The following is a 57,671-nucleotide window of genomic DNA, read 5'->3' on the forward strand; positions in this document are numbered from 1 at the left end:
CTTCAAATATTCAATTAGATTATTACACCTTCAAAATGATCCATTTCATGTTGAATTATTTGTGCTGTAAACCCATTAAACACTTGCTTTTGCTTATTAAAATTTCTATCAAGATACTCCACCTCTATCATTTCATATCTCTTCATTTTTCTAAAGCCAATTAAAGATAAACAACTCTCTTCTGTTTCATAAAGCTTTTCTTTTTTTAATATAACTGGATTTATCATAGGCACAATAAGGTTGTCTACAGTAAATACCAATATACCGGAGTTCGTCAACATAGTTGTCGTAATTTTTATTTTTAACCTTTTTATGAAGATGCCTTCTCTATACAAACAAGCTCTTCTTCCTTTATCGGATTTAATGCCACATATTTTGGCAAATCCCAATTTCTGATTTCCCTACTCCACCTTTCAGGATGATTCCTCTTTGCCATTTCATACACTTTTTTTCTATTCTCTATGATATTTTTATCTAAACTATAGTGGCGCTGGTATGGGGTCAAATATTTGATGCCACTATGCATATGAACATGGTTGTACCAGTAAACAAACCTAGCCACCCATTCTCTTGCGTCAGCAATGCTTACAAAACCAGCATTAGGGAATGAAGGTACATATTTCATTGTTTTGAATAATGATTCCGAGTAAGGGTTGTCATTGCTCACTCTAGGCCTTGAAAAGGAACTCTGAACCCCTAGTTTTTCTAATGTAGCAAGGAAAGTTGCAGCTTTCATAGGACTTCCATTATCAGAGTGAAGTATAAGAGGCTTACCTGATATTTTCTGAGAAAGAATGGCGCGTTTAACAAGGAGTTGGGCATACTCTGCATTCTCTGTTTCCCAAACTTCATAACCAACAATCATACGGCTGAACATATCTAGTATCAGGTATAGCTTAAAGTATAGACCTTTCACAGAGCCGTCGAGCCAGGTTATGTCCCACGTCCAAACTTGGTTTTGTGCGGTTGCTATGTGGGTAGGCGGAACCCTTTTTACAGGAGCCTTCGTCTTAAATCTATGAGTGTTTTGTTTTTCTTCTCTAAGTATTCTGTGAATCGTAGATTCTGAAGCAATGTAAATTCCCTGATCAGCAAGCTTTGGAACTATTTGTGCAGGTACTAAATCAGCATACTCGTGGCTATTTATAACCTGTAGAATCACAGCTCTTTCTTCATCACTAAGCTTGTTTTTAGGGGGATTCCTATGTACTATGGGACGTTTATCTTCCGTGGATTCTGGCGTTAGCGACCATCGTTCATAGGTCCTAGTTGATATTCCAACTTCGTTGCAGCATGGGCTCACCCGAGCACCAGCTTGCACCGCTTCATTAATCAGTTTTAAAGCTTTAATGCGATCTGAGGCACTGATTAGTCTTCCTCTTGGTCCCCCCAAATCGCATGGACGTTTTTTCTTAGTACTAAAAGTGCCGCTGTTTCGGCTAAAGCTTTTTCTTTGAATCTAAGTTCTTTTTCAATTTTTCTGACTTTATCTTTTTCTTCTTTTAGTTCAGTTTTTAATTTTTTAGGATCTTCTATGCTACCACTGTTTGCATTAATACATTGTGATTTCCAGGCTTTTATATCATCTTTGTGGGTACCTTTTCTTCTGCAATATTCACCAAGTTCTTGCTCAGTTAAAGTGGCTGCCTCAAGAACCATATGAAATTTTTCCTCTGATGTCCAATCTCCATTTTGTTTTAAAATCTTTATTCCCTCTTTTTTTTCAGCATCTTTAATCCATTTATAAATTGTACCTTTATTTATCTTTTTATCTAGCGAAACTTTAGTTATACTTTCTTTTTCGGATCCTGTTACTCTTGCAAGTACTTCTTTTCTTATTTCTTCAGGGTACCCAATTTTACTAACCATGATATATTTCTCCTCTCGTAAAGCCTCTACTGTATAGTATACTATATTTATCTCTACGACAACTATCTTAACACATAGGGATACGCTTTTTTGCTCCAATCATATTACCAGCCAATCCAACACAATGCTCTAAGTTTGCACTTAATGTATCTATTAAATCATCAATTACTACTATATCATTTTTAGTTGCCTCTTCTGATTTTTGTCCTAAAAACAATATATCTTTTACAATTGGTTTTATCATAATTTATACCTCTTTTTCAGTTATATTTTTTATAAAAAATAAGACATGATTTTAAAATATATCGTATAACCTAAGCATATTAAATAAATTTGCTTGACTATATCCTTTCCCATAATTAGCTATAAGTTCTTCACTTAATACACATCCTTAACTCAAAAAAATTATAACATAAACCAATGACACTTTTAATATCATTGGCTTATTTATTAAGAATATAAGCATGAATGGTAATAGATCCAATCTTAGAGATATACCTTACTATCTTCTACTCTGTACCCGACAAATCGTATAGTTGTTCAGCGCAATTTTGGTTAGATCCTTGTGTTGACTCTGTTGAAGAAGGTGTGGTATTTTAAATATCCCTATGTTCCAAAGTTTTGATTTTCACTCCTCTAGGTAGAGCCCTCATAACCACCTTTTCCCATGGGGTTCCTATTACTTGGTCCATGACAGCTATTGCTCCACGGTCATCCTTAGTTCTAATTAATCTGCCACAACCTTGTTTTAACTTCAATCCCATTTCAGGGTAATCAACGGTTATAAGTGGATTCATTCCCTCTTCTTCTGCTTCTTTGCGCCTCATTTCAATCAAAGGGTCTAATGAAGGAAAGGGAAGCTGCCAAACTACAACGAGAGATAAAGACTCCCCAGGCACATCAATTCCCTCCCAAAAGGTAGAACCTACTAATACAGATGTAACTTCCGCACGAAACTTTTGGACAAGATATCCTCGCTCACCTTTATCCTCCCATAAAACTTCAAAAGGTAGCTCATAGCCACTAATTTCTTTTCTTATTTTCCTAACTTCCTTCAAAGAGTTAACAAGTATCAACGCTCTTCCTCCATTCTCTTTCAGCAAACATAGTAATTGTTTGATTTTGCGTGAAAACTTGGCACTGGAAGTAGCCTCAAAGGATGGCTGATGTAAATAAACCACCACCTGTTCCTCAATATCAAAGGGACTCCCAACCGTTGATATTGCTGGATCTTTTAAGCCAAGAGTCCTCATAAGGTAACCAAAATCCCCCTTATCACTTAAAGTTCCTGAAGTAAACACCACAGGCAATTTTTTCAAAAATAAATGTTTATCTAGCATATTGCTCAAATTCCGAGGAACTACCCAAAAGCTGCCGTCTGCCCTATCTACCCAAGTAATAACCTCTCTACCTTTATCCCTACCAAACCTAGCTAAGGCTGTAATTGATAGTTCTATTTGAATTTCAAAGGTATGTAACGTGCTTTCCGGTAGCGCGTCTATGTATAGCTCTTCCTCTATTTGCATCTCTAAGAGCAACCGATCTAGTGCCTTATGAAAAGTATCAGCTGCTTTCAGAAGTATATCATCGGTGCGAACCGCCAGACGCTCTGATTGCTCATCATCTATTACGTTTTGATTAAGTTTTTCGAAAAAGTTAGAAGTGGCCTGGTCCAAGGCAATTGCACTTACAACCAGTGAAGTTCTTGCTCCCTGGATTTCCTCTATCGAAAGGATAATATTATCAATATCCTCTTTATGAATTTGTCTTCCAGCACCCATGGCTGCCGGCAGTATGACTTTATGCCCTTCATCAAAAATCACCAGCGAGTAATCTGGAAGCATAGGCATTTTACCGTCTGCAATTCTTTCATCCCTTGTCCAGAGGTCCTGAAAAAAGATATTATGATCAGCGATAATTAAATCCTTGGAAGATCTGTAATGTTCCCTTACCTTAACAAGCTTACAAAAGCCTCTTCTGGGACAGGCATCACAGGGCATAGTCTCATCCCATCCAATCTGTCTCCATACACTATCGGATATATGCGGCATTTCTGAGCGTTCACCTTTTGTAGTCCTGGCTAACCATTGATTAATCTCGTCAGAGGCTGTCGCATCGCCAAACATTCCCCCTATTCCACTAACTCTCTCATCACAAACATACTGACGAGGATCCTTTGCCATTGGCGCATCTATTTCTAATCCCAGTATTCGGGAAAGTGTTTGAATATCTCCCTTTGGCCCTGCCAGCTGTTCCTGAAGTGCTGTTGAGGCACATGCAATTACTACAGGTTTTCCACTAAAACCAGCGTAGGCAATTGCAGTGAGTAAGTAGGCGAATGTCTTTCCGGTACCGACCTCAGCCTCAGCCAGATGAACTTTTTTATTACAAACTGCATCAGCAAGCTGAAAAGCAGTATATATTTGCTCATCACGTATCTCATATCCGTGTTCCGGAAGAATATCGTAAAAAACATCGCCAATCCAATCCATCAACTTACTTGGAAACTCTTTTTTTGTTTTATAATCAAAGGTGGGTCCTATTTTCTTATACAAAATTTTATCCTCCTGTTAACCTATGGAATACCATAGAAAATATTATGCGAAAATTTACTGTCAGTTATGTACATGCACATAGTTTTTCTTTATATACTAAACATAAACACCCTTACATTCTAAACTTTTTCAATAAGTATTATAACATTAACAATGGAGAAAAAATTACCTCTTTTAATAATTCTAATTTATATTACATAAAATCTAGTCACTTTCCTGGGATTGCATAAACAAGAAATAGAGTATTTACTACTAATACTATGCGATAATAGAAACGTGTATTGAATACAATAATCATGGAAAATTGCATAACAAAAAAAATAACAACTTTCGCTATTTTTATTGTACTTATGATAGTAGGCGGATATATACTTACTTTCACCTCAAAGTCGATCCCAATACCAGATACTGATACTCCCACGCCTAAAGGCATGGGGTTCTTAGATAGATCATTATCCCAATGGATAAATTAACGATAGTTTAAAGGCTCATATCAAAACCTATTAAATTTTTTATTAATTTTTTTTAAATTCCCATACTTGATATTTTTTTATTATTACTGCTTAATAATCTATTAATTTCTTTATCATGCAAATGTTTAAAATTATCATAAGTTCCAAAACATAAATCTCTATCTATTTCTTCTAAATTTTCTTTTACATTCATTATTAAAAAACTACTATATAAGACTCTTTGAATTTTAATTTCTTTATTGTCGACATTGAATGTGTTCCAACGTTCACTTAATTCTTTTTTATTATACTTCTCATCAAAATGGTTGTATTGTGATGCTTTTATTTTATAAGTATTAACTTTATATAATTCAGTATTATTCCACTTTAATTTATTATCTAATATAGTTAAAAGCATACTTGGGGCTTTATTTGCTAAAGACTTTCCAAATCTTTTTTTCTTATTAAATTTTCCTGTTTTCTCGTTAACGATAGTATTTTGAGAACGTTTTTGCAATCCTTTATAGTTCATTGTTTCTACTAATATCCTATCTCCTAAACTCACTATTTTATCAGCAAAAATATTATGACTTTGCTTTCTTATATCAGCTTATTTCCTTTGAATATCTCTTAATTCATTTTGGGTTTTAATATATTTATTTGATTTAACCCATATTAATTTTGCACCATGTTTTATTGTACCATTTTCATTAAAATTATTATGATTGTTGACTCTTCTTTGTCTATCTAGTTTTCTTAATAATCTTCTTTTAATTGTTTCAATATTATTAACCTCGGGTGCTAATTCTAATAATTTAACCTCATGTTTTGAGGCAATCGCTATAGTTTGAGTACCAATATCTATTCCAACATTACCCTTTCCAATACTATTTTTAACTTCCCCAGTTTCTTTATTATATTTCAAAGGTGGAACTCCCTCTAATATTAATTGAATATAATATTTGTACTTTCCACGAATAAATTTTCTAACTATTCTACAATATTTAACTTCGTTTAATAGCGAAATTTCTGCATATTCATCGTTGTTTTTAACAATAGGATTGATTTTAAGCCCATTCCAAATTAATTGATTATCTTTAAATCTAATCCCCGTTCCATTGGACTTCCCTTCAACACTGTTCATTTCTCCATATTTCTTAAAACAAACCTTATTTGCCGTATGGAACATTAATCCTTGAAATGCACTAAAACACCTTGAAGCTATTTTTTGAGTGGTGAAGCTATCTACATTACTTTTAAAATGTTTTTGAATAGGTTTTACAAATTTATGAAGTGAATACTCCGTCAAACTATATTTTTTATTTAATTCATTAAATTGTTTATTACGTTCTTTTCCTTTAGCCATTTTAACGACTTTCTTATATTCCTTAGACTGTCTCATATAATTATATCTTTTATATAATTCACCTAAACAGCTATTATATATATTACTACTTATCTCTAATCTCTTATCTAAAATATCTTCTTGATATTTTTCTGTATCTAGTTTTAATGTTAAATTATAATTTGACACAATATTCACCTCCTAATTATATCTTGTTTTTTGATTTTCTACATATTTTTTCACCGTTTCACTACTCACATTTCCCGCAGTTGATATAAAATAACTTCTAGTCCATAAGCTAGGCATCTTCTTTAATTCAATAAATTCGTCTCTCAAAACTCTACTTGTTGCACCCTTTATTTTTTGCATAATATCAGAGGGACTTAATGTTGGCATACAATTCAAAAACATATGAGTATGGTCTTTATCACATTCTATAGCAATGATTTTAATTTCCAACTCGTCACATATAACTTTGACCATATGCTTAAATCTTTCTTCCACACTAGGTATTAAAAATATTTTTCTTCTATATCTTGGGCAAAATATAAAATGATAATTAATTAATGACATGGTTGTTTTAGTTGTTCTATATTTATTTTCCATAATTAAAGTATATCTTAAAGCGTGTATATTATCAATGATAATATACACGCTTAAAATTTAATTTCTTATGCTATCCATCCCACACCTCAAGGAGTGGGCTTTCCGCACAAATTCATTGTAAATTTAATCGCACCATAATTACATCCATTATTTGACTTTACTGTTATAATATTATTAGAAGGTAACTATTTCATAAATTACAATTATAATTTTAGGGGGTATTTTTTATGAACAAACCAGTAATATCGGAACATTTTAAGAAAAGGATGCCATCAGCCGTAAGAATTGGACAAATGAAATTTAATGAGCGTAAAGTTAAACCTGAGTTGGTCAACGTAGCGATTGGAAACGTTTCCCTACCAACAAATCCTGCTATGCAGAAAAGAATGTTTGCATTGGATTCACCTGAAAGCCCATTTGCAAAGGGTACTGTAAGATATTCAGGTACTGCCGGTGTAGCCGAGGCTCAGGATGCATTTAAAAACATTCTCAATTGCCAAGGGTTTGATACTAGCAAATTATTTGTTCAGGTAACCGATGGTGGATCCACTGGTATTGAGATGTTATTACTTGGTGTTTGCGGAGCTTCCGGCACTGATGATAAACCTCTTATGATGATTGACCCAGCCTATACAAATTATATTTCTTTTGCAGAAAGAATTGGCCGTAAAACTGTTACAGTAAAGCGTCATTTAGACGATGATGGTAAGTTCAGCCTTCCAGAACTAGACAAAATTGAAGAATCTATTAAAAAGAATAATCCCGGGGCACTTCTTGTAATCCCTTACGACAATCCTACAGGGCAGCTCTACGACTATGCAACTCTTAAAGAACTTGCTAAAATATGCGTAAAATATAATATGTGGATGATTAGCGATGAAGCTTATCGTGAACTATATTATGTTAACAGTGACCTCATAAGTATCTGGGGAATCACTGATGCAGATGTACCTGGCATAGAGGGCAGAAGAATAAGTCTCGATACCGCATCAAAGATATGGAGTGCCTGTGGTTTAAGAATAGGGGCTTTAATCACTGATAATGAAGAGTTCCATACTCAATCAGTAGCTGAATATACTGCTAACCTTTGCGCCAATGTAATAGGTCAGTATATCTTCGGAGCACTAGCTCATGAAAGCAAAGAACAGCTTGATGAATGGTGTATAGGACTCCGTGAGTATTACAAAAAACTCTTGTTTAAATTCTATAGTTGTATGAAGAAACTGGACCCAGGTCTTATTGTTTCTAGCCCTGATGCAGCTATATACTCAGTAGTTGACGTTAGAAATGTTGTAAAACCAGGATTTGATTCAATCGAATTTGTTATGTATTGTGCCCAAGAAGGCTCAGTGGATTTCCACGGAGTGGAAACAACTCTTCTGGTAGCACCTATGAAAGGTTTCTATGACATTAAACCAGGCGAATCTAATCCAGGGAGCACCCAGATGCGTATCGCATTCGTAGAAACTCCAGAAAACATGGCAAAAGTTCCTGAGTTATTCGTTAAGCTTCTAAGAAAATATGAGGGTATACGTTAATCATACTTAAATTATACACCAAAAGAAAAAAGAGCCATCTCGCAATAGAAATTACTTTCTATTTTGAGATGGCCCTTTTTATATGTTTTTCTTACTTATAAAGTTTGTATTTCATAACTGCCTAAGGAACATTCAAGTAAATAACAGGTCAGTATGACTTTCTCCGGAAGTGACTTGCAATAAGAAGAGCAGAAACATTGAAATTTTATTTAGAAATTCTTGTTTTGCTAATATTAAATTCTCGTGAGCCTGACAGGAAGTCAGGCTAGCGAACCGGCAGGACGCCGAATGTGAGTGCCAGAGAATTTAATATTTGCGAAACACTAGAATTTCTTAATGAAATTTCACGTTTCAATCTCTTATTGCAAGTCACGCAGGAGAAAGTTATACAGATACACTATTTCTTTTTTTATTATATCAGTTTTAAATAGATAATTCCCCTATTTTCATAGCACTTTCCAAGCTTTTAGCAGATGCTATAAACCCTGCTTTGTGACAAAAAATAGCATCATCTATTTTAAGTATAGAATTTATTTCCTCACTTGATTTTCCTCTAATCGATTCTAATAAATCTTTTCTTGCTTCAAAAGTATCAACGGATTTCTTTACAGTTTGAATCTTATACTCTGCATTATTATCATTTGGAGAAATAACAAACAATATTTCATTATTTATATCTATTTTAAGTAACTGTTTAAGCCAAGGGCAACCGGTTTTTAAAACCATTATTTCGTTAGTCTTTCTATTTTGAAAGGCTTCATCTACTATTACCCTTGCTTTTATAACAGAAACTTGTCTGCTTATTATTCTTTTTATAACCTCAGTAGCATACCGGACGGCTTCTTCGAATGCCTCCTCTTTTGAATCATCAGAATCCCATGCAGGATTAAAACTTTGGATTATATCACTTATTGTAGTTACATTAATTTCTGATTTTATATCTATTCCATTATCTGTAGCATCAATACCCTGAACTAAATTTTTATCAACACAATCAAAAATGGATCTTATGTCCTCTTCATCAAATTCAGAATTAAACTTTTGTATTACTCTTGACCCAAACTCTCTCCAAACCAAACCACAAGCAGCATATGGAACATCGTTTTCTCTTATTTCTTTGTCTAATTGGTGATGGTCGAATTCTCCAAAGCCTATGTCATAAACAAAATCTAAAGTTCTAAGTATATTCTCATCCCTTGTTCTTGTTACCTTTATATCACCTAGTAGTAGACTAAGTATAGCTGTAGCCATAACATCATCTGCATGAAATTTCCCGTTATGTGTTCCTAAAGTTTTAATATTCTTTTCATTAATCATAATTTACCTCTTTTATATTTATTATAATTTACTAATATCCGCAATATATTCTACAATTTCATCATCACTGCTAAAATCATCTTTATTAATCCAAGTTACTCTTGGATCTTTTCTAAACCAGGTAAGCTGCCTTTTAGCATAATTCCTACTTCCTTGTTTAATCATTTCTATAGCTTCATTTAAAGATATTTCACCATTTAAATAGTATAGCACTTCTTTATATCCTATACCCTTCATTGACTGCATATCTGAATTGTAGCCCATTTCTTTTAATTTTATAACTTCATCTATTAATTTATTTTCAAACATTATATCTACGCGTTGATTTATTCTACTATACAATTTTTGTCTATCCATATTTAGTACAAAATAATGTACATTATAAGGAATATCCAAAATGTTTTGCTCCGATTTAAACTCACTCATAGGTTTACCACTTACTTTGTACACTTCTAAAGCTCTAATAACTCTCTTTAAATCATTAGGATATAGTTTATTGTAAGATTCCTCATCAATATCTTTAAGTAAGCTATGTACATATTCGTTTCCTTTTTCATCTGAAAGTTTTGTAAGATACTCTCTATACTCTTCATCTTTGTTGGTACGCGCAAAGCTATAGTTGTATATTAACGAATTTATGTAAAACCCAGTTCCACCAACTAGCATTGGGAGTTTATTTTTATTACTTATATCTTCAATAGCACTTTCAGCTCTTTCTTTAAACTCAGACACACTAAACTCTTCACTAGGCTCTATTATATCTATTAGATGATGAGGAACTCCCCTCATCTCCTCGAATGAAATCTTAGCAGAACCAACATCCATACATTTGTATATTTGCATTGAATCTGCTGATATGATCTCTCCCTTTAGCTTTTGCGCAAGTTTTATAGAGATTTCTGTTTTACCTACAGCTGTAGGGCCTGCTAAAATAAATAAATCTTTCATGTTTCCACCTTTTTTCTATTGTATTCTTTTAAATCTTTTTTCAAGTTCATTAAGTGTAACTTTTATTATTGTAGGTCTTCCATGGGGACAAGTAAAAGGTTCATCAATATATCTTAAATCATCAATTAATTTGTTCATTTCAAGCTCTGTTAGCTGATTATTTGCTTTTACAGCTGCTTTACATGCCATAGATGCTATACGATTATATTTAACTTCTACAGTTTTACCGCTGCCCATGTTTTTTAAATTATCTAATATTTCATTAAAGAGATTTTTAATATCCGGTTTACCAAGTATTATTGGAACTTCCCTAATACTTATTGTGTTTTCACCAAATTCAATAATGTCAAAACCAGAATTTTTAAACACTGCTTCATTTTCAATATAATAAGTGTAATCATCTTGATTAAGCTCTATTACTATTGACGTAAGTAAAATTTGGGATAGCACCTCGGAATTTGTAATTTCTTTTTTATATTTTTCAAATAATACTTTTTCATGAGCTGCATGTTGGTCAATTAGGTAAAGCTCATTATATACCTCACCTAAAATATAGGTTTTATTGAATTGTCCTATAATTCGAAGCTCTGGAAACTTTGAAATTTTAGAAACTTCATTTGGTGATGTGATTTCACCCGTCTCATAATTAATTATATTACTATCTTTAACATTCTCACTTACCCGCGCGATTTGTAACTCATTAGTAGCTTCACTACCATAATTACTTGTAACTTTTAGATCACTCACATTTGTATAAGATGATTCTTTAAAATTATCCGTTTCATTGTTTAATGTTTTATAATTAAAATCTATTGGGATTTGAACACTCTTTTCTAGTTCTTCCCTATCCTTTTCACCTATTACCGTCCTGTTAAAATCATAAATTTCTTTTCTTAAGGTGTTTTCTTCAATTTCTTTCTCACTGCTATTTGCTTTATCGCCTTCTGGTATATCAAAATTGCCTCTTAAACTATCAGCAATTGCTGTATGCACTGCGTCAAAAACAATTTTAAATACAGCTTTATCCTCCTGAAATTTAATTTCAGTTTTTTGTGGATGAACATTTATATCTATATACTCAGGGAAAATATCTAAAAATATAACAAAGAAAGGAAATTTATGAACAGTCAAAAAAGATTTAAATGCATTTTCGACGGCCGCTGTAATTAGACCACTTTTAATATACCTTTTATTAACAAAAATACTTTGCCTATTTCGGCTACCACGACTTATCTGTGCATTACCAATATATCCATGAACAGACATTATATCGTTATACCTTTCAAAACTAGTAATATTATCTACAACTTCTTTACCATATATATATCTAATAGTATCGCAAAGATTTGTAGAGCTATATGTAGACAAAACCTTTTTACTATTATTTAGTAGTTTAAAGGAAATCTCATTGTTAGCTAATGCAAGCCTGCCTATAATATCTGATATTAAAGCTGATTCTCTTTGAGGCGTTTTTAAAAATTTTTGCCTTGCAGGAACATTAAAAAACAGATCCTTAACTTCTATTGTTGTACCAACATTACATCCCACTTCTTTAACGTAGAGTATATCTCCTGATGACTGAGATATCTCTTTGCCAAATGAGGATTCTTCAGTTCTACTATTTAGTAAAGTATGAGATACAGACGCAATACTTGGTAATGCCTCTCCTCTAAACCCTAACGTATGTATTTTATAAATATCTTCAACATATTTTATTTTACTAGTAGCATGAGGCAAAAAAGCCTTTTCTATATCATCTATATGTATTCCAGTGCCATCGTCAGTTATCTTTATGGTTTTTTGACCACCATCAACGATTTCTATGCTAATATTTTTAGCACCAGCATCTATACTGTTTTCCACGAGCTCCTTGACTACAGACGACGGCCGCTCTACAACCTCACCTGCAGCAATTTTATTGGAAGTTTCAACTTCTAACATATTAATTCTCATGACAACTCACATCCTTAGCTATTTTTATAGCCCCCGCCTATCACTATAGCAACTTAGCCCTATTAACTAGATCGTATAGCTTATTAAACCCATCCATAGGTGTTAGATTAAGGATATTTATATTTTTAATTTCCTTTAACATATTATCCTTTTCTATGTCTGTAAAATTAATTTGAGTAATTTCATCGTTTTCTATCTTCGGTACATAAGTTACAGCCGCTTCTTTCGCCACAATATTTTCAATATCTTTTTTATTATTAGCTTTATTAGGTCGTTTAATTTCCGAAAATTTATTGCTTCTTAAGTCAATTTCCGTAGTATTGTTAAGATTCTCTAGTGACGCTAGAATTTCATTTGCCCTATTTATTACATCCTCTGGTAGACCTGCAAGCTTTGCAACCTCTATTCCATAGGATTCATCAGCTCCACCGGGAACAATTTTCCGAAGGAATACAATTTCATTTTCAATCTTTTTTACAGCTACAGAATAATTTTTAACACCCTTAATCATACCTTCAAGTTTTGTTAACTCGTGATAATGGGTAGCAAACAAAGTTTTACTCCTTAAATTAGAATTCTTACAAATATACTCAATTACTGACCAGGCAATACTTAGTCCATCATAAGTACTAGTACCACGTCCTACCTCATCAAGTAAAACTAAACTTTTATTTGTTGCATTTTCTAATATATTGGATACTTCCCACATCTCAACCATAAAGGTACTTTTACCCGCAGCAAGATCGTCTGAAGCTCCTATTCTCGTAAATATCTTATCACATATGGATATATCTGCATCTATGCAGGGAACAAAACTTCCTATTTGAGCCATAATAGTTATTAATGCGACTTGACGCATATAGGTGGATTTACCCGCCATATTGGGTCCAGTTATTAGTAGTAATTGATTATCCACAGCATCCATGCATGTGTCATTTTCAATGAAAGTATTTGTAGGCATCATTTTTTCAACTACAGGATGTCTCCCACCTTTTATATTAAAAATACCCTTAGTATTTATTTTAGGCTTGGTATAATTATTTTCAAGGGCAATTGTAGCTAGGGAACTTAAACAATCAATTTCTGATATTAACTTTGCAGTATTTTTCATTCTTTCTATGTGTTTTTCAATTTCTTCTCGAATACCTGTAAATACCTCATATTCGATATTGACTAATTTTTCTTGTGCTCCTAAAATTTTCTCTTCCATTTCCTTAAGTTCAGGAGTAATGTATCTCTCCGCGTTAGACAAGGTTTGTTTTCTTATGTACCTTCCCTCCGGAATTGACCCAATATTTAATTTGGTTACTTCAATAAAATAACCAAACACTCTGTTATACCCTACTTTTAATGACTTTATTCCAGTTATTCTTTTTTCATCATTTTCTAATGTAGCAATCCATTCTTTGCCATGGGCCTTAGCTTGCCTTAGCTCATCTATTTCACTATTAAAGCCTTCCTTAATAATATTTCCCTCTTTAATAGAAATAGATGGATTTACAATAATAGAATTATCTAAAGTATTGTATATATCTTGCAAATCATCTAAGTTTAAATATATTTTTTTCGTTAATTTACTATTAAGTCCTGCTAAAATGGATTTAACCCTTGGTATTTTTCCTATAGAATTTTTAAGAGAAATCATTTCTTTTGCATTAACATTCTTTGAAGAAATTTTCCCTACAAGTCTTTCTATATCATAAATATCCACCAGCACATCTTTTAAATCTTCGTGGAAGGTAGTATTACCTTTTAGTTCTTCTACGGCCTCTAATCTTTCATCTATTAAGCTCTTGCTTATTAAAGGTTGATCTAACCATTTACGGAGCCTTCTAGCTCCCATGGCAGTATTAGTTCTATCTAATACCCAAAGCAAAGAGCCCTTCTTAGTTTTATCTCTTAAAGTTTCCGTGAGTTCTAAGTTTCTCCTAGAATTTGCATCTAAACTTACATAATCTAAAATATCATAATATTCTATAGTATCTATGTGAGAAAGTGATTTTTTTTGTGTATCCATAATATAACTAAGCAATCCTGAAATGCTGCTAATTAAAGTTTGTGTGAATGTATTCTCACAAAAGTTATGAAACTGATTTGTAATTAAACTTTCGTCTTTCAGGGTAAAATACTCATTTGGGTAAGACGAATACAAAACATTAAATCTTCCTTTTATAGCGCGCAGTATCTCCTCAGATATATCCTCTGACACAATAATTTCTTTTGGATTAAACTTTGAAATTTCATCTAATATAGCAACAATGTTAAATTTAGTACCTGTGCAAGTAAATTCACCAGTTGATACATCACAAAAACACACTCCACAGAAGTTAATTTTTCTGTCAATGTAAATGCTCATAATATAGTTATTTTTAGTTTCTTCTAAAAAACCGGAATCAGTGTAAGTTCCCGGCGTAATTATTTTAATAATATCTCTTTTAACTATGCCCTTTGTAAGTGCTGGATCTTCCACTTGCTCACATATGGCAACCTTATATCCTTTTGCAATTAGCCTTCCTACATAGTTGTTGGCAGCATGGTACGGTATTCCGCACATAGGTGCTCTTTTCTCAAGGCCACAGTCACGTCCTGTGAGGACTAATTCTAATTCTTTTGATGCAACCTGCGCATCGTCAAAAAACATTTCATAAAAGTCACCTAATCTAAAAAACAATATACAGTCCTTGCACTTTTCTTTTATTTCAAAATATTGTATCATCATTGGAGTTAATGCCATTGTCATACCACCTTGCTTTCATCTGCACGTAAATAATAATTGTTAATTTTTATATAAGGGACATTCAAGTAAATAACAAGTCAGTATCCTAGTGACTTGTTATTTACTTTCATGCCCCTAATGTGCATTTATTCTCATGTACCTTATATTTCTTCTCCTAAAAGTGAAAAAGAGTGTGACTCAGTTATTTGAACTGATACGAGATCTCCAATAGCTTTGTCGTTTCCCTCGAAGTTCACTAATTTCCCATTTCTAGTTCTTCCACTTAATTTATTTTTATCATTTTTACTATAACCTTCTACCAATACTTCTACTATTTTACCTACACATTCTTTGTTTCTTTCTGCACAATTTCTGTTAACAACTTCAATTAATCTATTAAATCTTTCATGCTTAACATCATCTGGTACTTGGTCTAGCATTTCATCAGCTGGAGTTCCTTTTCTTTTAGAATAAAGGTACGTAAATGCTAAATTAAATTTCACCTCTTCCATAAGGCTTAGAGTCTCTGCAAAATCTTCATCTGTTTCTCCAGGAAATCCAACGATAATATCTGTACTTATTCCTACATTAGGTATTGTGCTTCTAATATCTTTAACCAAATCCAAATATTCCTGCCTATCATAATGTCTATTCATTTTATTTAGAAGATTAGATGAACCAGATTGTACTGGTAAATGAACATGCTCACAAATCTTATCCCCCGCAGCAATCACTTGCATTACTTCATTTGATAAATCCTTTGGATGAGATGTCATAAATCTTAATCTCTCTAAATTTTCAATATTGTTAATTCTTCTAAGTAACTGTGCAAAATTTATTTCAGGAGTTAATCCCTTACCGTAGGAGTTAACGTTTTGACCAAGTAAGGTTATCTCTTTGTACCCTTGTGCAACCATAGCTGTTATTTCATTAATAATTTCTTCAGGCATTCGACTTCGCTCGCGTCCTCTTACATAAGGCACTATACAATAAGTGCAAAAATTGTTGCAACCATACATAATTGTAACAAAACCTTTTAGATTATTTCCCCTATCTATTTTAATTCCCTCTATAATATTTTCTTCTTTATCCCAAATTTCAACGATAGATGATTCTCCACCTTGTATTCTCTTTAAGTACTCTGGGAATTTATGAGCATTGTGTGTCCCAATAATAATGTCTACAAATGGAAATTTAGTAATTATATGTTTCGCCATGCCATCTTGTTGCATCATACATCCAATAATCGCAATTATAAGCTTTGGATTATTTTTTTTCATTGTTTTTAAAGCACCTATATTTCCATCAACCTTTTGCTCTGCATTCTCTCTAACACAACAAGTGTTGAATATAATTATATCAGCAGTTCCCTTATCCAAAGTTCTTTTATATCCCACAGGTATTAGCATACCAGATAATTTTTCAGAGTCCTCCTCATTCATTTGGCATCCCCATGTTTCTATGTAATAATTAAGTGTTTTATTCATTAGTGCATTCTCCTTTATAAAAAAAAGTATTAATACATACCATTATATATAATATGAAAGCTTTTTTAAAGTCATTTTTAATAATTGATTATATAATTAATCTATTCTAAATATATATACGAATCAGATTATACTCTTACTAGTTGATTTTCTATTTTAATATAGAAAAAATTACATATTATGATTCTTTAATTAGCACTTATATTTGCTTTTAATTTCTAGAGTAAATTTCTGTTTTTAGGATAACCTACCTAAAAGGAGTGAATTTATATGTATGATGCAAAAAAAGAAGAGACTATAAAAGATACGAGTTTACAATACAATTGCATAGGTGATAGAAGTTATTATTGTATGTGTAACCATAGTAATATGCTAAATATGAAAGCATCCTATGTTCCTGTTGAAATTGTACTAAACCAGTTTAACGACATTTCAGAAGGAATATCCACCACCTCCATTAGTGAGAATTCCTTACTATAACAAAAGAAAAACCTAAGTGGAAGTCTTAATCTCCTTCTGAAGTCGTTAATATATCAGCTCCGCAGGAGATGATTTAATGACATTTCAGGAGGAATATCCACCACCTCCATTAGTGAGAATTCCTTATTATAACAAAAATAAAAATGCTTTCTGATATTGAAGATAAAATATAAAAAGAGATAGAATCCTCTATCACTTTTTATATGCATTATTAAGCTTTGGTTTTTTTCCAAGTATAAACTTCCTTTTTAATATTAAACCCTAATGAAATATATAATTTTAAAGCGAAAACATTATTAGAATCTACCTTAAGTGAGACTTTAGAAAAGTCATTATCCATAGCTATATTAAGCAAATGCCTTAAAAGCACTTTCCCATATCCTTCTTTTCTGTATTTCTCTACTATTCCGAAATTTACTATGATTGCTGCCTTATCTTCAACTATAATTTGACCATATCCAATGGGTATATTATCTAGTTCAATAAATATTGCGCCCTCATTAAAATAATATTCCTGTGCTTCATCATAATAGATATCTTCTATATTTATCGGAATTCTATCATCATTTTTAAATATTTCATTTTGTAATAAACAACGTTCTTTTTCATTTTTGTCCTTTTTTACTATAGAAAAAGTAATGTTACTAGGAACAAGGGCATTAAAATATTCTTTACACTCTAGTTCTAGTCCCATAACTCCCTTTAATCTCGTAAACCCTAGCTTATTTAAAATATCTATGTTTATTCCATTATCTTCACATTCATATGTTATCAAACTATTACTTACCAGTGAACTAATTAAAATTTTATAGCAGTAGACTAAATTATTATCCTCTATTACATTTATTGAATTAATGGAACTATGATATTTAGTATGTTTTTTAAACCATATATAACCTATATAATTATTTTCTTCTAATAATAGGTTTACAGTTTTTCTTAAAAACAATTTCTGAATAATGTTACTATTATCATACTGTTCAAAGAAATCTTTATTCGATAAACTAAAGTTAGTATTGATTTTACTGATTTTTTTAAAACTTTCAATATTTTTTAAAGTTAGACTTATTAATTTATACATTTAACTTTACTCCACTAATATTTATTTTTAAATAAATTTGATTATTTTAAAATTTTAATACATTTATAATTATAAATCTACTATTAATAGTTTTACAAGAAATTTATTATAATTTATGAATATTCTTCTAAAAAATCTAAATATTCATTAAAAAATTTCTCTTGAGCTTCATTGTGACATGTTATCTTATTAAGTTTATTCAAATATTTTGTCTCAGACCATTTTTTTTGTTTCATATATCTTTTCTTCGCTAACTTCCAAAACTTATGAGGGAATATTATTAAGGCAAGCATTATCTCTAAATCTTCTTTGTTTAATTTATTAGTAGAATTATATGCTTCAATCAGAACTTTAGCAAAATTAAAATTCCACCCATAAGCTTTTTCGAACATCAATCTCCGAATAAGTTTTCCTAAATCACTTATTTGTAAATCAATCATAATACTATCAAGGTTAATTATGAAGTACTCTCCATCCTTTTTAATTATATTCTGATAGCAAAAGTTATTATGACATATTATTTTCTTATCATTTGCTATTTTTGATGATTTATAATACTGTGACTTATTTAGAATATTAACGGAAGACATACCTCTATTATAAAAGTTATCAATATTTTCTAGAAAATGAATATCAAATTCATTTTTTATCCTTTTGTTAGTAATTATTCTTTCGAATCTTTTAAAATCATTTAAATCGTTAGTGAAAATTTTCGGCCAATTCTTTAAATTGTTTGGTATCTGGATTTTATTATGGTCAATTTTATTTAATACGTTATGAAATTGTGCTAAGAGTTTTGTACAATTCACAGCTTGATCAATATCAGTTAAATCACATTCACAGCCTTCTAACCATTCTGTTAAGTAATATATATTTTTTTTATAACTTACAGAAAAAGCTCCGTCTTTTGTTCTAAAATATTTAGGTGTATTGGTAAAGTTATTAAGTAGTAGTTCTTCTGTTAAAATGCAACCATTTTTAACCTTACTTCTTCCATGCCTCATTTTCTTTAAACAGAAATCACCATTATCTGTTGTAATCTTATATGCACTTCTAACTTTTTCAGCAGTTATTAACTCTAATTTATACTTCCTAACTACATTTATTAATATTTGCATCTTTTTATTAGTAATTATATTTAAGTGCTCAATTGTACTTGCATTACCTTTCAATTTTCTCTCTCCCATAATAGTTCTATTAAATTATATTAACTAATTTAATTTAGTATTCAATAATTCGTAAAATTATAAAAAAACGTGCTTGCATAATTTTATGCTACACGTTTTTTACGAGAAATTTTCTTAAAGAAAATGTTATGCTTCTATAATTTATTATTTCATTTTTAAAATTGCCTCTTTAATAACCCAATCCGGTGTTGAGGCTCCAGCTGTGACCCCTATACTCTTAACATTTTTATCTTTTATAAATTCATCAGTAATACCTAATAAATTTTCTACATGTATTGTATTTCCACAATTTTTCTTACATATTTCATAAAGCTTTGTAGTATTGGAACTATTAAAACCACCAATAACAACCATAGCATCAACTTTATTTGAAAGTTCTTCTGCTGATTTTTGGCGTACTTCAGTTGCACTGCATATAGTGTTGAACGCAACTATTTCCTTACAGGTTTTTATTACCTTGGTTAATACATCCTCCCAAGTAGCCTGCCTCTCTGTTGTCTGAGATACCACGCATACTTTATTTGATATATTACCGAGCTCCGTACCACTCTTAAGTATTACTGCAGAATCATTACACCATCCATTAATTCCAATAACTTCGGGATGATTTTTATCTCCAACTATAATTATATGATATCCTAAATCGTAATATTTTTTCACCTTTTCATGAATATTGGCTACATAAGGGCATGTTGCATCTACTACATTAAGGTCAGTTTTTTTTAAAATATTTAATGTTTTTTCAGATACTCCATGCGATCTTATAATAATCGTATCATTTTCTTTTAATCTTGAAATATTATCAAGTTCTATAGGAAATATTGAATTCTCTTTCAAAAAACCCACAACATCAGTATTATGAATAAGTGGCCCTAGTGTATAGATTTCATTGTTATATTTTTCTTTCATATTTAAAGCTGTATCTACAGCTCGTTTAACTCCAAAACAAAAACCAGCTGAATCTGCTAGTGTTATTTTTCTCATACTGCCACCTCCATATATAAGTAATCGTAAAAAATACTGAATTAACTATTCTTAATTTTCAAATTAATATATTCCACAATTGTTTCAACTACTCCATTAATGCTTAAATCAGAAGAATCGATTTCTATAGCATCTTCCGCTTTTATAAGTGGACTAGTCTCTCTATGTGTATCAACATAATCTCTTTTTATAATATCCTTTAAAATAGTATTATAATCAACTTCTATATCCTTAGAAATTAATTCTTCGTATCTTCTTTTTGCTCTCTCTTCGCTGCTAGCAGTTAAGTAAAATTTAAAAGTAGCATCCTTAAGTACAACTGTACCAATATCGCGTCCATCCATAATAACATTAAATTTTTTGGCTATATTTTGTTGTAGCTTAACAAGTATTTCTCTGATTTCAGGAATAGCTGCATATTTTGAAACATTGTTGCTTATAATAGGCATATTTATCATATATGTCAGATCTTCCTTATTAACAAATAGACGTTCTTCTTCAAAATGAATTTCTAAAGATTCCACCATTTTAAGTAAATCATCTACATTATTTTCTGATATGTTTGCATTCATCGCCTTTAAAGTAACTGCTCTATACATTGCTCCCGTGTTAATATACATAAGACCAAATTTTTCACCTATCATTTTAGCTATAGTACTTTTCCCTGCACCTGCAGGTCCATCTATGGCAACGGAAATTCCCATACTCTTCACCCCTCGTTTATAAAACTGCTAGTTTTAATAGCATTAATTTGCTACTAGAAGTAGCATTAATTTGCTACTGGAAGTAGCATTAATTTGCTACTGGAAGTAGCATTAATTTTCCCCTACATTACTCCCAGCTAAATTCCCTGTTGATAATGCTATTTGAAGGTTATAACCTCCTGTATATGCATCTACATCTATCATTTCACCTGCAAAATAAAGATTATCAATTTTTTTTGATTTCATGGTAGAAGCATCTATCTCTAAAGTATCTACTCCACCACTAGTTATAATTGCTTCTTCTATTGGGCGAAGAGACTTAATGTTAAAAGTTAAATTTTGAAGCAAATTTACTACGGTTTTTCTTTCTTCTTTAGTAATAGAATTCACTTTTTTATCTTCATCAATATTAGATAGTTGAATTATCGTATTAATCATTTTTCTAGGAAGTAAATCATCTAATGAATTTTTAAAAGCTTTGTTTGCATATTTCAAGAAATCACTTTGAACTCGCTTATCAAGTTCAACTTCACTTAATGCTGGCTTAAGATTTATCACAGCCTTAAATTTTTCTCCTTCTTTTATAAAACTACTTGCACTTAATACAATAGGTCCTGAAGCACCATAATGTGTAAAAAGCATTTCCCCAAACTCTTTATACAGACTCTTATTCTTACTATTAGTAATTTTTAATTCTACATTTTTTAGAGATAGGCCCTGTAAATCCGAAACCCACGTTTCATCAAATTCTATTGGTACAAGTGATGCTTTAGGTTTAATTATATTGTGTCCTAAAGCACGAGTATAAGCTAAACCTTCGCCAGATGATCCTGTTTGTGGATATGATAAACCACCGGTACATAATATAAAGTAATCTCCATAAACATAACTTCCATCAGCAAGCTGTACTCCGACAATCTTCTGATTATCCCTAACTAGCTTTTTCACTTTTGAGTTTAATTGCACTTTAACATTTTTATTTTTTAATTCCGTAGTAAACGCTTTTATAATATCCGAAGACTTATCTGACTCTGGAAATACTCTATTTCCTCTTTCAACCTTAAGGTTAACTCCTAATTCTTTAAAGAAATTCATTGTATCTTCATTAGTAAAGGAATATAAAGAACTATATAAAAAATGAGGATTACATGGTATATGTTCAAAAAAATCACCAATATCCTTCGCATTTGTAATATTGCATCTACCTTTCCCAGTTATATAAAGTTTTCTTCCTAATTTTTCATTTTTTTCAATGAGTACAACATCATGTTTTGATGAAGCTGTAACAGCTGCCATCATACCTGCTGGTCCTCCTCCAATAATAACTACTTTTGCCACCTAATCACTCCCTTATAATACTTACAATTATAAATTAATATAATACATTAATTTATTCAATCTTGTTTAAAAATAAACACCGTAATTCAAATAAATATATGCATTCTATTATATCACACTCTTTTATATAACTAAAAAATAAAAAAATAAAAAAGGGAACCCCCCTAAAAGGATTCTCTTTGAAATATATACGTAAGAATTAATAATTTCCTTGTGCGTGCATTGCTTCTGCAACTTTAACAAAGCCTGCGATGTTAGCTCCTGAAACTAGATTATAACCAAATCCAAATTCTTCTGATGCATCTTTACAATTTTTGTATATATTAATCATAATTTCATGTAATTTTTCATCAACTTCTTCAGCCGTCCATGATAACCTCATGCTATTTTGACTCATTTCAAGTGCTGATGTAGCAACTCCGCCTGCATTTGCAGCCTTAGATGGTCCTACATTAACGCCCATTTCTAAGAAGTAGTCAACTGCTTCGTTAGTACATGGCATGTTAGCACCTTCACAAACAAATTTTATTCCATTTGCGACTATTTGTTTAGCGTGCTCTATATTAATATCGTTTTGTGTAGCACACGGTATTACTATATCAACTTTTACATTCCATGGTTTTTCTCCAGCATGGAATTCAACATCATACTTGTCAGCATAGTCCTTAACCCTTGAGCCTTTATTTACCCTTAACATTTCAACTAAGTAATCTATTTTCTCTCCTGTTATTCCATTTGGATCGTATATATATCCGTCTGGACCTGAAAGTGTAACTACTTTACCACCTAAATCAGCAACTTTAGTGCAAACACCCCAAGCAACGTTTCCGAAACCTGAAGTAGATACTGTTTTACCTTTAAAATCTAGCCCTTCATGTTTAAGCATTTCTTCACAGAAATAAGCTATCCCAAAACCTGTAGCTTGTGGTCTTATTAAACTTCCGCCATACGCTAACCCTTTTCCTGTAAGAACTCCATTTTGAAAAGTTCCTTTAATCCTTCTGTATTGTCCATATAAATAGCCAATTTCTCGTCCTCCAACACCAATGTCTCCAGCTGGAACGTCAACATCTGGCCCTATATATCTGTAAAGTTCAGTCATAAAGCTTTGGCAGAATCGCATTATCTCAGCATCTGATCTCCCTTTTGGATCGAAATCAGAACCACCTTTACCTCCACCTATTGGAAGTCCAGTTAATGAATTCTTTAACACTTGTTCAAATCCTAGAAATTTAATGATTCCAATATAAACTGAAGGATGAAATCTTAAACCGCCTTTAAATGGTCCTATACATCCATTAAATTGCACTCTAAAACCACGGTTAACCTGTGTAACGCCTGCATCATCTATCCATGGAACCCTAAACATCATTTGTCTTTCAGGTTCACAGAATCTTTCTAAAAGGTTTGCTTCAATATACTCTGGATGTTTTTCTAAAACTGGTCCTAAAGATCCTAAAACTTCTTCAACTGTTTGTAAAAATTCAGGTTCATTAGGATTTCTCTTTTTAACATTTTCTAATACTTGCTCTATATATTCTTTTACTTCCATAATTTATTTCCTCCTTAAATTAATGTTTTATTTAAATTTAATACATATATATGTATGTATATATATACTAGATTGCTACTACTTTGCACATAATTTATAGTATGCACTATTTCTACCTCATTTAAAGAATTATAATTATATTTTAAAATAAAAAGCAAATATTTTTATCCACTTATATCATACTAATCATCCTAATCTTTATCTTTATAAGAATAAACTTGATATTCTTCCCATACGGTCTCCAAATTAGAAAATGTCCTTGAAATTTTTTCTTTTTCTCTTAATCCCACAGCAATAATTAATGCGTTTATTACACTGAGTGGCGCTACTAAAGAATCAACAAATGAAGCCATATTACTTTGAGCTATTAATGTATAGTCAGCTTTAGCCGCTAGTGGAGATAATAAACCATCTGTAATTGCTACAACATTAGCATTTCTACTTTTAGCAAAAGTCAAAGCTTCAATTGTTCTTGTAGCGTACCTTGGAAACCCTATTCCAATCACTACGTCATTTTCATTAACATTAAGCATCTGCTCAAATATATCGCTGACACCATATGCTACAACCTTAACATTATCTAAAATAAGATTTAAATAAAAACCCAAAAATTCTGCTAATGCAGATGAACTTCTAAGTCCGATTATGTATATTCTTTCAGCCTTAAATAGTGAATTTACTATCTCCTCAAAAGTTTTATAATTAATCTTCTCCAGAGTAGCTCTAATATTTTCCATATCAGCTTTTAATACACCTTTTAATGCATTTTCTTGCGTAATGAAGTCGTTAGACAACTCAATTCTTTGAACAGTAGTTAGTTTATTTTTAATTAATTCTTGAAGAGCTTTCTGTAGTTTTGGATAACCAGTGAAATCTAACTCATTAGCAAATCTTACAACAGTAGATTCACTTACTCCTACACTAGTACCTAATTTGGCTGCTGTCATAAATGCTGCCTTATCATAGTGTTTTAAAATATATTCTGCTATTAATTTTTGCCCCTTGCTTAACCGTGGAAACTTGATTTGAATAGACCTCATCAAATCTTGTTTGCTGTTTTCCATAACTAACTCAATCCTTTCTATGTTAATTCCAACCAAATAAAATGAAAAACTCCTTCATGTCCCACATAAAATGCATCATTTAATTATAAATTTTTCAAATATTTTATTTCATCTTCAGTCAAGTTTCTCCATGAACCCTTTTCCATATCCCCTAATAAAATATTGCCCACAGAAACTCTTTTTAATGCAATAACTGGATGTCCTATTGCATCACACATTTTTCTGATTTGGCGATTTTTTCCTTCATGTATAGTAATTGTAACCCTGCAGTTGAATCCAACCCTCTTATTTATTTGAAGATCCGCTTTCGCTGTAATGTATCCTTCAATATCTATCCCATTACAGAACTTAGATATTTCTTCTTCATTTGGGCATCCTTCTAGTATTGCTAAATAAACTTTGTTGATTGCTTGTCTTGGGTGAATAACCTTATTATAGATATCTCCATCATTCGTTAATATAATTAAACCGCATGTATCATAGTCTAACCGTCCTATGGGATATATTCTTTCTTTTACCTTCACCAAATCTAGAATAGTTTTTCTTTCTTTTTCGTCCTTTACAGTAGATACTATCCCTTCTGGTTTATTTAGTGCAATGTAAACTTTGTTTTCTTCCATATTGATAATTTTATTATCCACATGTACCCTATCTTTTTCAGGGTCAACTTTATGACCAAGTTCTGTAACCATTAAATCATTTACTTTTACTCTTCCTGCTGTAATTATTTCCTCACATTTTCTTCGTGAAGCAACACCACAGCTCGCCATGAATTTTTGCAATCGTTCTTCCACTATATCACTTCCTAATATTATTTTAGTCACTGTATAAATATATATCTCCTATTAAAAAAATTTCATAAGCCAAATTCCACTTAATAAATGAATATCACTATAAATGTATTTTTCACCAAATATTTCTCTAAGCAGATTTCATAATCTGTTATGAAATAAAATTGATTTAAAATTAAAATTAATATATATATAAATAAGTCTTCACGGATAATTATATAGTATATTAATAAAAAATCAATTGTTGTAAAATTATTTTTAATTTTAAAACACAAGCACCGTTAATAATGCAATATATTTCCAAGGAAATATATTGCATTATTAACGACTTCAATTACTAATAGATTTAACTTGTTTTTATTTTGATGTATCTAATGCTATAATATACACAAAATATATTATTATAAAAGGAGGATATACTATGAACTTTACTAATTACTACATGCCAACAAAAATATTACTAGATGAAGACGTAGTACTAAAAAATAGCAATTTATTTTGTAATTATGGAGAAAAAGCTTTAATTGTTACTGGTAAAACCTCTTCAATCACTAATGGTTCATTAAAAGATGTTACTAATGCGTTGAAAAAAGAAGGAATTAAATATGATATTTTTAATAATGTAGAAGAAAATCCCTCTTTAGAAACTGTAGAAACCATTGCAAAACTTGGAATATTACAAAAATCTAATTTCATTATTGGAATCGGAGGTGGCTCTCCCATTGATGCCGCAAAAGCAGCCGGTGTGCTCATAAATAACCAAAATGATACAATATGTAATTTGTTTGAAAGCCCAAATTTAAAATCTATACCTATAATTGCCGTACCAACAACAGCTGGAACAGGAACTGAAACAACTCCTTATTCTATAGTTACAGATAATGAACTACAAACAAAGCATGGTATATGTCAAAGAATATTTCCTGAATATGCTCTGCTTGATGTAAAATATCTAATGTTTTTACCAGATAAAATAACTATTAATACTTCAGTAGACGCTTTATCACATTTAATAGAAGGATATTTGTCAACAAACGCAAGTATATTAAGTGATGCTTTAGCAGAAAAGGGGTTAAAATTATTTGGTGAATGTCTAAACATGATAAAAGAAAAAGATTTCACCTATACTATACGAAAAAAACTAATGGTAGCTTCTACTTTAGCTGGTATGGTTATAGCGCAATCTGGAACATCTCTTCCACATGGAATGGGTTATGCTCTTACATATTTTCATAATATACCTCATGGGAAAGCAAATGGAATACTTTTAAAGTCATATTTAGAATTTTGCGATGATAAAATTAAAGTTAAAAAGATTTTATATCTATTAACCCTAGAGAATTTAGATGAACTTGGCTATTTTCTAAACTCTATGCTTGGTGATGTAAATAGTGTAACTTATGAAGACGTATGTTCTTATAGTGACAAAATGACCTTAAACAATAATAAGTTAAAAAATCATCCCACACCTGTAAAGCGAGAAGATATACTAAATATTTATAAGAATAGTTTCAAATTATAAATATTTTAAAAAAAGCAAATTAACATTTGCTTTTTTTTAGGACATTAAAAATAACAAACACACTACGAGTAGAATACCAAATATAAATAGTGAGTAAGTTAAACTATTCATGTTATACCCTATTTCTTCTATTTTTGATTTCATATTTATAATATCTGACTTTTCCTCTGCCATCTCAATTTTGCATTTGTTAATATCTTGAGTATTAAATAAATTAACAAATTCGCTTCTCATTCTTCTTATAATAGATTTTCCATAATCGATTTTCCTTTTACTAATTGAATCAATACTGCTCCCTATAAAAGTAACACTGTTAACTACTAAGCGATCAATTATATGAAAAATAAAGCAACTAATAAAAATAACACCTTTTCCTAGAGGCTTATATATATGTTTTTCTAAACTTATCCAATTTAAGGTTGGATTCACATAATACCAATTAGTACCTTCCCCTTTTTTTAACACTTTTCTTATAAATCCCATATAAATTACAATACCAATTAATATTATTATAAAGGAGCTTTTAATATTATTAAAAGTGTAGAAATCCACGGCTATTGGCTCAGCATTTCCAAATGGCTTTAAACCTTTATCTAACACATGTAAGATTACACTCGGATTAAGTCCAATATAAATACTCATTAAACTAAATATAGCCATTGGTAAAAGTGTCATTTTAGTTATCTTTGCCTTTACTTTTTCAATGTTTTGATTGCTTTTTTCTATAAATACAGCTACAAATATTTTCAGTAAATAGGCTACAGTAAAGCTACTACTTATTATAAACACAATTTCACATATTTTAAAAAACATCCACCCATACATATGCTCCGCTTCAATAAGTGCCTCATGCAGCATTGTTTTACTAGTGAATCCATTAAAACCAGGCATCCCTATTACTGATAGAACGCCTATAAAAAACATTATCTTTAATGCATGTTTTTTAATTCCAAAGCCACCAATTTTATTTATGCTAACCTCATTTAGCACCAAATATATGGTCCCTGTGCCCATAAATAATAAGGCTTTAAAAATTCCATGATTTATAACATGATACAATGTACCATAAATAGCTATAGTTCTATGATCTTTTAAAATCCCTATTAATCCTATTCCAACAAGAATATAGCCAATTTGACTCATGCTACTATATGCAAGAATTCTTTTTATGTTTCTCTGCATCATGGCTAGAAAACCACCAATGAACATATTTAGAAGACCTATCACTAGAATAGTAATAGAAATCATAAAATCTCCACTCATAATAACTTCAATAGTTAATATAATTCCAAATATACCGGTCTTCGCTAAAACTGCAGATAAAACAATAGTTGCAGGCGTTGGCGCTGCAGGATATACCTTCGGTAACCATATGTGTAATGGTACCATTCCTGCTTTTACACCAAACCCTATAATAATTAGAGTTACGATAAGATACTTTACCTCACCTAACTTGCTTACGCAAGCTCTAAGTTCACTGATATCTAATGTTTGAGTATAATTATATAGCAAAAATAATCCCATAAGCAAAATAAGACCACCAGTTACTGCCATTATAATGTAAGTATTTCCTGCATCATGCGAATAATCATCTTCATCGTTAATTATTAAAGCATATGATGTAAAGGACATAATTTCGAAGAAAGCAAACAAATTTAAGAAATTTTCTGATATGAAAATTCCAATGGTGCTTGCTAGGGTTAACATAAAAAACAGATAATATCTATTCCTATTTTTAGTATTTTTTAAATACTGTGTTGAATATATTGTAGTTAAAAACCATATCATAGCTGTAAGCCAGACAAAAACATATCTAAACATATCCAATTTCAAATGAAGACCTGTACCCATAATATAAGGTATCGATAGCTCTATTGGCTGTACTACAACATATTTATATAATATAGTAGTAACTACAAATACAATGGCAGTCATTACAATATTAAAGATATCCCTATATTTTTCATTTTTCATGCCTATAATGTAACCTATTAAAGAACTAATAAGTGGGAACAGCAAAATAAACAGTAAATACGTAGTGGATTTCAATATAATACCCTCCTTTCTTAAATTACCTCACTAGCAATTTTCTGAATAAATGAGATAAGCATATTAGGAAATAATCCAAGTAAAACAATTATAATGGTTATAATAACTATGGGTAGTAACATTTTTATTGGTGCTTCTTTAACTATAATGTTCTCCCCTTTTTTGAAAAAGGCTTCTTTTATAACTGGAAGAAGGTATAAAGCAGTTAATAATGCACTAATAAGCAGTATTGCAGGAAAAACCATTTCCTCTTCTGTAAGTCCGCCTTGAGCTAGAAACCACTTACTAACAAAACCATTTGTTGGTGGAATTCCGATAAGTGATATTGCAGCTACACTAAAACACCCCATTGTTATTGGCATCTGTTTGCCAATACCTCTAATCTGACTAATCTCTGTTTTCCCCGTAGTGTACATTATCGCTCCAACACAGAAAAAAAGAACAATCTTAATTACTGCATGATTAATTAAATGAAGCAGACCTCCAACAAATGCATCTTCATTTAAAAGAACCAAGCCTAATAATACATATCCTAATTGACTAATTGTTGAGTAAGCTAACCTCTTTTTTAAATTTTCTTGATGTAATGCTAAGAATGAACCCATTAAAATTGAAATTACTATCAGAATACTTAAAAATATATTTATATGGAGCTGTCTGATTATTTCTGTCCCAAAGATAAAATAACTCATCCGCATAATAGCAAAAATTCCCGATTTTACAACAGCGACTGCATGAAGCAGTGCACTAACGGGAGTTGGAGCAACCATTGCTGCCGGTAGCCATGAATGGAATGGCACAAGGGCCGCTTTAACTCCAAAACCTAAAAACATGGAAACGTAACTTACCAAATATAGGTTTTTATTATCATTTGTTAGTGCTGGCAAAATGCCATGAGCATTAAATGTTGTATCATTCGTAATGCTGAATAATAAAATCATTCCAAGCAAAACCAATGTGGCTCCTACAAATGAATATATCAGATATTTTTTTCCGCTTTTTAACGCTTCTTTTGAATCAGTGTGAATTACAAGCGGGAAGGTTGACAATGTAAGAAATTCATAAAAAGCGTAAAGTGTTATAAGATTTCCCGAAAAGGCAATTCCTATGGTTACACCAAGTGTTGCAAGAAAAAAAGTATAAAATTTTCTTTCTTTGCCTTCGTGTTTCATATATTCCATGGCATAGAAACAAGTGAAAATCCATAAAATTGCAACTAATAAAGAAAACAATATACTTAACTTATCTATTTTAAAATAAATATCTAGAAATTCATTTATTTTGAATAGATGAATTCTACTTTCTCCAAACACATAAAATATAGTAACTAGAAAAATAAAATTTAATATAACGCCCATGCTAACAAAAATATTTCTTTTCTTTTCATCTAATTTTATTGTTGCCATAATTATTGCTAATATAAATGGGAATAAAATTGGTATTATTATTGTGATATTATTCAACTGCGAAGCATCTCCTCTACTTAAGTCCTAGGCTAATTAAATCTATAATACCACTAGATGTTAATCCCACGTAAACCATTGAAATCACTAGAAAAATTACAGGCATCAATTCTTTTACAGGTTTGCTTTTAGATTTATATACTTTATCTTGTAAATTTTCTTCTCCAAAAAATCCATTTATTATGATCGGGAAATAATATACTGCATTTAATAAACTGCTAAGCAATATAACCGCTACTAAAATTGTATCTCCAGATGCTATAGATGCTAAAGATAAGTGCCACTTGCTTACAAATCCAGGCAATATCGGAATTCCTATCATAGATAGTGCACCCATAGAAAATAATCCTAATGTTAGTGGCATTTCTCTCCCTATTCCCTTTAAATGTTCTAATGTTTTATGCCCTGTTTGTTCTATCATTCCCCCAACTAATAAAAACAACGCTGATTTAGTTACCGAATGCCCAATAATATGGAATATAGCAATGGAAACTCCTAAATCAGTTCCAAGACCTATACCAAGAAATATATACCCCATTTGTGCCACAGTAGAATATGCTATAACTCTTTTTATATTTTTTTGAAAGATAGCAAAAACTGAGCCCATTATCATTCCTAAACTACCTAATATCAATATAATATTCAAAACAGAATAATACTTAATTATTTCCATTCCATAAAGTCTATATAATATCTTAATTAAAAGTAGAACAAATGCCTTTAAAACTAAAGAAGATAAAAGTGCACTTGAGGAAGTAGGTGCACTTGAATGGGCATCTGGTAGCCAATTGTGAAGTGGGAACATAGCACTTTTTACTCCAAGCCCAACAATAAATAAAACTATAGAAATCAGTACTGCATTTGGATAATTTATGTAGCCTTTAATTAATATTTCATGAATGTAATCTATATTCAAATGGCCAGTCATTGAATATAAATAAGCAATTCCCATAAGTGCAAGGCCGGATCCGATGCAACTCATAATTAAATATTTCATAGTGGCTTTTATGTTTTCTTTTTTGTCTTTAACAATAATAGTGCCACAAGACGCAAGTGTTCCTACTTCTATAAATACAAAACAGTTAAACAAATCGTTAGAATATACTACGCCGAGTAAGGAGCCTATTAAAATGTTTATAAGTAAATAATATAAAGCTACCTTTGATTCTTTGATTTCCTTTTCTATACTATAAATTGAATACCAAATTATCATAAGTGAAACAAATGTAAAAACCAAACCCATTATAGCCTCAATTATTCCAATGCGGAATTCAATTCCATAAGGTGCATTAAAATGTCCAATTCTATATAAATATCCTCCCTTGTTAATAACAAAGATTAAATTTATCACTGCTAAAATCATGACTATTGTCATTGATATTAAACTAATACCCTTAACAATCTTTGTGTTTTTAATTAAAGGCATTATAAATGCCGAAATGAACAATATCAATATAATTGTAAGTGGAAAACTCTCTATTAGGCTCATTTTAATCACTCCTCATCTTAATAATTTCATCTAGTTCAATGGTACCGTATCCTTCATACAACCTCACTGTTAGTGCAAGGGCAAATGCTGTTGTACTGACTGCTACAACTATCCCAGTAAGCATAAGCGCAGATGGAACAGGATTTATGTAACCTTGAATTCCTTTATGCGCCCCTATAATAATGGGAGCATCTTTACCTAAAATATATCCTTTTGCAATAAAAAATAAAAAAATTGCTGTATCCATTATATTCATACCAATTATTTTTTTTATTAAATTATTATGCAATAACAGTATTGCAAAACCAATTCCAAACAGTATGATTGCGCCAGTCTCATAATAATTATTTATTAATCCTTCCATAATTAAATTTCTCCTCTGTCAAATAAAGTGAAAAAAAAGTATATAGTAATCGCTACAATACTTCCTACTAATATGTTAAGTGGCAATAAAAATCCACCACTGAGTATATTACCTGGTGTTCCTAAACTAGGCTGCGGAAGCCCTAAATGATTTCCACCAGTTATAAAACTATACCCTTTTAATAACCCATAAAACATAATTGCTCCACATAGATAGGTTATTAATCTTGCGTATGGTAATTTTTTATCTGTAAACTTTTTACCATAAATTATTCTATATAAGATGAAACTTGTGCCTATAATTGTTCCACCTGCAAATCCCCCACCTGGGCTTAGATGTCCATAAAAAATTATATAAATCCCATAAATCTGAATGCAAGGTATTAGCACTTTACTTACTTCTTTTAAAATAGTACTTTTTATAATAATTTCGTAAGTACCTGTATCCTTAGGGTTCCTTTCTTTCTTTAGAAGTAACAAAACTATAATTGAAGCAGTAAACAATACACTTGACTCAACAAAAGTGTCAAAGGCACGGTAATCTAAAATAATACCTGTAACAATGTTCATTGCACCAGTTTCTTTTGTTGTTTTCTCTATATAATAATGTGCAACTTCATTATTGGCGGGATTATCATATTGTCCAAATTTGGGGAGTTCATTAACCCCCAAAAGTAAAACCATAATTAGAGTTGCTGTAATCCCAATAGATAAAAATTTTCTCATTTTCTTACTCCTTTAACTCTTTTTAGTGTAAGTATAAATAAAATTGTAGTAATACCTGCTCCAACTGCGGCTTCAGTTATTGCTAAATCGGGAGCATTTAGCTGTTGCCATAGAATTGTCATGATAAGGCTATAAACCATAAATACTATTATCGCACCAAGCATACTTTTTATAGTAGAAACGACTACAGCAGAGCCTATTAAGAACATCAGCATTATCAAACTAAATATCTTCATGTTTTTTCACCCCATTTATTTTCTCAAGAGACGCTTGCCGGGTATACTCAGCTCTCGCAATTAAGTGTGTAGCTGTTGGATTCGCAATCCATACAAATACAATAATTAATACAATTTTCAAACTAACCATATTTAATCCATTTAATACTACTAATGCAGATAGGCATAATATAGCCCCTAAGGTATCACATTTAGCCGCACTATGGGCTCTTGTAAACACATCTGGAAATCTTATAATTCCTAGTGTTCCAACCATGAAAAAGAATAACCCTCCAAAGAGAAAAATAGCAACAATTAACTCTCTCATATATTTCTCCCTTCTGAATTTTCAATAAATTTAGCTATTACAATAGAAGATAAAAAACTAATCAAAGCATATACTATTGCTACATCCACAAAATAAGTTTCATTAAGTAAAAATGAAACTATAAGAATAAGTATAATAGTTTTAGTGCCTATAACATTAATAGCAATAAGTCTATCTGCTGCACTTGGCCCCTTAATCGCTCGCAGCATACATAAAAAAATTGTAGCCGCTAAAAATAAAATAGAAAAAATCAATAGTTTACTCATAAATATCTTCCTCAATTTCCAAAATTTTTTTTTCAAAATCTGAATTAATTAGCCCATTTACAAATTCATATTTCAAACAATGCACAGTAATTTTATCTCTATCCATTGAAATGGTTAAGGTTCCCGGCGTTAATGTTATAGAATTAGCAAAAATTGTTTTAAGAAAATCAGATTTTATTTTTGTGTTAATTGTTACTATCTGTGGCGATATTACTATTCGAGGGTTCAAAACTATTTTTGCCACATTAAAATTGGAAACTATTATTTCTTTTATCAATATAATTGTGTAAGATAACCATTTTCCAATATTTTTCTTGAAATTTACTTGTCTATCACTACACATCAAACCCTTATTTAAATTTCTAACTAATAAACTTATTATTATACCAATACAAATAGTTTCAACTTTCGCATTTGCGGATAGAACAATCCAAAATAATAAATATAAATATACAACTCCATAATACATTTTAAAAATCCCCCTATGAATTTTCACTCAGTTTCTTTATGTATTTAACTAGCAACAAACATGCCAAATTTTCTTTTACAAAAAAAATCAAGTTTATAATCCATTGATTTTCAACGGTTTATAAACTTGATTTTTTTATTTTAAATAAAATTTTTGTTTTTCATAAAAGCACTTTATTTAAAATCGCACCAATACGGTACACTATATTATTATAGCTAACGATTACATGCACCATTTTGAAACACTTGTACCACATTGATACGATTTTTATAATTATATTAACTGGTAATGATTACTCTATTCTACACTAATCATTGTTGGTGTAGAAATTCAACTTATTACAGCACCGCAGGTGATTATTTAACTAATCTTATATTTTTCCATTTTCCTATACAATGTCGTTCTCCCTATACCTAATATTCTGGAAGCTGCTGCCATATTATCATTTACATTAATCAATGTTTGCAGAATAGCATCTTTTTCGATTTGTTCTAATGTAAGTAGTTGCTTTGCGACACCTACTTCTCCAACATTTTCTTTTTCATTTATATAACTTGGCAAACTCTTATTTGTAATTACACTATTATTTTCAGCTACATTTAATACAAGTTGCATAACATTTTGTAATTCCCGAACGTTTCCGGGCCAATTATAATTAATCATACTTTTATAAAAGCTTTCACTTATTCCTTTTATATTCTTTTCATTAGATTCACTGAATTTTTCATAAAAATAATCAATAAATATCTTAATATCCTCTTTTCTGTCTCTAATGGAAGCAATATAAATTGGCATAACATTTATCCTATAAAACAAATCACTTCGGAATTTTCCTAATTCAACTTCTTTTTTTAAATCTTTGTTAGTAGCCGCTATAACCCTAACATTTATTGGTATAACATCATGTCCTCCAACTCTTACTACCATGTGGTCTTCTAAAACCCTAAGTAAACTTATCTGAGCGTCTAAGGGCATATCGCCTATTTCATCAAGAAATATTGTTCCGCCATTTGCGAGCTCAAATTTCCCTGGATGTCCACCTCTTTTAGCTCCAGTAAAAGCCCCTTCTACATACCCAAAAAGTTCACTAGAAACTAGATCACGAGGAATAGCACCACAATTTAAAAATACAAAGGGCCTATCTTTCCTTCTACTAGCATTATGTATAGCTTGTGTAAACATTTCTTTGCCTGTGCCACTCTCGCCTTGTAAAAGTATAGTATCATCAGTCTTAGCCGCAATTGATGCTAACTTAATAGAATGGGTTATACTTTGGCTTTTTCCAAATATATCATCAAAGGTATATCTTGCATTAGCTCCAACAATTTTATTAATCATACTTAGAACTGCTTTATTCTCTTTAAAAGTAATTAGCACCCCACCTAAGTCACTAGAGCTAAAAACCTTTATGGGGGTAACGTTAACTATACAAGTTTTATTTCTACCCATTTTTGTAGTAAAATCTATTTCTTCCTCCTGATACTCCTTTCCATTATTCATAACATTTATAATATCCTTACCACTATTATCAGACAAAACATTACTTATGTGAATATTATGTACATCTTTCCCACTATATCCCAATAGTTTCCTCGCAAACCTATTCATACTAAGTATATCACCTTGATTATCTATTCTAATAATGCCCTCGGAAATTGATTCTGTAATTTGGTAAAATTGTTCATTAACTATTCTCAATTTTTTATTGTAATACTCTAACTTCATTTCTTTTTCTATAGCCTTTGCTGCGGCTACTACCATACCTAACGTATGTGGATGTACAAATTCATAATTACCTGTAATACTTAATACCCCTAAAACCCTGCCCTTTTCATTTTTTATAGGACATGCAGATGAAGTCCAATTATGATACTCATGTAAATAATGTTCGCCACCAAGTACTTGTATTGGCTCACCAGTTATTAATGAAAGACCAATTGCATTAGTGCCTATTACTTCTTCTTTTACATTATATCCGTCTTGTAATACCAGAAATTTATTTTGCCGCATTAAGCTATCCTCTCCAATATGATCTAATACATATCCATCTCTATCTGTTAAACGAATCATAAAATCAGAATTTTGTAGTAGATTGTACAGTGTTTGCATAAATGGTTTAGCTGTCTGTAATAGAGGCATAAATTCCTTATACTTATTTTTTAGATCATCCTGTGTAAGTTCAATTGTAAAATCCTTTTTAAATGGATCTATATCATTCAATTTGCTTCGTTCCCAAGACTTTGAGATAATATCTCGAAGTCCATTTTTATTTAAAATACCCTTCGAAACAAATAATTGCCGCTTTTTTATAATATCTTCAGAATTACTAATCGATCTTTTATTTGGCAAATAAATCCTTCCTCTCATAGCATTTTAATATCATTATATGTCTAATTATATAAAATGGCTATTGAAAATATTAAATAAGCAAAAAAAATTCCCTGAAAAAACAAGGAATCTTTAAGAATCAATTAATTTAACTTAATCATCATTTAAATTGATATGACAGTAACCACCTGGATTTTTTTGTAGATATTTTTGGTGATAATCTTCAGCATCATAAAAACAAGAAAGAGGTTGTATCTCTGTAACTATTGGCTTATCGAATCTACTTTGGACCTCATCCTTTGTTCTTAATATAATGTCTAAATCTTTCTTATCAGTATAATAAATACCACTTCTGTATTGATGACCGATATCAGCTCCTTGTCTATTATAAACAGTAGGATCTATTATTCCCCAAAATTTATTCAATATTTTTTCTAGAGATATCACATCTTCATCATAGCTTATTAAACAGGCTTCTGTATGTCCAGTATTTCCCTTACAAACCTCTTCGTATGTAGGTTCCTTCTTTGTACCATTAGCATATCCAACCTTAGTTTGGGCGATACCATTTATTTTTGACATATAAGCTTCTACACCCCAGAAACATCCTCCCGCTACAACAATACTTTTCATTAAATCATCTCCTTTTGAACTGCAACCTCTTCGTAGAAGATGCAATAACGACTTCAGAGGTATATTTATACTATTTGCTGTTTGTTATCCAAAAATTTAAAATCTTCTGCTACAACTTCTATGCTATATCTTTTATTTCCATCTTTATCTGTGTAGCTATTACTAGATAGTCTACCTGTTATAGCAATTTGACTTCCTTTTTTCAAATATTTACACAGCGTCTCTGCCATTCCATTCCATGCCACAATGTTTATAAAATCAGCTTCAGGTTGTATATCTTTATGTGATACTTTATTAATTGCCAATGTGAATCTAGTATAAAACCCTTTACCCTCATTAAAACTCTTAAGTTCCAGTTCTCTTGTTATTCTTCCAATTATTGATACATTATTCATATAATATCTCTCCTTTTTATTTAGTAACTTTTTAAAATTATTGACAATAAGAAGAGGTTTTATACAAACAAACGTTTGTTATTCTTTTAAATATTACTGTGCTTATACTTCAACCATTTCCTTTAATGATTTCGATCCTGCTGTGAAAAAGACAAGTGCAAACAGAATTAAGATCCCTAACTTTGGAAGTATATCTATGACGCCGCTATTTTTCAATGCCACATCATTAAGTGCAGACAATGCCCAATTTTGTGGAGTAAAATAAGCTATTTTCTTAAATACTGCTGGAAGAAATTCAAGTGGCATAGTTGTCCCACTAATAATACATGTTGGGGTTACTACTAAATTAACAATACCAACAGCCTGAGATTGATTTTTAGAATACCTTGATATTAATAATCCAATACTTAAAACAACCACTATAAAAATAGTAAATATCAAAAATACTGCAAACATCGATTTTCCCCAATATATATGGAAAATATATTTTGTTACTGTTACCATAAGTCCTATTTGAATCCAGCATAGGAATAACATAGATAAAAGCACAGAGACTATTATACTACCATTTTTATTTGGCGTGGATAAACTTCTTCTCAGGGTTTTGTTATTTCTAAGTTCAACCATTTCTATGACAATGTATATCATTGAGAACATAAGAAAATTAATTATAAGACTTGTAGATAATGAACCTGATAAAGTGCGCGTTCCATCCTTTTTAACCTCTTCTAGCTCGGCTTTTACCGGGTTATTACTTAAAGAAGCATCTATTTTCCTTGAAATTTCACCATAGCTTGTATTTATCACAATATCATTCTGTTTTATAACGGATATAACTTTATTTGAAAGAAGTCTTTGAGTTACAAAATTATTTACCTTTTTAGAAATAATAATATCCATATTACTATCTGACAATTTCATTATGTCTAATTTCTTTAAATTACCACTTTCTAAATTTTCCGTGAAGATTTCAGGTATAACCAAAGTTACTCCTGTCTTATTCTGTTTTATTCTTATTTGCGCCTCTGCAAGGTCTGATTCTTTAATTTTAAAATTTTTATCTGTTTTTAATTCTTCTATAAGTTTAATACCTAATCTTCCCTTGTCTTTATTAACTATTGTAATATCAACAGTCTCATTAAATGAATCTTTAGAATCTCTTGTAAAGTATGCAATTGCACCTACTACTAAAACCGGTATTAAAATCATTGAAAATATGGGTGTTTTCTGTTTTAACATTCTTTTTAAATGTAAAAATGCCATATGAATAACCTGCATTCTTGTCGCCTCCTTAATCATAACAATAAATTCACTTAAATTTTTTTACTATATCTGAACCTTTTCTCCCTTATTTAATGTTTTAAATAGATTATTCCCTTCTTTTTTTCTCATGAAAAATGCACCAAAAGCTATTCCTAAAATTCCAACACCTAAGAGTACTATAATATTTACCGTTAGCTCTTTTATGCTTCCTCCAAGCACTACTTTATTATAGCTATCCTGAATCCAGTAATTCGGAGTGATTTTAGCAATTTTCCTCATGATTTCCCCAGTATATTCAAGTGGATAAAAACTTCCACCAAGCATAGCAAATACCATAATTACTGCTGTAAAGCTTGCATTTAAATTTTTCTGGCTTTTATATAGGTTCATTATGAAAGCGCTAATACCTGTTATAGCAAAGGCGTGTAGAATACTAATTAAAATCAGCTTCACATAACTGTCCCCAACGCTTATTCCAATGACCTTGCAAATGCCCATGTATAATGTAATATCCACTAGAGTTATAAAAAATACAAAACATATTTTAGCTACATACAAATTTTTCATACTTAAAGTGGTAGATTTTAATCTTGCAAATGTGCCATCTTCTTTTTCCCTTACCATATTTTGTCCTCCTATTACTGATAGATAAAGACTAATGAATGCTAACATTGAGATTGTAAAAATTTGTTTTCCACTAAGCTTTTTATCTTTAGTTATATTAACTGTATTTATAAATTTTTCACTATTTAAAGTGATTGTCTGAGTTATAACTGCTTCTTTCAACATGTCTATAGAAGTTTTATCATTAACACTCCCGTCTATTGCAGAAAATATATTTACATTATTATTAAGTACTTGCACATAAGAATTTACTATATCAAAAATAATCTGTGATTCAACACCAGAGGAGGAGGCCTTTAAAACCTTTATATTAACAGTTTCACCTTTTTCAACCTTTTCTGAAAAACCCTTTGGTATCACTATGGCAGTCTTAAGCTTTCCTTTTTGAAGATTAGCTTTTACTTCATCTATATCAGGTGTCTGGCTAAGTTCTACAAATTTTTTCATATCATCATTTGTAAGAATATCCTTTAAAGGAGCTGTGTATGAGCTTTTGTCCATATCTATTAAGGCTACATTTACTATAGGAATATGCCTATCTGGATTAAGTTGTTTTTCATACATCATACCGTAAAGAACTCCTAATAAAAGAGGCATAATCAAATATATAAGTACATAGAATTTTATATTTCCTAAAAATACCTTGATGTCTTTTATAAATATCCTAAATATTTTCACTTATCCCACCTCCACATTTTTTAGTCTCTTAAGTTCTTTCCAGTTAAACTTAAAAATACAGTTTCTAAGTTTGGTGAATCAACACTTATATTATTTATTCTTACGGATGAAGACATAAGGATTATAATAATATCCTGAAGATTCCTCTGCGAATTTTCAACAGTGAAAATTAGCAACGGATCACTATATTTTATTCTCTTAACCCCCTCTATCCTCTTCAATTTTAATATGATTTCTTCTTTAAAATTCTCTACAATAATTTCTAATTTCTCTTCATTTGTTACCATTCTCTTAATTTCATCTTTAGTACCACTAGCAACAACCCTGCCTTCATCTATTATTGCAATCCTATTACACAAACTCTCTACTTCTTCCATGTAATGACTTGTATATATAACAGTTGTCCCATATTCACTATTTAAGTTTTTAGTAAACTCCAGTATATGATTTCTTGATTGGGGGTCAATCCCCACTGTTGGTTCATCCATAATGATAATATCTGGATGGTGCATTATTGCCGCTGCAATATTAAGACGTCTTTTCATACCTCCCGAATATTTTTTTACTTTGTCCTTTGATCTTTCAGTAAGTCCTGTAGCTTCAAGAACCTCCTTAATTCTATTTTTAAGCGTGCTTCCCTTTAATCCATACATGCTACCCCAAAATACAAGATTGTCATATGCATTTAAATTCTCATATAGTGCCACTTCCTGAGGTATAAATCCTATGTGTCTTTTAGCTTCTACAGGTTTTTTATTTATGCAATTATCAAAAATTTTTATATCACCTCTATCGGCTTTTAATAATCCACAAATCATTGAAATAAGAGTGGATTTTCCAGCACCATTAGGTCCAACCAATCCAAACAATTCCCCTTTTTCTATATTAAGATTTATACTATCAACAGCTAATTTATCCTCATATCTTTTTGTTACATTGTTTATCTCAATTATTGACAAATTCAACACTCCTTTAAATAATTTGCTTATAATTATATTATATAAATTTCCAGTATCTATAGCAATTGAGTTAAGTAATGACTATAAAAAATTGACCATTACTTAAGTCATGTTCTTAAGTAATGGTCATAAAATTAAAAATCCACTAAAGAATTCTTAAGTGCGAAAATTGCTATTTGAGTTCTATCTCTTAATTCAAGCTTTGAGAGTATTTCTGTAATGTGATTTTTTACTGTTCCCTCTGTAACAAAAAGATTGCTAGCAATTTCTTTGTTTGTAAGCCCTGTTCCTATCCCAATTATAAATTCTACTTGTCTTAACGTTAGCTTATATTTATCCATAATATTACTTAGTGTATTTTTGGAATTGGACTTAGTATTATTTATAATTTTGGCTGCTACCTCAGGGTGCATAACTACATTGCCTCTATACACACTTTTAATGCCATCCATAATAATATCATAGGATGTATCTTTTAGAAGATAGCCACTTGCACCATGCTTCATAGCATCATATATATACTCATCATCTTTAAATGTAGTTAGTATTAGAATTTTTATATCCTTAAACTCACTTTTTATAAGTTTAGTACCCATAACTCCATCGCATAAAGGCATTCTTATATCCATTAGGACTACATCTACTTTTTCATTTCTACATAATTTTAGAGCTTCTTCTCCATTACCACATAACCCCACTACATTTATTTCTAAATTAGAGCTTAAAATAATCTTTAATCCTTCTCTTATAAGTACTTCATCATCTGCAATTGCTATATTAATCTTTTCCAAATTCCTGCCCCCTGTTATTCTATAAAGCTTTCAATTTTTGGTATGGACATACTAATTTCAAAGCCTTTATCACCATGAACATTAACTTCTCCCCCAAGACTTTTAACTCTCTGTTCTATACCCTTTAATCCAAAACCACTTTTAATTTTAAGACAGCCTTTTCCGTCATCTTTTATATGTAAATATAACCTATCTTCTAAAAACTGAAGTGATATAATCACACTAGATGCATTACCATGATTAAGTGAATTATTAAGTGCTTCCTGAACTATTCTATATAAAGTGAAGCTCTGATCTCCATTCAATGTCCATTTTTCATTAGAAACAATAAAACTTACCTTAACTCCACTAAGTTTTTCAAAATTAGAAGTAAGTTCTTGAAGGGCAAAAACCCCTTGATAACTGTCAAAATCTGTTGGTTTAAGCTCTTTTACTGCCCTTCTAACATTTTCAATTCCATTTTTAGTGAAATGGATTAAATTACTCACCATTTTTTCACCTTCATTTTGGTCATTTTTCATTACATAAGGAATTGCTTGAAGCTGAATAAGCAGTGTAGATAAGGTATGACCAACAGAATCATGGATTTCTCTCGATATTCTATTTCTTTCTCTCAAAATAGTTAGTTCTTCCACAGTATTTGAATACTGCTGTAATTTTTCGTAGGTCTCTTTTAAATTTTCCTCTGATATTCGTAGCTTATCATATAAGTGCTGTGCTTCACTTTTCCTCTCGCTTTCTTCTGCAATATATCTTCCCAAGACTCCAAATATAACTACAATTACCGTATTAAAAATCACATTAACTAAAATATAATTCTGCATCTTACCATAAACTGGTTTACTACTTTGAAATACTACCGCTGCATATAAAAATGAAATAACTACGTATGCATATGCTTTAGGAAGCATCAAAGCAGCATCCAAAACTGAAATGAAATAATATATAAAAATAAACCCACCAAAACTATAATAGATTATAGAAATTAATACTAAATCTATAAAAAGAGAAATTATCACTGCATATTTTTTCTTATATAAAAAATACATTCTTATCTGAGTATTCAATATATATAGCAGCATACAAATAATGAATTTAGTCATAATATTCATAGAATATTCACCGGTCATAACAACTGAAAGCGCTACTAAAAAATATACTATATATTTAATTAATTCTAAAAACGGATAGTTATTTTTCTTCAATTTACCACATCCAATTTATATATATATTAATTTTAAAATTATTCACAATAAAATATAGAAGCTCTTATAATTTTAGATTCTTCCTGACTGCTACTATAAACCTTAAGTTCTAAATTGTTTTCTTTCTCTGTTGTAGTTACTAATGCTAAATCACCTTTGTTAAGATTTATTTTTTCCTTTGTTTCTGTAGCTATTTCTACATCACCTTTCACTATATAAAATGCTTCTGTGATTTGATGAGATTTTTCAGCATCATTGATATTATTGTGTAACAATATATCTTTAAACTCCCCTTTATTAACTGAAATTGATTCTAATCTCCCCGTGTAGCCTTGTGCCATCATTAAATTAAAATCTACAACTTTACCAAAACTTGTTGTTTTCCACTCTCCACTAAAGCTATCCTGCTCGAATGCTTTTAACACAGCATTATGATGACCTTCATGGCCAAGAAGTAGTTTTCCTTCAATAATCATAATAATCCTTGATATTCCGGGTAAAGATGTAAATGTAGATTGTTCTACTCCAACCTTTGCAGAACTCAGCCTCCATTTAAAATTACGATTACCATATAGTGAATCATTAGGATAAATATAAAGCTCTGTTGTTGTACCACCAGACCATTCACTTGTTTTATGTTGATTTTTTCTAATTATTTCAATATTGTAAGACATTTATAATTCCCCCCTATTACTTATCATATTTACATTCTATTTTTATATGTATTTTCCTTTTATTTCGAAAGTAGAAGTCATAATTTTTAGTTTGTACTTTAATCTGGGACTTAATTAAAAATATTTAGGATTAACAATTTCTAAATCTGAACTTGATATCGTGTAAACTATCCGATATTATTATATCTTAAGTGATATAATAATAAAGTAAAACAACAGTTAAAGTTATTTGCAGTATGTTTGATATTTCAAAGCCAACTTTATACAAATCAATAGAGGAAATAAGTAAAACTAATAATTTATAAATACTTTGGAGAGATTAAACCTAATAATTCTAATAATATATTCATATCAGTTAATTCAGGATTGTATTTTATCATTCATTAATATAAATTTCAAAATAATATTTATTTGGTAAGGAGTTAAAAATGAAAAAATTGAGGTTATTGAATTTTATACCGTTATTGATGGCAGTACCATCAATAACTATTGGAGGGATAGCAATGTACACCAATAAAGTACCAATTGCTATTTTTGTTCAAAACATTTTTTATTTAGTATTAGCTGGAATAATTTCATACTTTATACTATTAAAAAAATCTAAAGTTAAAAATAATGCAAGCACTAATACCACTACTATTATAGTTGCAGTAATTCTTTTATTTCTAACTTTTATTAGTTCAGGAATAGAAGGCGTTCATAGATGGGTATCTGTTGGGCCAATTAAGTTTTACGTTGCGGTTATTGTCATACCTATTATAATTATAAATCTATGGGAATTGTTACAAATAAGAGATTGGTGGTTTTCAGCTGCTATTACAATAGTTATATCAGTTTTGCTTGCTTTACAACCTGATGCTTCTATGCTAACTGCATTTGCTATTCCAATGATAATGTTGTTATGGAATAAGATTAATAACAATATTTTTCGTTCTTGTATTGTAGTGTTACTTTCTGCGTTGATTATTGTTTCTTGGGTATTTTTAGATGGATTACCACCTGTATCTTATGTTGAAAATATAGTTAGTTTGGTAGCAAATATGGGAATAATATGGCTTAGTTTAGGGTTTATTTCTCTTGTAATATTGCCATTGCCATTTATATTTTTTTCACCAAAAAAATATAAATTGTTATCAGAAAGCATTGGTATGTATTTTATAATTATATTAATTTCTACTCTATTCGGAAATTTTCCAGTTCCATTGATGGGATACGGAGTTTCCCCTATAATAGGTTATTTTATATCTATAACTTGGTTCGCAAAATCCAAAATTAATTCATAATATTCTTAACGTGCATCCCACCCTTTGGTGTATCAAACTCAAGAAATTTGCGAACTATACCCCTAGAAGCAATTTTTTAGTACTAACGAGGATTATAAAATGATATATCCTAACTTGCCTGATATGTGAAAATATTTTACATATCCTTTTTTTATTTCAATTACTATGAAGAACATTATTGATGGATAAATTATAATTTTTAGTTTACATTTTAAATTTAGTTTACATAATCTTAGTTATGGTAACTAAATATACTTTTATTTGGTTTATACTCCTAGTCTATATATGTTTTAATCCAGAAATTTTATATTCATAGTATATTCAAACAAATTCTTGATATAAAAAATTGCAAATAAAAAACACCATATGGCGTTTTTTATTTGCAACACTCTTTATTAATAATAAAAATAATAGGAATTAAGTATATATTCAGCATTATATCTAACACTTAATTTTTTCAAATAAAGCTTAACCTTTTCTTTATGTTCCATATCTAAAAGGATTTTTTTAAAATGAGTTAGTTCTTTATCCGAAGCAGCATTTTTAATATATCCCCAAACATGCTCTGCAGTACTTACAAAACTTCCATTCTCTACATCAAAATTTATTATTTCATCCGTATACTCATAGAATTCCTCAATACTGCAATTCTCTTTTATCAATTTACTACACTCTTTATAATATTTATAATTTCTTTCCATTAATACATATTTATATTTAGCCCACTGTTTTTCTATAATTCCAGCCTTTGATTTCTTATCCCTGTTGTTAATTATAATATTGCATTTTATAGCCGAAATATCTTTGTCTTTTACCTCTAGCATAATATCAATACTAAACTCTTTAACTTCCTCATAGTATTCTAGGAATGTTTTAACTATTATCGTATTTGAATGAGCCCCTATCTGTTTATGCAAATTTTGCTGACTATAGTGGGCTTTTATATTACCATCTTTTTTCTGCCATGTTTTAGCTACCTTCCTCATTATTTCTTTTATAGGCACCTCTATTTCATGATTACACTGATGGTGAAGGTTATCAAATATTACTGGTATATTAATTTCCTTACTTACTAAAAGTACATCATCAATATTAAATATTTTTCCATCATTTTCAATTACGAGCCTATCCTTTACCGAAGATGATAATCTTTTGAAATTTTCAATAAACCTATTCATAGCAGCGCTTTTATCACCATAACCTCCACCAATATGAAGTATTATCTTATTGCTTGAATCCACACCTAATGAATCAAGGAATCTAGCATGGTATTCCAAATCTTTAATTGCTTTTGCTACAATCTCTTCTTTTTCTGCATTGAGTACTGTGTACTGACCTGGATGCATAGACACTCTCATGCCACACTCTTTTATATACTCGCCTATTTCATTTAATTCGTTTTGAAAATGTTTATGCCATGGAATTTCATTAATACTGTGACTTCCTAATGGAACTATATCTGAACTTATTCTAAATAACTTTATGTTATACTTCTCATTATTCTCTAATATTCCTCTTAAATCTATTAAGTTTTGCTCTAATATTTCTAAAAACATTTCTTCCGAAAAGTTTTTGAGCGTTAATCTTCTATTTGTTCTTGCATTTGTTGTAAGTGGTATGCATGCATATCCAATTTTCATATTTACCTCCTATTTTTTCCTCCCATGAGTGTATCCAACAACCTCAAATTTCTTTGAAAGGCCTTTAATAAATTCATTATAATAAGGACATGTCGCTCTGATGCATGTTGATAAATGTATACTGCTTACACCCTGTTTTTTTAATTCCTCTGAGGAATTAAGCATTTCTTTTAATGAATCTGCGTTACATCCGCTACATGGTATTTGCATTACCATGTCTAAACTAGCATCATAATCATTAAATGAGGCTGTCTTATTGTTAAATGCCTTTATACAACCAGAACCTGAGCATTTACTAGAAACTTTAAAACATCTTAATACAGCAATCTTTTTCATATTTATAACCACCTTAATAATTTATATACTATATTATAACTAAATACAAAAGTATTAGATGTGATTTATGTAACATATTTAATTAATGTTTTAAACTTCCTGCTTATTACAGGTTTTAACCACCGTCATGCCTTCTTAGAGATACGAAGCCAAGTTAAAGGCAAATCTTATCAACCTAATGTTTTCAGCTATCTAAATAGCCATATTTATCATTATTTTCAATAACCGTATTTTCAATAACCGTATTTTCAATATACGCTAACCATTCACGATACTTTAATCTAAAATACATCAATTAAATCTCCAGCATTATTTTTCAACTTATCTACGGAGTGAATGTACCTATTAGTAGTAGCTAGATTTTTATGTGCAGCAAAATCCCTAACTTTCTCTACTGTAGCCCCTGCTAAAATTGCTAGTGTAATAGCTGTATGCCTGGTAGAATGAACTCGTAAATCTTTATCTATACCTGCATTTTTGCATACTCTTTTTATCATATAATTTAAAGTGCTTGCATCTAATTTTTCCTTATTATTTCCATTAGTTGAATGGCCAATAAACAAATACTCTTCGCCACTAGATACCTTATTTCTTTTAGTCAACCTAATATATTCATTTATCATAGTAAGAACGTTTCCTTGAATTTTTACTATATCCTCTTTACCGCCTTTTCTTATTACTTTTACTACATCATAACCTGTGTGCGTCGTAATATGCTTTATCTTAATATTTATAATCTCAGATTTTCTTAAAGCAGTTGTTAAAGCAAGTACTAATATAGTTTTATTTCTATGTCCTAATATAGTGGATGTATCTATACTATTTAATAAGACTTTACACTCTTCTTTTGTTAAAAACTCAGTTTCCTTATTATTTATCACTGGTTTTTCTTCTTTTAAATTTCCAAAAGGATTATATTTAATTATATGAATGCCTGTAGAATTATCTTGATATTTTAATAACCACTTATAGAGAGCGCTCAATGATGATATTTTCCTGTTTATAGTAGCAGAGGACATATTTTTATTCATTAATTTCATTATAAAATTTTGCGAATGTAGTATAGATACCTTTTTAATATCTTCTATAGTGATGTCATAAATAGAACTTACGCAAAAAAAATCTTTTATATCTCGTTCATAGCTTTTAGCAGTATATTTACTTTTTCTAGACTTGATTTCAAGAAAATACCATATAAAATTTTTGTTATCTAAAGTCAAATCTGAATTATAGTTGAATTGTGTAATATTGTTTATCATATGTATTCCCCTTTAATATTTTTTAAATTTCTATACATTTTAAAAAGCTGCAAACAGTAAGTTAGCAGCTTTTTAAAATATACAGGCTATAATTATTCTTCTAAATCATTAATTAAGTTTACTATTTCTTCTAAAGCTAATTTTTCATCATCACCATTAGCTATAACGTTTACAGTTGTATTAGGACCGACTCCTAGAGATAAAATGCCTATTAAACTCTTAATATTAGCTTTTTTGCCCATATATTCTATACCTATATCTGATTTAAAAGACGCGGCTTTTCTTACTAATAATGTAGCTGGTCTAGCATGCAATCCTTTAGAATTACTAACGAGAACTTCCTTTGTTACCAATTAACTTCACCTCGATACTTTATTTATTATTGCATGCGATAATATAAAATATCTTATCTATTAACGCATGCTATTATAATATCATTAAAAATCATGTAAATCAATTTTAAATATTTTCAACAAACCTCGCTATTCTATCAAGTCCAATTTTTATATTTTCCATAGAAGTAGCATAAGACAATCTTATAAAATTATCTACTCCAAATGCTATACCTGGTATAACAGCAACTTTTTCTTTTTCAAGTAAAATATCTGAAAAAGCAATCGAATCTTTTATAACTTTTCCGTCGATTGATTTATTTAAAACATCCCCTATATTCACCATAACATAAAAAGCGCCTTCAGGTTTTATGCAAGATAAATTATTAATGCTATTAATTTTTTCCACCATATAATCTCTTCTTAGCTTAAATTGTCCAATCATTTTAGCTATATCATCTTGATTTCCATTTAAAGCTTCAACTGACGCATATTGCGCAATTGAATTGGGATTTGATGTAGTATGACTTTGAATATTAGACATTAACGATACTATTTCCGTGCTACCAGCAGCATATCCTATTCTCCATCCTGTCATAGCGTAAGCCTTAGAAAGGCCGTTGATTACGATAGTTCTTCTGTAAGCATCCTCTGAAAGACTTGCTATACTAATATGGTCATTACTACCATACAACAATTTTTCATAAATTTCATCCGATATTATGATTAAGTTATTTATTTTTGCAAAATCAGCAATTTCCATAAGTTCTTCCTTTGAATATACAGTACCTGTAGGATTATTTGGACTATTTATTATTATTGCTTTAGATTTAGGCGTTAATGCTCTATTAAGGCTCGCAATTGTTAATTTAAATTCATTAATTTCTTCTGTTTCTATATAGATAGGTTCTCCATCCGCTAATTTAACCAATTCTGGATAACTGACCCAATATGGAACTCCAATTAAAACTTCATCTCCTGGATTTAAAATAGCTTGAAATACATTAGCTAAGCATTGTTTTGCTCCAGCTGAAACTATAATTTGAGCTGGTGTGTAAGTTAAGTTGTTTTCTCTCTCTAACTTTCCAATTATTGCCTGTTTTAGTTCAATAATACCTGAAGCTGCTGTATATCTTGTCCTGCCTTCTTTAATTGCTTTTATAGCTGCTTCTTGTATGTTTTTGGGTGTATCAAAATCAGGTTCACCAGCACCAAATCCTATGACATCTATGCCCTCAGCCTTCATTTTTTTAGCCTTTGCAGTTATATCTAGTGTTAAAGATGTTGTTATTTGCTTTGCTTTTTTAGATAATACCATTTTTCTTACCCCCAATACTTATATTAATTTAATTCTTATGATACTAATATATCACTTTTTTTTTGTGATGTAAATGGAGCAACCTGATTCCACATTACATACTTTTCCAAATAATATGTAATATGAAATAAAAAAACCCTCTTAGGGTTTAGAAATATTCTAAATCTCAAGAGGATTTAATCTTACATTTAATTATTTAGCATAGTCAATAGCTCGTGTTTCTCTAATTACATTTACTTTAATTTGACCAGGATATTCTAGTTCATTTTCAATCCTTTTAACTAGATTTCTTGCCATTTCAACAGCACCTGCATCATCAATTATTTCTGGTTTAATCATAATTCTAACTTCTCTTCCAGCTTGAATAGCATATGACTTTTCTACACCTTCATAAGAATTTGAAATTTCTTCTAATTTTTCCAATCTTTTAATATAAGCTTCTAAAGTTTCTCTTCTTGCACCTGGTCTTGCCGCTGATATAGCATCTGCCGCTTGAACTAGTATTGCTTCAAGGGATTCTAACTCAACGTCACCGTGATGCGCTGCAATAGCATTTACTACAATAGAGGACTCATGGTGTTTTTTAGCTATTTCTGAACCTATAAGCGCATGTGGACCTTCAACTTCATGATCTACAGCTTTACCTATATCATGAAGTAGACCGCATCTTTTAGCGAGTGTTGGGTCAATTCCAAGTTCAGATGCCATAAGTCCAGCTAAATATGAAACTTCTATAGAATGCTTTAATACATTTTGACCATAACTGGTTCTGTATTTAAGCCTTCCGAGCAGCCTGATAATTTCCGAATGAAGTCCATGCACTCCTGTTTCAAAAGTTGCTTGTTCTCCTTCTTCTTTTATGTCACTATCAACTTCTTTTTTAGCTTTTTCTACCATTTCCTCAATTCTAGCAGGGTGAATTCTTCCATCCACTATTAGTTTTTCAAGTGCTATTCTAGCAACTTCGCGCCTTATAGGATCAAATGCTGAAAGAATTACTGCTTCAGGTGTATCATCTATTATTAAATCTACTCCTGTAAGCGTTTCTAGAGTTCGAATATTTCTACCCTCTCTACCTATTATTCTTCCTTTCATCTCATCATTAGGAAGCGAAACCACATGAACTGTTGTTTCTGCTACATGATCGGCTGCACATCTTTGAATAGCATAAGTAATAATTTCTCTTGCTTTTTTATCAGCTTCTTCTTTTGCCTTAGTTTCAATTTCTTTAATCATAATTGCAGCATCGTGTTTAATTTCTTTTCTAATTTCATCTAATAAAACTTGTTTTGCCTCATCAGATGTCAACCCTGATAATCTTTCTAATTCCCCTCTTTGCTTTGTGTATAAATCTTGTACACTTGCTTCTAGCATTTCACTTTCTTGTTGTTTTTTATTAAGATTTTCTTCTTTTCTCTCCAGCACATCACTTTTTTTATCTAATGATTCTTCTCTTTGGATGTTTCTTCTTTCTAACCTTTGAACTTCATTACGTCTTTCTCTTGATTCTTTTTCTAAATCAGTTCTAAGTCTGTGAACTTCTTCTTTGGCTTCTAAAATAGCCTCTTTCTTTTTTGATTCAGCATCTTTTACACTTTCATCAATAATTTTTTTAGCTTCTTTTTCGGCCTTGAAAATATTTGCTTGAGATATATTTTTTCTAATATAAATTATAACAAAAATACATGCTAAAACAACAACCAAAATAGCACAAACTACTATGAGCATTGTTTGACTTTTAGTATCCATTGATTATCAACACCTCCTTTGCTTATTTCAAATCTATTTAAGAGTAAATATGAAAGCTAGAAAAGGTGCTATATTTAATTGGTAACAATTTAAATATACTAAACCAGTATTTGTATTTATTTTATATTACTTTTCAGTTAATGTCAAGATTTTAACGTTTAAATAAGTCTTTATTCTTACTATTATATAGTAGTTATGATAAACTTTAGCATATTGCATCATAGAATGCACATGCCTGATACCATAATAATACTCCTTAATTATAAGTTAAAGAAAAAAAGCAAGTAAAAACTTGCTTTTATGCTTCTTTTTTACTTGCTTCCTTTTTGCTAACTTCTTTTTTACTAGTCTCTGCATTCTTGTATAATGGTAGGTTATGTTTTGCTCTAATTTTGTTTTCTATCTCTAACATAACCAAAGGGTTTTCTTTAAAATATTGTTTTGAATTTTCTCTTCCCTGTCCAAGTCTTATATCTCCATATGAGAACCACGCTCCACTTTTTTGTACAATCTCTTCTGTAACTCCTATATCTAGAACATCTCCCTCTCGAGATATGCCGCGACCATACATAATATCAAATTCAGTTTTCTTAAATGGAGGAGCTACTTTGTTTTTAACTATTTTTATTCTTGTTCGATTACCCATAAATTCATCGCCTTGTTTAATTGTATCTATTTTTCTAATATCTAGTCTAACAGATGCATAAAATTTCAATGCTCTACCACCAGGGGTTACTTCTGGGTTACCAAACATTACTCCTACTTTTTCTCTTAATTGATTTATAAATACAAGAACACATTGGGATTTATTTATAGAACCCGCAAGTTTTCTTAAAGCTTGAGACATAAGTCTTGCTTGGAGTCCTACATGAGAGTCTCCCATTTCGCCTTCAATTTCAGCTTTAGGAACTAGTGCTGCTACCGAATCCACGACGATAACATCTATAGCTCCAGAGCGAACTAAAGCCTCTGTAATCTCTAACGCCTGTTCACCAGTGTCTGGTTGTGATACTATTAAATTTTCTATTTCTATTCCTAGTGCTTTAGCATATTCAGGGTCTAAAGCATTCTCTGCATCTATAAATGCAGCTGTACCACCATTTTTTTGAGCTTCTGCAACTATATGAAGTGCAACTGTAGTTTTACCTGAAGATTCTGGTCCAAAAACTTCTATTATTCTTCCTCTAGGTACACCACCTATGCCTAGACCTATGTCAAGTCCTAAACAACCAGTGGAAATAGCCTCTATATTTAACTTACTATTTTCTCCAAGCTTCATTACAGAACCTTTTCCGAATTGTTTTTCTATTTGACCCATAGCTACTTCTAGCGCTTTTAATTTTTCATTATTCATAAATTTCCCCTGCGGGTTCACCATCCTTTTTCGACGAACGTTTGTTCTGAACTTAAGTATACACCATTTATTTTATATGGTCAACATACAAAGCAATATCTGCCATTTTCATTTAATAAAGAAATTCTTTTATTTGTATTATTAACAAACTCTAATAATTTAATCACTTATCGACTCTAATTGTACCTTTGTTTTTTACAAAATAGTCAACACCAGATATTATTGTAATAATTACTGCGGCAGCCATGAAAATATTAGTTAACGCATTTAATATTGTATTTGCGTAAGATAAATTTATTAATGCTGTAATTATAGCTACTATTTGAATAACGGTTTTCAGTTTTCCCCATTTACTAGCCGCAATTACTTTTCCCTCTGAAGCAGCTATTGTTCGAAGTCCTGAAACTGCAAATTCTCTAGCAATTATAACCATAGCTACCCAACTAGACACAATTTGAAGCTCCACTAATGAAACAAGCGCAGCAGTTACTAAAAGTTTATCTGCTAGAGGATCCATGAATTTTCCGAAATTAGTTATTTGATTTCTGCTTCTAGCTACATAGCCATCCAACTTATCAGTGAGAGATGCTACTATAAAAACAATTGTAGCCAGTTCTCTTCCATAGGGTATTCCCTTAACTGCCATAAATACTAAAAATATAGGTACTAAAAAAATTCGAATCATTGTAAGTTTATTTGCAAGATTCATAGCACACAACTCCTATTAAATCATATTCTAACGCTTTGGTAACCCTTACTGTAACGAATTCGCCCTTATTATAAGCTTTGTCAGATTCAAAGAAAATAGTTCCATCAACTTCTGGTGCCATTTCATAACTTCTACCAAAATAAGTTTTACCATTAAATCCTTCTACTAAAACTTTGTAGATTTTGTCTATTTTTTTACTATTTATCTCTTTTGATATATTTTGTTGCACAATCATTAATTCTTCTTCACGTTTTTCCTTTATTTCTTCTGGAATTTGATTTTTCATCTCTGCAGCTGCAGTACCATCTTCCATTGAGTACTTGAACACTCCCAATTTATCAAATTTAGTTTCATTGATAAACTGTTTCAATTCTTCAAAATTTTCTTCCGTTTCTCCTGGAAATCCAACGATTAATGTAGTTCTAAGGGTTAATCCCTTAATACCCTTCCTCATCTTATTTATGTTTTCTGTTATGATATTTTTTCTTCCTTTCCTTTTCATGGATTTAAGAAGATCATCGCTTATATGTTGAATTGGTATATCTACATATTTGCAGACTTTATCATTTAAAGAAATCTCATTAATAATATCATCCGTCATTTCTTCTGCATAACAGTAAAGTACTCTTATCCATTCAATCCCACTTATTTGAGAAATTTTACTTATTAACTTATGTAGGTTTTTTTCGCCATATAAATCTATCCCGTATCTAGTGGTATCTTGAGCAACTAAAATAATTTCCTTGCAACCATGTTCACTTAAATCCTTGGCCTCTTGTATTATGTTCTCCATTTTTCTGCTTCTATATTTCCCTCTAATATTGGGTATTGCGCAATATGCACAAGCATTATCACAGCCCTCGGAAATTCTAATATAAGCAGAGTATATTTCTGTAGTTAATACTCTTTGTCCTTCATTAATATTATCATCACTATAAGTGCAATGTTGTACTTTAATATTTTTTAAAAGAACCTCTTCTATACTACTTAGTAACTTGTCATAATCATTAACACCGAGCAGTATATCAAGTTCTGGCATCAATTCAATCAGATCCGCCCCATAACGCTGAGTAAGGCAACCCGTTGCAATCAATACTGTGCAATTATATTTCTTTTTGTATTCTGACATTTCTAAAATAGTGTCTATTGATTCTTGTTTCGACGATTCTATGAATCCACAAGTATTCACTAAAATTATATCTGCTAGTTTAGGATCATTTGTCATATCATATTTCCCACTTAAACTGCTTATTACAATCTCACTATCAATTCTATTTTTATCACAGCCTAAATTTATAACTCCAACTTTTAATTTTTCCACCAGTCATCCTCCTTGTTTATCAACCTGAGTAACTCCTATTTACCAAATATCATACTACTTGTTTGATTCTTTATGTAAATAATAGTTAATTACTTTTATCTTCCTACATTTGTACCCATAAATTATTGTAAATGTGATTTGCAAATTAAACAAGGGTATTTACAATTATTCTTACATTTTTTTTTATTGTTCCTTTAACTCACTATCACTTAATAATATTTCCCTAGGTTTGCTTCCATTTCTAGCTGATATAATCCCCCGTTCCTCCATTTGTTCAATAATTCTTGCTGCTCTATTATACCCTATTTTTAGCTTACGTTGCAATAAGGAAGTAGATGCTTGTCCATTTTCAACTACTATTCTTATTGCTTCATTTAATAATTCATCAATATCATCATCAATACTTTTATTATTTGAACTACTCTCTATTTCATCTATTATTTCTTTTTCATAGTTTACTTCTGTCGTCTGATTTTTTATAAAATCAACAACTCGTTCAACTTCTTCTTCTGACACAAACGCTCCTTGTATTCTGAATGGTTTAGCCTCTCCGACCGGATAAAAAAGCATATCACCTTTCCCAAGTAATTTCTCTGCACCAGAGGAATCCAAAATTGTTCTTGAATCTATTTGGCTCGAAACTGCAAAAGATATTCTTGAAGGTATATTGGCTTTTATTACACCTGTAATAACATCAACTGATGGTCTCTGCGTCGCAATTACTAAATGCATTCCTGCCGCTCTTGCCATTTGTGCAAGTCTTCCAATATATTCCTCTATATCATTAGCACAAACCGTCATTAAATCTGCTAGCTCATCAATTATAATAACAATCCACGGCAATTTATTTTCAACAATGCCTTTATTAACTAATTCATTATATCCTTCTATACTTCGCACATTGTTTTCAGCAAAACTCTTGTATCTTCTTGACATTTCGTTTACAGCCCAATTTAAAGCCCCTGCAGATTTTTTGGGATCTGTTACAACTGGTATTAATAGATGAGGTATCCCATTATAAATATTTAATTCAACAACCTTAGGGTCAATTAATAATAGCTTAACCTCCTCTGGAGAATATTTATAAAGTATGCTTATTATTAATGAATTTATACAAACACTTTTTCCAGAGCCTGTGGCCCCTGCTACCAGCAAATGTGGCATTCTTGTTAAATCCGAAACAACACAGTTACCGCCTATATCTTTTCCTAAACTAAAGGATAAATTTTTGTTAGAAGCTGAAAATTCATTAGATTCTATTACTTCTCTTAAGTATACTGCACTTAACTCTTTGTTTGGCACTTCAATGCCTACAGCTGCCTTACCAGGTATCGGTGCCTCAATTCTTACCCCGGAAGAAGCTAAATTCAGTGCAATATCATCTGCTAAATTTACAATTTTACTCACCTTAACACCAGCATTTGGCTGAAGCTCAAACCTTGTCACTGAGGGTCCTTTTGTAACTTGAATAACCTTTGCTTCAACTCCAAAGCTACTTAGTGTCTCTTGTAGCTTATTGGCACTATTAAGCAATTCTTTTTTATCATTTTTATTCATTTTGGAGGTATTATTTTCATTTAATAAATCTACAGTCGGATATTCATATTTATAGTTTGGCTTTGAATTTACACTATTTAATTGAATTTCTTTCTCCAACTCCTGATTGATAGAATTATCTATATGACTTTCTTTTGAAGCACGTGCATTGTCATTCCTAGCACTACTAACAGTTTCTTCTTTATTTAATCCCTCCACATCTGTAGCAATTTCATTTGATTTTATAAAATCGATTATTTTAATTTTATTGCTAATATCTTTAATAAATTTATTTTTTTCTCTATTCGGAACTACTAAGTCTTCTTGCTTATCATTATTTTGAATATATAAATCCTTACTATCATTTTTACTCGCAGTTTTTTTAATTATAAATTTATCCTTTAAATAAAAAAAGACATCATTTAGC

General features: G+C 30.6%; 51 protein-coding genes and 3 pseudogenes (2 of these 54 cut by a window edge). 4 read left to right on the forward strand and 50 right to left on the reverse strand.

All coding sequences use genetic code 11. The annotated features are described in order from the left end of the window. The 9 genes and pseudogenes from ACWJJT_RS03400 to tnpA all read right to left on the reverse strand — a co-directional run. Positions 1-6, reverse strand: partial view of an enhanced serine sensitivity protein SseB C-terminal domain-containing protein gene (locus tag ACWJJT_RS03400; protein WP_462956051.1) — the beginning only. The gene continues 153 nt to the left of window position 1, outside the view; 6 of the gene's 159 nt are visible here — the first part of the coding sequence; it begins with the start codon at positions 4-6; its stop codon lies beyond the left edge, outside the window. A gap of 8 nt (positions 7-14) precedes the next feature. Then, positions 15-263, reverse strand: a pseudogene (locus tag ACWJJT_RS03405) (peptide deformylase); the annotation flags it as partial. Positions 264-310: 47 nt separating this feature from the next. Next, a complete protein-coding gene (locus ACWJJT_RS03410) occupies positions 311-1,393 on the reverse strand; it encodes an IS3 family transposase (protein WP_220320458.1) in 1,083 nt (360 codons plus the stop codon). Next, the gene (locus ACWJJT_RS03415; protein WP_462956012.1) at positions 1,369-1,869 is read right to left on the reverse strand and encodes a hypothetical protein; all 501 of its coding nucleotides are present in this window, start codon (positions 1,867-1,869) and stop codon (positions 1,369-1,371) included. Before ACWJJT_RS03415 ends, ACWJJT_RS03410 begins: the two co-directional genes overlap by 25 nt. 79 nt (positions 1,870-1,948) lie before the next feature. Next, a pseudogene (locus ACWJJT_RS03420) lies at positions 1,949-2,113 on the reverse strand (peptide deformylase); the annotation flags it as partial. A gap of 352 nt (positions 2,114-2,465) precedes the next feature. Then, positions 2,466-4,424, reverse strand: coding sequence for an ATP-dependent DNA helicase (locus ACWJJT_RS03425; protein ID WP_462956052.1), 1,959 nt, complete (start codon positions 4,422-4,424; stop codon positions 2,466-2,468). Positions 4,425-4,949: 525 nt separating this feature from the next. Then, positions 4,950-5,441 carry a hypothetical protein gene (locus tag ACWJJT_RS03430; RefSeq protein WP_462956053.1) on the reverse strand — a complete coding sequence of 164 codons (492 nt, stop codon included), beginning with the start codon at positions 5,439-5,441 and terminating at the stop codon, positions 4,950-4,952. 45 nt (positions 5,442-5,486) lie between these two features. Continuing rightward, positions 5,487-6,410: a nuclease/transposase family protein gene (locus ACWJJT_RS03435; protein WP_462956054.1), complete on the reverse strand. Its 924-nt coding sequence runs from the start codon at positions 6,408-6,410 to the stop codon at positions 5,487-5,489. A gap of 12 nt (positions 6,411-6,422) precedes the next feature. Beyond that, positions 6,423-6,827 carry an IS200/IS605 family transposase gene (gene tnpA / locus ACWJJT_RS03440; RefSeq protein WP_462956055.1) on the reverse strand — a complete coding sequence of 135 codons (405 nt, stop codon included), beginning with the start codon at positions 6,825-6,827 and terminating at the stop codon, positions 6,423-6,425. A gap of 227 nt (positions 6,828-7,054) precedes the next feature. Between tnpA and ACWJJT_RS03445 the strand changes: the two genes are divergently transcribed. After that, positions 7,055-8,365 (forward strand): pyridoxal phosphate-dependent aminotransferase, encoded by a 1,311-nt coding sequence (locus ACWJJT_RS03445; RefSeq protein ID WP_220319520.1) that lies wholly within the window; start codon positions 7,055-7,057, stop codon positions 8,363-8,365. A 423-nt stretch (positions 8,366-8,788) separates the two neighbouring features. On the opposite strand, the gene ACWJJT_RS03450 is transcribed toward ACWJJT_RS03445, so the two are convergent. From ACWJJT_RS03450 to miaB, 5 genes are all read right to left on the reverse strand, one after another. Further along, positions 8,789-9,682 (reverse strand): MYG1 family protein, encoded by an 894-nt coding sequence (locus tag ACWJJT_RS03450; RefSeq protein ID WP_462956056.1) that lies wholly within the window; start codon positions 9,680-9,682, stop codon positions 8,789-8,791. 21 nt (positions 9,683-9,703) lie between these two features. Then, positions 9,704-10,630: a tRNA (adenosine(37)-N6)-dimethylallyltransferase MiaA gene (gene miaA, locus ACWJJT_RS03455; protein ID WP_462956057.1), complete on the reverse strand. Its 927-nt coding sequence runs from the start codon at positions 10,628-10,630 to the stop codon at positions 9,704-9,706. 15 nt (positions 10,631-10,645) lie between these two features. Continuing rightward, positions 10,646-12,583, reverse strand: a complete 1,938-nt coding sequence (mutL, locus tag ACWJJT_RS03460) for a DNA mismatch repair endonuclease MutL (RefSeq protein WP_462956058.1) — start codon at positions 12,581-12,583, stop codon at positions 10,646-10,648. Between the two features lie 43 nt (positions 12,584-12,626). Further along, entirely contained in the window at positions 12,627-15,317 is a 2,691-nt protein-coding gene (mutS, locus tag ACWJJT_RS03465) for a DNA mismatch repair protein MutS (protein ID WP_462956059.1), read from the reverse strand. A 143-nt stretch (positions 15,318-15,460) separates the two neighbouring features. Beyond that, positions 15,461-16,786: a tRNA (N6-isopentenyl adenosine(37)-C2)-methylthiotransferase MiaB gene (gene miaB / locus ACWJJT_RS03470; protein ID WP_462956060.1), complete on the reverse strand. Its 1,326-nt coding sequence runs from the start codon at positions 16,784-16,786 to the stop codon at positions 15,461-15,463. 270 nt (positions 16,787-17,056) lie between these two features. On the opposite strand from miaB, the gene ACWJJT_RS03475 reads away from it, so the two are divergent. Continuing rightward, positions 17,057-17,266: a hypothetical protein gene (locus ACWJJT_RS03475; protein ID WP_462952927.1), complete on the forward strand. Its 210-nt coding sequence runs from the start codon at positions 17,057-17,059 to the stop codon at positions 17,264-17,266. 211 nt (positions 17,267-17,477) lie between these two features. Here the strand turns inward: ACWJJT_RS03475 and ACWJJT_RS03480 are convergent, their stop codons facing one another. From ACWJJT_RS03480 to ACWJJT_RS03515, 8 genes and pseudogenes are all read right to left on the reverse strand, one after another. Further along, positions 17,478-18,347, reverse strand: coding sequence for a GNAT family N-acetyltransferase (locus ACWJJT_RS03480; RefSeq protein ID WP_462956061.1), 870 nt, complete (start codon positions 18,345-18,347; stop codon positions 17,478-17,480). A 113-nt stretch (positions 18,348-18,460) separates the two neighbouring features. Continuing rightward, positions 18,461-19,519: a CotS family spore coat protein gene (locus ACWJJT_RS03485; protein WP_462956062.1), complete on the reverse strand. Its 1,059-nt coding sequence runs from the start codon at positions 19,517-19,519 to the stop codon at positions 18,461-18,463. A gap of 165 nt (positions 19,520-19,684) precedes the next feature. After that, positions 19,685-20,518 (reverse strand): annotated as a pseudogene (locus ACWJJT_RS03490) (4-hydroxy-3-methylbut-2-enyl diphosphate reductase); the annotation flags it as partial. Positions 20,519-20,559: 41 nt separating this feature from the next. Next, positions 20,560-21,222: a (d)CMP kinase gene (gene cmk / locus ACWJJT_RS03495; protein WP_462956063.1), complete on the reverse strand. Its 663-nt coding sequence runs from the start codon at positions 21,220-21,222 to the stop codon at positions 20,560-20,562. Between the two features lie 111 nt (positions 21,223-21,333). Beyond that, complete coding sequence (locus tag ACWJJT_RS03500) at positions 21,334-22,521, reverse strand: BaiN/RdsA family NAD(P)/FAD-dependent oxidoreductase (RefSeq protein ID WP_462956732.1); 1,188 nt, start codon at positions 22,519-22,521, stop codon at positions 21,334-21,336. A 238-nt stretch (positions 22,522-22,759) separates the two neighbouring features. Then, on the reverse strand, positions 22,760-24,112 hold the full coding sequence (gdhA, locus tag ACWJJT_RS03505) for an NADP-specific glutamate dehydrogenase (protein ID WP_462956064.1): 1,353 nt from the start codon (positions 24,110-24,112) through the stop codon (positions 22,760-22,762). Between the two features lie 191 nt (positions 24,113-24,303). Then, positions 24,304-25,176, reverse strand: a complete 873-nt coding sequence (locus ACWJJT_RS03510) for a MurR/RpiR family transcriptional regulator (protein ID WP_462956733.1) — start codon at positions 25,174-25,176, stop codon at positions 24,304-24,306. A gap of 83 nt (positions 25,177-25,259) precedes the next feature. Further along, the gene (locus ACWJJT_RS03515) at positions 25,260-25,970 is read right to left on the reverse strand and encodes a pseudouridine synthase (RefSeq protein ID WP_216303111.1); all 711 of its coding nucleotides are present in this window, start codon (positions 25,968-25,970) and stop codon (positions 25,260-25,262) included. A gap of 418 nt (positions 25,971-26,388) precedes the next feature. Between ACWJJT_RS03515 and ACWJJT_RS03520 the strand changes: the two genes are divergently transcribed. After that, on the forward strand, positions 26,389-27,489 hold the full coding sequence (locus ACWJJT_RS03520) for an iron-containing alcohol dehydrogenase family protein (protein ID WP_462956065.1): 1,101 nt from the start codon (positions 26,389-26,391) through the stop codon (positions 27,487-27,489). Positions 27,490-27,525: 36 nt separating this feature from the next. On the opposite strand, the gene ACWJJT_RS03525 is transcribed toward ACWJJT_RS03520, so the two are convergent. The 18 genes from ACWJJT_RS03525 to ACWJJT_RS03610 all read right to left on the reverse strand — a co-directional run bounded on the left by ACWJJT_RS03525 (position 27,526) and on the right by ACWJJT_RS03610 (position 44,407). After that, entirely contained in the window at positions 27,526-29,538 is a 2,013-nt protein-coding gene (locus ACWJJT_RS03525; protein ID WP_462956066.1) for a complex I subunit 5 family protein, read from the reverse strand. A gap of 17 nt (positions 29,539-29,555) precedes the next feature. Next, positions 29,556-31,001, reverse strand: coding sequence for a complex I subunit 5 family protein (locus tag ACWJJT_RS03530; protein WP_462956067.1), 1,446 nt, complete (start codon positions 30,999-31,001; stop codon positions 29,556-29,558). Positions 31,002-31,017: 16 nt separating this feature from the next. Then, positions 31,018-32,490 carry a complex I subunit 5 family protein gene (locus ACWJJT_RS03535; protein ID WP_462956068.1) on the reverse strand — a complete coding sequence of 491 codons (1,473 nt, stop codon included), beginning with the start codon at positions 32,488-32,490 and terminating at the stop codon, positions 31,018-31,020. Position 32,491: 1 nt separating this feature from the next. Further along, on the reverse strand, positions 32,492-32,854 hold the full coding sequence (locus tag ACWJJT_RS03540; RefSeq protein ID WP_216303053.1) for a sodium:proton antiporter: 363 nt from the start codon (positions 32,852-32,854) through the stop codon (positions 32,492-32,494). Positions 32,855-32,856: 2 nt separating this feature from the next. Continuing rightward, positions 32,857-33,579 carry a hydrogen gas-evolving membrane-bound hydrogenase subunit E gene (gene mbhE / locus ACWJJT_RS03545; protein ID WP_462956069.1) on the reverse strand — a complete coding sequence of 241 codons (723 nt, stop codon included), beginning with the start codon at positions 33,577-33,579 and terminating at the stop codon, positions 32,857-32,859. Continuing rightward, positions 33,576-33,815 carry a hydrogenase subunit MbhD domain-containing protein gene (locus tag ACWJJT_RS03550; protein ID WP_462956070.1) on the reverse strand — a complete coding sequence of 80 codons (240 nt, stop codon included), beginning with the start codon at positions 33,813-33,815 and terminating at the stop codon, positions 33,576-33,578. Before ACWJJT_RS03550 ends, mbhE begins: the two co-directional genes overlap by 4 nt. Then, on the reverse strand, positions 33,802-34,122 hold the full coding sequence (gene mnhG / locus ACWJJT_RS03555) for a monovalent cation/H(+) antiporter subunit G (protein ID WP_462956071.1): 321 nt from the start codon (positions 34,120-34,122) through the stop codon (positions 33,802-33,804). The genes ACWJJT_RS03550 and mnhG overlap by 14 nt, the downstream gene beginning before the upstream one ends. After that, on the reverse strand, positions 34,119-34,388 hold the full coding sequence (locus ACWJJT_RS03560; RefSeq protein ID WP_462956072.1) for a monovalent cation/H+ antiporter complex subunit F: 270 nt from the start codon (positions 34,386-34,388) through the stop codon (positions 34,119-34,121). Before ACWJJT_RS03560 ends, mnhG begins: the two co-directional genes overlap by 4 nt. Further along, positions 34,381-34,857 carry a Na+/H+ antiporter subunit E gene (locus ACWJJT_RS03565; RefSeq protein ID WP_462956073.1) on the reverse strand — a complete coding sequence of 159 codons (477 nt, stop codon included), beginning with the start codon at positions 34,855-34,857 and terminating at the stop codon, positions 34,381-34,383. The genes ACWJJT_RS03560 and ACWJJT_RS03565 overlap by 8 nt, the downstream gene beginning before the upstream one ends. A 360-nt stretch (positions 34,858-35,217) precedes the next feature. Continuing rightward, a complete protein-coding gene (locus ACWJJT_RS03570; RefSeq protein WP_462956074.1) occupies positions 35,218-37,206 on the reverse strand; it encodes a sigma-54-dependent Fis family transcriptional regulator in 1,989 nt (662 codons plus the stop codon). A 132-nt stretch (positions 37,207-37,338) separates the two neighbouring features. After that, entirely contained in the window at positions 37,339-37,818 is a 480-nt protein-coding gene (gene msrA, locus ACWJJT_RS03575; RefSeq protein ID WP_462956075.1) for a peptide-methionine (S)-S-oxide reductase MsrA, read from the reverse strand. Positions 37,819-37,883: 65 nt separating this feature from the next. Then, on the reverse strand, positions 37,884-38,213 hold the full coding sequence (locus ACWJJT_RS03580) for a single-stranded DNA-binding protein (protein WP_220285881.1): 330 nt from the start codon (positions 38,211-38,213) through the stop codon (positions 37,884-37,886). A gap of 102 nt (positions 38,214-38,315) precedes the next feature. Further along, a complete protein-coding gene (locus ACWJJT_RS03585) occupies positions 38,316-39,491 on the reverse strand; it encodes an ABC transporter permease (protein ID WP_462956076.1) in 1,176 nt (391 codons plus the stop codon). Between the two features lie 48 nt (positions 39,492-39,539). Then, positions 39,540-40,778 (reverse strand): ABC transporter permease, encoded by a 1,239-nt coding sequence (locus ACWJJT_RS03590; protein WP_462956077.1) that lies wholly within the window; start codon positions 40,776-40,778, stop codon positions 39,540-39,542. A 20-nt stretch (positions 40,779-40,798) separates the two neighbouring features. Beyond that, positions 40,799-41,737 (reverse strand): ABC transporter ATP-binding protein, encoded by a 939-nt coding sequence (locus tag ACWJJT_RS03595; protein WP_216303064.1) that lies wholly within the window; start codon positions 41,735-41,737, stop codon positions 40,799-40,801. Positions 41,738-41,871: 134 nt separating this feature from the next. Beyond that, positions 41,872-42,528 carry a response regulator transcription factor gene (locus ACWJJT_RS03600; RefSeq protein ID WP_216303065.1) on the reverse strand — a complete coding sequence of 219 codons (657 nt, stop codon included), beginning with the start codon at positions 42,526-42,528 and terminating at the stop codon, positions 41,872-41,874. Positions 42,529-42,542: 14 nt separating this feature from the next. Then, complete coding sequence (locus ACWJJT_RS03605; RefSeq protein WP_216303066.1) at positions 42,543-43,733, reverse strand: sensor histidine kinase; 1,191 nt, start codon at positions 43,731-43,733, stop codon at positions 42,543-42,545. Between the two features lie 38 nt (positions 43,734-43,771). Further along, positions 43,772-44,407 carry a HutD/Ves family protein gene (locus ACWJJT_RS03610; protein WP_220285884.1) on the reverse strand — a complete coding sequence of 212 codons (636 nt, stop codon included), beginning with the start codon at positions 44,405-44,407 and terminating at the stop codon, positions 43,772-43,774. Between the two features lie 428 nt (positions 44,408-44,835). On the opposite strand from ACWJJT_RS03610, the gene ACWJJT_RS03615 reads away from it, so the two are divergent. Next, a complete protein-coding gene (locus ACWJJT_RS03615; protein WP_462956078.1) occupies positions 44,836-45,690 on the forward strand; it encodes a cell division protein in 855 nt (284 codons plus the stop codon). Between the two features lie 395 nt (positions 45,691-46,085). Here ACWJJT_RS03615 and uvsE read toward each other — a convergent pair whose 3' ends face one another. The 10 genes from uvsE to ACWJJT_RS03665 all read right to left on the reverse strand — a co-directional run. After that, positions 46,086-47,330: a UV DNA damage repair endonuclease UvsE gene (uvsE, locus tag ACWJJT_RS03620; RefSeq protein WP_462956079.1), complete on the reverse strand. Its 1,245-nt coding sequence runs from the start codon at positions 47,328-47,330 to the stop codon at positions 46,086-46,088. Between the two features lie 9 nt (positions 47,331-47,339). Then, positions 47,340-47,666, reverse strand: coding sequence for a CGGC domain-containing protein (locus tag ACWJJT_RS03625; RefSeq protein WP_462956080.1), 327 nt, complete (start codon positions 47,664-47,666; stop codon positions 47,340-47,342). A 281-nt stretch (positions 47,667-47,947) separates the two neighbouring features. Next, positions 47,948-48,925, reverse strand: coding sequence for a tyrosine-type recombinase/integrase (locus tag ACWJJT_RS03630; RefSeq protein WP_462956081.1), 978 nt, complete (start codon positions 48,923-48,925; stop codon positions 47,948-47,950). A gap of 92 nt (positions 48,926-49,017) precedes the next feature. Next, the gene (locus ACWJJT_RS03635; RefSeq protein WP_165412193.1) at positions 49,018-49,278 is read right to left on the reverse strand and encodes an HPr family phosphocarrier protein; all 261 of its coding nucleotides are present in this window, start codon (positions 49,276-49,278) and stop codon (positions 49,018-49,020) included. A gap of 106 nt (positions 49,279-49,384) precedes the next feature. Then, positions 49,385-50,575, reverse strand: a complete 1,191-nt coding sequence (locus ACWJJT_RS03640) for a pyridoxal phosphate-dependent aminotransferase (protein WP_462956082.1) — start codon at positions 50,573-50,575, stop codon at positions 49,385-49,387. A 192-nt stretch (positions 50,576-50,767) separates the two neighbouring features. Continuing rightward, on the reverse strand, positions 50,768-52,324 hold the full coding sequence (rny, locus tag ACWJJT_RS03645) for a ribonuclease Y (RefSeq protein ID WP_462956083.1): 1,557 nt from the start codon (positions 52,322-52,324) through the stop codon (positions 50,768-50,770). 298 nt (positions 52,325-52,622) lie between these two features. Then, a complete protein-coding gene (recA, locus tag ACWJJT_RS03650; protein WP_462956084.1) occupies positions 52,623-53,678 on the reverse strand; it encodes a recombinase RecA in 1,056 nt (351 codons plus the stop codon). 163 nt (positions 53,679-53,841) lie between these two features. Then, positions 53,842-54,387, reverse strand: coding sequence for a CDP-diacylglycerol--glycerol-3-phosphate 3-phosphatidyltransferase (pgsA, locus tag ACWJJT_RS03655; RefSeq protein WP_462956085.1), 546 nt, complete (start codon positions 54,385-54,387; stop codon positions 53,842-53,844). Further along, positions 54,371-55,708, reverse strand: a complete 1,338-nt coding sequence (gene rimO, locus ACWJJT_RS03660) for a 30S ribosomal protein S12 methylthiotransferase RimO (protein ID WP_462956086.1) — start codon at positions 55,706-55,708, stop codon at positions 54,371-54,373. Before rimO ends, pgsA begins: the two co-directional genes overlap by 17 nt. A 183-nt stretch (positions 55,709-55,891) precedes the next feature. Further along, on the reverse strand, positions 55,892-57,671 hold the 3' portion of the coding sequence (locus ACWJJT_RS03665; protein ID WP_462956087.1) for an FtsK/SpoIIIE family DNA translocase. 536 nt of this gene lie beyond the right edge of the window; 1,780 of the gene's 2,316 nt are visible here — the last part of the coding sequence; the start codon falls outside the window, past its right edge; the stop codon is at positions 55,892-55,894.

This window comes from Clostridium sp. CM041 (assembly GCF_055081035.1).

Excerpts from the sequence above, each read along its gene's own strand:
- ACWJJT_RS03415 (WP_462956012.1), bottom strand. The coding sequence starts at position 1,869 with ATGGTTAGTAAAATTGGGTACCCTGAAGAAATAAGAAAAGAAGTACTT.
- tnpA (WP_462956055.1), bottom strand. The coding sequence starts at position 6,827 with ATGGAAAATAAATATAGAACAACTAAAACAACCATGTCATTAATTAAT.
- ACWJJT_RS03445 (WP_220319520.1), top strand. The coding sequence starts at position 7,055 with ATGAACAAACCAGTAATATCGGAACATTTTAAGAAAAGGATGCCATCA.
- ACWJJT_RS03450 (WP_462956056.1), bottom strand. The coding sequence starts at position 9,682 with ATGATTAATGAAAAGAATATTAAAACTTTAGGAACACATAACGGGAAA.
- miaA (WP_462956057.1), bottom strand. The coding sequence starts at position 10,630 with ATGAAAGATTTATTTATTTTAGCAGGCCCTACAGCTGTAGGTAAAACA.
- mutL (WP_462956058.1), bottom strand. The coding sequence starts at position 12,583 with ATGAGAATTAATATGTTAGAAGTTGAAACTTCCAATAAAATTGCTGCA.
- mutS (WP_462956059.1), bottom strand. The coding sequence starts at position 15,317 with ATGGCATTAACTCCAATGATGATACAATATTTTGAAATAAAAGAAAAG.
- miaB (WP_462956060.1), bottom strand. The coding sequence starts at position 16,786 with ATGAATAAAACACTTAATTATTACATAGAAACATGGGGATGCCAAATG.
- ACWJJT_RS03475 (WP_462952927.1), top strand. The coding sequence starts at position 17,057 with ATGTATGATGCAAAAAAAGAAGAGACTATAAAAGATACGAGTTTACAA.
- ACWJJT_RS03480 (WP_462956061.1), bottom strand. The coding sequence starts at position 18,347 with ATGTATAAATTAATAAGTCTAACTTTAAAAAATATTGAAAGTTTTAAA.
- cmk (WP_462956063.1), bottom strand. The coding sequence starts at position 21,222 with ATGGGAATTTCCGTTGCCATAGATGGACCTGCAGGTGCAGGGAAAAGT.
- ACWJJT_RS03500 (WP_462956732.1), bottom strand. The coding sequence starts at position 22,521 with ATGATGGCAGCTGTTACAGCTTCATCAAAACATGATGTTGTACTCATT.
- gdhA (WP_462956064.1), bottom strand. The coding sequence starts at position 24,112 with ATGGAAGTAAAAGAATATATAGAGCAAGTATTAGAAAATGTTAAAAAG.
- ACWJJT_RS03510 (WP_462956733.1), bottom strand. The coding sequence starts at position 25,176 with ATGGAAAACAGCAAACAAGATTTGATGAGGTCTATTCAAATCAAGTTT.
- ACWJJT_RS03520 (WP_462956065.1), top strand. The coding sequence starts at position 26,389 with ATGAACTTTACTAATTACTACATGCCAACAAAAATATTACTAGATGAA.
- ACWJJT_RS03535 (WP_462956068.1), bottom strand. The coding sequence starts at position 32,490 with ATGAGCCTAATAGAGAGTTTTCCACTTACAATTATATTGATATTGTTC.
- ACWJJT_RS03540 (WP_216303053.1), bottom strand. The coding sequence starts at position 32,854 with ATGGAAGGATTAATAAATAATTATTATGAGACTGGCGCAATCATACTG.
- mbhE (WP_462956069.1), bottom strand. The coding sequence starts at position 33,579 with ATGAGAAAATTTTTATCTATTGGGATTACAGCAACTCTAATTATGGTT.
- ACWJJT_RS03550 (WP_462956070.1), bottom strand. The coding sequence starts at position 33,815 with ATGAAGATATTTAGTTTGATAATGCTGATGTTCTTAATAGGCTCTGCT.
- mnhG (WP_462956071.1), bottom strand. The coding sequence starts at position 34,122 with ATGAGAGAGTTAATTGTTGCTATTTTTCTCTTTGGAGGGTTATTCTTT.
- ACWJJT_RS03560 (WP_462956072.1), bottom strand. The coding sequence starts at position 34,388 with ATGAGTAAACTATTGATTTTTTCTATTTTATTTTTAGCGGCTACAATT.
- ACWJJT_RS03565 (WP_462956073.1), bottom strand. The coding sequence starts at position 34,857 with ATGTATTATGGAGTTGTATATTTATATTTATTATTTTGGATTGTTCTA.
- msrA (WP_462956075.1), bottom strand. The coding sequence starts at position 37,818 with ATGAAAAGTATTGTTGTAGCGGGAGGATGTTTCTGGGGTGTAGAAGCT.
- ACWJJT_RS03580 (WP_220285881.1), bottom strand. The coding sequence starts at position 38,213 with ATGAATAATGTATCAATAATTGGAAGAATAACAAGAGAACTGGAACTT.
- ACWJJT_RS03585 (WP_462956076.1), bottom strand. The coding sequence starts at position 39,491 with ATGCAGGTTATTCATATGGCATTTTTACATTTAAAAAGAATGTTAAAA.
- ACWJJT_RS03610 (WP_220285884.1), bottom strand. The coding sequence starts at position 44,407 with ATGTCTTACAATATTGAAATAATTAGAAAAAATCAACATAAAACAAGT.
- ACWJJT_RS03615 (WP_462956078.1), top strand. The coding sequence starts at position 44,836 with ATGAAAAAATTGAGGTTATTGAATTTTATACCGTTATTGATGGCAGTA.
- uvsE (WP_462956079.1), bottom strand. The coding sequence starts at position 47,330 with ATGAAAATTGGATATGCATGCATACCACTTACAACAAATGCAAGAACA.
- ACWJJT_RS03625 (WP_462956080.1), bottom strand. The coding sequence starts at position 47,666 with ATGAAAAAGATTGCTGTATTAAGATGTTTTAAAGTTTCTAGTAAATGC.
- ACWJJT_RS03630 (WP_462956081.1), bottom strand. The coding sequence starts at position 48,925 with ATGATAAACAATATTACACAATTCAACTATAATTCAGATTTGACTTTA.
- ACWJJT_RS03640 (WP_462956082.1), bottom strand. The coding sequence starts at position 50,575 with ATGGTATTATCTAAAAAAGCAAAGCAAATAACAACATCTTTAACACTA.
- rny (WP_462956083.1), bottom strand. The coding sequence starts at position 52,324 with ATGGATACTAAAAGTCAAACAATGCTCATAGTAGTTTGTGCTATTTTG.
- recA (WP_462956084.1), bottom strand. The coding sequence starts at position 53,678 with ATGAATAATGAAAAATTAAAAGCGCTAGAAGTAGCTATGGGTCAAATA.
- pgsA (WP_462956085.1), bottom strand. The coding sequence starts at position 54,387 with ATGAATCTTGCAAATAAACTTACAATGATTCGAATTTTTTTAGTACCT.